At 70.5% G+C, this 57,671-nt stretch carries 49 protein-coding genes, 1 tRNA gene and 1 riboswitch (1 of these 51 running past the window's edge); of the genes, 18 read left to right on the top strand and 32 right to left on the bottom strand.

Going from position 1 to position 57,671, the window contains the following annotated elements:
• The 6 genes from Ssi02_RS01465 to Ssi02_RS01440 all read right to left on the bottom strand — a co-directional run.
• On the bottom strand, positions 1-1,677 hold the 5' portion of the coding sequence (locus tag Ssi02_RS01465) for a DUF6421 family protein (protein WP_239128500.1). 393 nt of this gene lie to the left of the window's left edge; only the first 1,677 of its 2,070 coding nucleotides appear in the window; its start codon is at positions 1,675-1,677; its stop codon lies beyond the left edge, outside the window.
• A 561-nt stretch (positions 1,678-2,238) separates the two neighbouring features.
• Complete coding sequence (locus Ssi02_RS01460; RefSeq protein WP_204020217.1) at positions 2,239-2,823, bottom strand: Uma2 family endonuclease; 585 nt, start codon at positions 2,821-2,823, stop codon at positions 2,239-2,241.
• A gap of 169 nt (positions 2,824-2,992) precedes the next feature.
• Positions 2,993-3,691, bottom strand: a complete 699-nt coding sequence (locus Ssi02_RS01455; protein WP_507763432.1) for an adenosylcobinamide amidohydrolase — start codon at positions 3,689-3,691, stop codon at positions 2,993-2,995.
• A gap of 7 nt (positions 3,692-3,698) precedes the next feature.
• Positions 3,699-4,484 (bottom strand): ABC transporter ATP-binding protein, encoded by a 786-nt coding sequence (locus Ssi02_RS01450; protein WP_204020215.1) that lies wholly within the window; start codon positions 4,482-4,484, stop codon positions 3,699-3,701.
• Positions 4,481-5,446: a FecCD family ABC transporter permease gene (locus tag Ssi02_RS01445; RefSeq protein ID WP_204020357.1), complete on the bottom strand. Its 966-nt coding sequence runs from the start codon at positions 5,444-5,446 to the stop codon at positions 4,481-4,483. Before Ssi02_RS01445 ends, Ssi02_RS01450 begins: the two co-directional genes overlap by 4 nt.
• A 104-nt stretch (positions 5,447-5,550) precedes the next feature.
• Complete coding sequence (locus tag Ssi02_RS01440) at positions 5,551-6,513, bottom strand: ABC transporter substrate-binding protein (RefSeq protein ID WP_204020213.1); 963 nt, start codon at positions 6,511-6,513, stop codon at positions 5,551-5,553.
• A 41-nt stretch (positions 6,514-6,554) separates the two neighbouring features.
• A riboswitch (adenosylcobalamin (AdoCbl) riboswitch) is annotated at positions 6,555-6,698 on the bottom strand.
• A gap of 170 nt (positions 6,699-6,868) precedes the next feature.
• On the opposite strand from Ssi02_RS01440, the gene Ssi02_RS01435 reads away from it, so the two are divergent.
• Positions 6,869-7,450: a histidine phosphatase family protein gene (locus Ssi02_RS01435; RefSeq protein WP_204020211.1), complete on the top strand. Its 582-nt coding sequence runs from the start codon at positions 6,869-6,871 to the stop codon at positions 7,448-7,450.
• A 54-nt stretch (positions 7,451-7,504) separates the two neighbouring features.
• Here Ssi02_RS01435 and Ssi02_RS01430 read toward each other — a convergent pair whose 3' ends face one another.
• From Ssi02_RS01430 to Ssi02_RS01415, 4 genes are all read right to left on the bottom strand, one after another.
• Positions 7,505-8,188 (bottom strand): SDR family oxidoreductase, encoded by a 684-nt coding sequence (locus Ssi02_RS01430; protein ID WP_204020209.1) that lies wholly within the window; start codon positions 8,186-8,188, stop codon positions 7,505-7,507.
• Positions 8,189-8,313: 125 nt separating this feature from the next.
• On the bottom strand, positions 8,314-8,610 hold the full coding sequence (locus tag Ssi02_RS01425) for a hypothetical protein (protein WP_239128499.1): 297 nt from the start codon (positions 8,608-8,610) through the stop codon (positions 8,314-8,316).
• A 199-nt stretch (positions 8,611-8,809) separates the two neighbouring features.
• Positions 8,810-9,046 carry a DUF397 domain-containing protein gene (locus tag Ssi02_RS01420; protein ID WP_204020206.1) on the bottom strand — a complete coding sequence of 79 codons (237 nt, stop codon included), beginning with the start codon at positions 9,044-9,046 and terminating at the stop codon, positions 8,810-8,812.
• The gene (locus tag Ssi02_RS01415; RefSeq protein WP_373870065.1) at positions 9,030-9,914 is read right to left on the bottom strand and encodes a Sco1979 family transcriptional regulator; all 885 of its coding nucleotides are present in this window, start codon (positions 9,912-9,914) and stop codon (positions 9,030-9,032) included. The genes Ssi02_RS01420 and Ssi02_RS01415 overlap by 17 nt, the downstream gene beginning before the upstream one ends.
• 254 nt (positions 9,915-10,168) lie before the next feature.
• On the opposite strand from Ssi02_RS01415, the gene Ssi02_RS01410 reads away from it, so the two are divergent.
• Positions 10,169-10,708, top strand: a complete 540-nt coding sequence (locus tag Ssi02_RS01410) for an ATP-binding protein (protein ID WP_204020205.1) — start codon at positions 10,169-10,171, stop codon at positions 10,706-10,708.
• 394 nt (positions 10,709-11,102) lie between these two features.
• Positions 11,103-13,502: a helicase-associated domain-containing protein gene (locus Ssi02_RS01405; RefSeq protein ID WP_204020203.1), complete on the top strand. Its 2,400-nt coding sequence runs from the start codon at positions 11,103-11,105 to the stop codon at positions 13,500-13,502.
• Positions 13,503-13,743: 241 nt separating this feature from the next.
• On the opposite strand, the gene Ssi02_RS01400 is transcribed toward Ssi02_RS01405, so the two are convergent.
• The 14 genes from Ssi02_RS01400 to Ssi02_RS01335 all read right to left on the bottom strand — a co-directional run bounded on the left by Ssi02_RS01400 (position 13,744) and on the right by Ssi02_RS01335 (position 35,313).
• Entirely contained in the window at positions 13,744-14,622 is an 879-nt protein-coding gene (locus Ssi02_RS01400) for an NAD-dependent epimerase/dehydratase family protein (protein ID WP_204020201.1), read from the bottom strand.
• Between the two features lie 350 nt (positions 14,623-14,972).
• On the bottom strand, positions 14,973-15,293 hold the full coding sequence (locus tag Ssi02_RS01395) for a GroES family chaperonin (protein ID WP_204020199.1): 321 nt from the start codon (positions 15,291-15,293) through the stop codon (positions 14,973-14,975).
• Positions 15,294-15,638: 345 nt separating this feature from the next.
• Positions 15,639-16,586 carry a TolB-like translocation protein gene (locus Ssi02_RS01390; RefSeq protein WP_204020198.1) on the bottom strand — a complete coding sequence of 316 codons (948 nt, stop codon included), beginning with the start codon at positions 16,584-16,586 and terminating at the stop codon, positions 15,639-15,641.
• Positions 16,587-16,826: 240 nt separating this feature from the next.
• Entirely contained in the window at positions 16,827-18,635 is a 1,809-nt protein-coding gene (locus Ssi02_RS01385; RefSeq protein ID WP_204020196.1) for an SEC-C domain-containing protein, read from the bottom strand.
• A gap of 217 nt (positions 18,636-18,852) precedes the next feature.
• Entirely contained in the window at positions 18,853-19,656 is an 804-nt protein-coding gene (locus Ssi02_RS01380; RefSeq protein WP_204020194.1) for a response regulator transcription factor, read from the bottom strand.
• Entirely contained in the window at positions 19,653-20,741 is a 1,089-nt protein-coding gene (locus tag Ssi02_RS01375) for an ATP-binding protein (protein ID WP_204020192.1), read from the bottom strand. The genes Ssi02_RS01380 and Ssi02_RS01375 overlap by 4 nt, the downstream gene beginning before the upstream one ends.
• Before the next feature lie 304 nt (positions 20,742-21,045).
• The gene (locus Ssi02_RS01370) at positions 21,046-22,788 is read right to left on the bottom strand and encodes a DUF2339 domain-containing protein (protein ID WP_204020191.1); all 1,743 of its coding nucleotides are present in this window, start codon (positions 22,786-22,788) and stop codon (positions 21,046-21,048) included.
• Complete coding sequence (locus Ssi02_RS01365; protein ID WP_204020190.1) at positions 22,785-24,362, bottom strand: hypothetical protein; 1,578 nt, start codon at positions 24,360-24,362, stop codon at positions 22,785-22,787. Before Ssi02_RS01365 ends, Ssi02_RS01370 begins: the two co-directional genes overlap by 4 nt.
• Positions 24,359-25,426 (bottom strand): hypothetical protein, encoded by a 1,068-nt coding sequence (locus Ssi02_RS01360; RefSeq protein ID WP_204020188.1) that lies wholly within the window; start codon positions 25,424-25,426, stop codon positions 24,359-24,361. The genes Ssi02_RS01365 and Ssi02_RS01360 overlap by 4 nt, the downstream gene beginning before the upstream one ends.
• A 9-nt stretch (positions 25,427-25,435) precedes the next feature.
• Complete coding sequence (locus Ssi02_RS01355; RefSeq protein WP_204020186.1) at positions 25,436-26,446, bottom strand: protein kinase family protein; 1,011 nt, start codon at positions 26,444-26,446, stop codon at positions 25,436-25,438.
• Positions 26,439-28,724: a hypothetical protein gene (locus Ssi02_RS01350; protein ID WP_204020184.1), complete on the bottom strand. Its 2,286-nt coding sequence runs from the start codon at positions 28,722-28,724 to the stop codon at positions 26,439-26,441. The genes Ssi02_RS01355 and Ssi02_RS01350 overlap by 8 nt, the downstream gene beginning before the upstream one ends.
• Positions 28,711-31,869 (bottom strand): tubulin-like doman-containing protein, encoded by a 3,159-nt coding sequence (locus Ssi02_RS01345; protein ID WP_204020183.1) that lies wholly within the window; start codon positions 31,867-31,869, stop codon positions 28,711-28,713. Before Ssi02_RS01345 ends, Ssi02_RS01350 begins: the two co-directional genes overlap by 14 nt.
• Before the next feature lie 76 nt (positions 31,870-31,945).
• Positions 31,946-34,258, bottom strand: coding sequence for a vWA domain-containing protein (locus Ssi02_RS01340; protein ID WP_204020182.1), 2,313 nt, complete (start codon positions 34,256-34,258; stop codon positions 31,946-31,948).
• Positions 34,259-34,506: 248 nt separating this feature from the next.
• Positions 34,507-35,313 carry an SAM-dependent methyltransferase gene (locus Ssi02_RS01335; RefSeq protein ID WP_204020181.1) on the bottom strand — a complete coding sequence of 269 codons (807 nt, stop codon included), beginning with the start codon at positions 35,311-35,313 and terminating at the stop codon, positions 34,507-34,509.
• A 219-nt stretch (positions 35,314-35,532) separates the two neighbouring features.
• Between Ssi02_RS01335 and Ssi02_RS01330 the strand changes: the two genes are divergently transcribed.
• Positions 35,533-35,904 (top strand): DUF4186 domain-containing protein, encoded by a 372-nt coding sequence (locus tag Ssi02_RS01330; protein ID WP_204020180.1) that lies wholly within the window; start codon positions 35,533-35,535, stop codon positions 35,902-35,904.
• Between the two features lie 33 nt (positions 35,905-35,937).
• Here Ssi02_RS01330 and Ssi02_RS01325 read toward each other — a convergent pair whose 3' ends face one another.
• Positions 35,938-36,912 (bottom strand): helix-turn-helix transcriptional regulator, encoded by a 975-nt coding sequence (locus Ssi02_RS01325; RefSeq protein WP_204020179.1) that lies wholly within the window; start codon positions 36,910-36,912, stop codon positions 35,938-35,940.
• Positions 36,913-37,049: 137 nt separating this feature from the next.
• On the opposite strand from Ssi02_RS01325, the gene Ssi02_RS01320 reads away from it, so the two are divergent.
• A complete protein-coding gene (locus tag Ssi02_RS01320) occupies positions 37,050-37,445 on the top strand; it encodes a RidA family protein (RefSeq protein WP_204020351.1) in 396 nt (131 codons plus the stop codon).
• A 77-nt stretch (positions 37,446-37,522) separates the two neighbouring features.
• A complete protein-coding gene (locus Ssi02_RS01315) occupies positions 37,523-37,999 on the top strand; it encodes a DUF488 domain-containing protein (protein WP_239128519.1) in 477 nt (158 codons plus the stop codon).
• An 11-nt stretch (positions 38,000-38,010) separates the two neighbouring features.
• On the opposite strand, the gene Ssi02_RS01310 is transcribed toward Ssi02_RS01315, so the two are convergent.
• Both Ssi02_RS01310 and Ssi02_RS01305 read right to left on the bottom strand, forming a co-directional pair.
• On the bottom strand, positions 38,011-38,214 hold the full coding sequence (locus Ssi02_RS01310; protein ID WP_204020176.1) for a hypothetical protein: 204 nt from the start codon (positions 38,212-38,214) through the stop codon (positions 38,011-38,013).
• A gap of 181 nt (positions 38,215-38,395) precedes the next feature.
• Complete coding sequence (locus tag Ssi02_RS01305; RefSeq protein ID WP_239128518.1) at positions 38,396-39,379, bottom strand: methyltransferase; 984 nt, start codon at positions 39,377-39,379, stop codon at positions 38,396-38,398.
• Between the two features lie 457 nt (positions 39,380-39,836).
• On the opposite strand from Ssi02_RS01305, the gene Ssi02_RS01300 reads away from it, so the two are divergent.
• The 10 genes from Ssi02_RS01300 (at position 39,837) to Ssi02_RS01255 (ending at position 50,092) form a co-directional block, all read left to right on the top strand.
• A complete protein-coding gene (locus tag Ssi02_RS01300) occupies positions 39,837-40,112 on the top strand; it encodes a hypothetical protein (RefSeq protein WP_204020172.1) in 276 nt (91 codons plus the stop codon).
• A complete protein-coding gene (locus Ssi02_RS01295) occupies positions 40,109-41,458 on the top strand; it encodes a replication-associated recombination protein A (RefSeq protein ID WP_373870064.1) in 1,350 nt (449 codons plus the stop codon). The genes Ssi02_RS01300 and Ssi02_RS01295 overlap by 4 nt, the downstream gene beginning before the upstream one ends.
• A gap of 794 nt (positions 41,459-42,252) precedes the next feature.
• The gene (locus tag Ssi02_RS01290; RefSeq protein ID WP_204020170.1) at positions 42,253-42,867 is read left to right on the top strand and encodes a YybH family protein; all 615 of its coding nucleotides are present in this window, start codon (positions 42,253-42,255) and stop codon (positions 42,865-42,867) included.
• Between the two features lie 268 nt (positions 42,868-43,135).
• Complete coding sequence (locus tag Ssi02_RS01285) at positions 43,136-43,483, top strand: hypothetical protein (RefSeq protein ID WP_204020168.1); 348 nt, start codon at positions 43,136-43,138, stop codon at positions 43,481-43,483.
• Positions 43,480-44,028, top strand: a complete 549-nt coding sequence (locus Ssi02_RS01280) for a pyridoxamine 5'-phosphate oxidase family protein (protein WP_239128498.1) — start codon at positions 43,480-43,482, stop codon at positions 44,026-44,028. The genes Ssi02_RS01285 and Ssi02_RS01280 overlap by 4 nt, the downstream gene beginning before the upstream one ends.
• A gap of 44 nt (positions 44,029-44,072) precedes the next feature.
• The gene (gene asnB, locus Ssi02_RS01275; RefSeq protein ID WP_204020166.1) at positions 44,073-45,914 is read left to right on the top strand and encodes an asparagine synthase (glutamine-hydrolyzing); all 1,842 of its coding nucleotides are present in this window, start codon (positions 44,073-44,075) and stop codon (positions 45,912-45,914) included.
• Positions 45,915-46,013: 99 nt separating this feature from the next.
• Positions 46,014-46,481 carry a PhzA/PhzB family protein gene (locus tag Ssi02_RS01270; RefSeq protein ID WP_204020164.1) on the top strand — a complete coding sequence of 156 codons (468 nt, stop codon included), beginning with the start codon at positions 46,014-46,016 and terminating at the stop codon, positions 46,479-46,481.
• 280 nt (positions 46,482-46,761) lie between these two features.
• Positions 46,762-47,385, top strand: coding sequence for an isochorismatase family protein (locus tag Ssi02_RS01265; protein ID WP_204020162.1), 624 nt, complete (start codon positions 46,762-46,764; stop codon positions 47,383-47,385).
• Positions 47,382-49,223, top strand: coding sequence for an anthranilate synthase family protein (locus Ssi02_RS01260; RefSeq protein ID WP_239128497.1), 1,842 nt, complete (start codon positions 47,382-47,384; stop codon positions 49,221-49,223). Before Ssi02_RS01265 ends, Ssi02_RS01260 begins: the two co-directional genes overlap by 4 nt.
• 41 nt (positions 49,224-49,264) lie before the next feature.
• A complete protein-coding gene (locus Ssi02_RS01255; RefSeq protein WP_204020160.1) occupies positions 49,265-50,092 on the top strand; it encodes a PhzF family phenazine biosynthesis protein in 828 nt (275 codons plus the stop codon).
• Positions 50,093-50,384: 292 nt separating this feature from the next.
• On the opposite strand, the gene Ssi02_RS01250 is transcribed toward Ssi02_RS01255, so the two are convergent.
• Together Ssi02_RS01250 and Ssi02_RS01245 are read right to left on the bottom strand one after the other, a co-directional pair.
• Positions 50,385-51,833, bottom strand: a complete 1,449-nt coding sequence (locus Ssi02_RS01250) for an amidase (protein ID WP_204020153.1) — start codon at positions 51,831-51,833, stop codon at positions 50,385-50,387.
• Between the two features lie 477 nt (positions 51,834-52,310).
• Positions 52,311-53,294: a peptidoglycan recognition protein family protein gene (locus tag Ssi02_RS01245; RefSeq protein WP_204020151.1), complete on the bottom strand. Its 984-nt coding sequence runs from the start codon at positions 53,292-53,294 to the stop codon at positions 52,311-52,313.
• A 250-nt stretch (positions 53,295-53,544) separates the two neighbouring features.
• On the opposite strand from Ssi02_RS01245, the gene Ssi02_RS39210 reads away from it, so the two are divergent.
• Positions 53,545-53,670 (top strand): hypothetical protein, encoded by a 126-nt coding sequence (locus Ssi02_RS39210; RefSeq protein WP_275410565.1) that lies wholly within the window; start codon positions 53,545-53,547, stop codon positions 53,668-53,670.
• 116 nt (positions 53,671-53,786) lie between these two features.
• On the opposite strand, the gene Ssi02_RS01240 is transcribed toward Ssi02_RS39210, so the two are convergent.
• The 3 genes from Ssi02_RS01240 to Ssi02_RS01230 all read right to left on the bottom strand — a co-directional run bounded on the left by Ssi02_RS01240 (position 53,787) and on the right by Ssi02_RS01230 (position 56,749).
• Positions 53,787-53,863 (bottom strand) — tRNA-Ile (locus Ssi02_RS01240).
• Positions 53,864-54,228: 365 nt separating this feature from the next.
• Positions 54,229-55,704, bottom strand: coding sequence for a S1 family peptidase (locus Ssi02_RS01235; RefSeq protein WP_204020148.1), 1,476 nt, complete (start codon positions 55,702-55,704; stop codon positions 54,229-54,231).
• Between the two features lie 85 nt (positions 55,705-55,789).
• On the bottom strand, positions 55,790-56,749 hold the full coding sequence (locus Ssi02_RS01230) for a LysR family transcriptional regulator (RefSeq protein ID WP_204020146.1): 960 nt from the start codon (positions 56,747-56,749) through the stop codon (positions 55,790-55,792).
• 157 nt (positions 56,750-56,906) lie between these two features.
• Between Ssi02_RS01230 and soxR the strand changes: the two genes are divergently transcribed.
• Entirely contained in the window at positions 56,907-57,383 is a 477-nt protein-coding gene (gene soxR / locus Ssi02_RS01225; RefSeq protein ID WP_204020144.1) for a redox-sensitive transcriptional activator SoxR, read from the top strand.
• Positions 57,384-57,671: the final 288 nt, after the last annotated feature.

The raw sequence follows: 57,671 nt of genomic DNA, 5'->3' as shown, positions 1-57,671 counted from the left end.
GCGCACCCGGGCACCGGTGATCGGGAAGCGGAACATCCGATCGAAGAGCACGGCGATCTGCACATAACGCGCGTGCGGCACGCCCTCGGCCTCAAGTTTGACCGCCTCGCCGAACGCCGTCAGGTCGCAGCGCAGCTCCTCCAGGGAGTACAGCCAATACGGCATGCGCTGCTTGATCATGAACGGGTCGAAGGGCAGGTCGCCGTGGCTGTGGGTGCGGTCGTGGATGAGGTCCCACAACACGAAGGTGTCCTGGGCGAGTTCCTGGCTCGCGAGCAGGCGGGCCGCGTCCGGCGGCAGCTCCAGCTTGAGGGTGTCGGCCGCGGCGCGGCTGACCGCGCGGAACCTGGCCGCCTCCCGGTCGGCGAAGATCCCGCCCCAGGTGAAGCGGGCCGGCGTCTCACGGACCGCGACGGTCTCGGGGAACAACACAGCGGAGTTCGTGTCGTAACCCGCGGTGAAGTCCTCGAACGCGATCGGCACGAACAGCGGGTTGTCGTAGCGGGAACGTTCCAACTCGGCCAGCCAGTCAGGCCAGATCACCCGGATCCACACCGCTTCGATGTTGCGGTTGAGGTTGCCGTTCTGGGTGTACATCGGGAACACCACCAGGTGCTCCAAGCCGTCCTCACGCTGCTCGTCCGGGTGGAAGGCGTTGAGCGAGTCCAGGAAGTCGGGCACCCCAAGGCCCTGCTCCACCCACTTGCGCAGGTCGGCGAGGACGGCGGCGTGGTAGTCCGCGTCCTGCGGGAAGTACGGCGAGAGCCGCACGAGGTGGTCGACGATGCCGGAGACGAACCCCACGGCGAGGTCCCGGTCGCCGGCCACGGAACCGTCCTTGGCCTGCAGCGGGCGCAGCCCCTCCACCGCCGCCTTCAGGCCCTCGAACAGCTCGCGCACCGCGGGCTCACGCCCGCTGTCCCGCGACTCGCCCCGCGGCAGGCGGGCCGCCCAGGTGACGACATTGCCCCAGAGCCGCTCGTGGTCGAGGTCGCCGATGGAGTCGTCCCCGAACAGGTCCGAGTCGGCGAAGACGACGACACGCCCGAGGCCGTGCCGTACGGCGAGAGCCAGCGGACGGCCCGCCGGATCGGCGGCCGGGGACGTGGCGAACAAGACCGACGCCCCCTCGGGGCCGGTGAGCACGCCGCTGCGGTAGAAGCAGGCCCGCCGGGCGCCCACAAGCAGCTCGTCACCGGCGACCGGCTCCCCCAGCACCCAGGTGGCGACGCCGCGGTAGGCGTAGCGCGGGTCCTGCACCGTCGTGTGCTCGACCCCGACGCCGAAGCGGGCGAGCAGGTCGGCGAGGTTGTTACCGTATTTTTCCTGCTCGCACTCGGCCAGCACGATGAGACCGCCGCCCTCAGCGACATATGCCTCGATCGCGTCGAGCTCCTCGACGGGGAAGACCGGGCTGCCGAGGCCGGTGGTGCGCTCCCACCGCTCGGCGGAGGGGTGGGCGACCACGAAGACGTCGTGGCCGTGCAGGAGGGCCGGGGTGACCGGCCCCTCCACGTGCGCGGTGACCGTGTGGCCGAGCCCGCGCAGCAGCCCGGCGGCGCGGGCGTAGCTGTTGTCGTCGGGGTGAGCGGGGTTCATCGACTCGGCGACCTCCCGCCGAATGCTCCACGACTCACTGTGGGCCTCATCGAACAGGACCCGAGGGAATGCCCGCACGAAAGATCTCCTGTCTCAAGCACTGAATCCAGGAAAATATTCACATATGACCTGCGTGCACGGCAACACCAAGCCAGGTGGTGAGACAGACGGCAGTGGCGCCCCCGGTTCGGGGGGACCGGCCCCGGGGCGAGCGCGGACTGCGTCGACGACTTACTCGCCCTGCTGGAGAAGGGTTCCGGAGGTGCTCGCCCGCCGCCGGCGGCGCCGTGGCGGGGTGGCGGGGTGCACACGCCCCCATATCGGCGCACACCGGCGGCCAGGTCAATGCCTGCCAGAGCCGGACGTTATGGCGCGACCGGATGTCACGGCACGGCCGGGCGTTATAGCACGGCCGGGCGTTATAGCACGGCCGGGCGTTATAGCACGGCCGGGCGTTATAGCACGGCCGGGCGTTATGGCACGACCGGGCGTTATAGCACGGCCGGGCGTATGGCACGACCGGGCGTTATGGCGCGGCTGGGCGGCTCACAGGCGGCGCCCGGTGATGCCCGCGGCGGCGGCAGCCGGCCCTGCCGTGCCGCCGAGGGGTCTCGGTTGGCCGGGAAGGGGGCCGCGGAATCAGTCGCCGACCGTCGCCAGGACGGCCGGGTCGAAGGCGATCGAGAACGGCGTCTCAAGCTTGGCCACCTTGCCCGCGGCGTGTTGGGCGACCACCTGGTAGCCGTTCTCCCCCGGATGGTCGTGAGTGTGGATCACCGGCGCGGGCCCGGGCTCGATGCGCCAGTAAGACGGAATGCCCGCCGCCGCGTATGCCGCGGGCTTGAGGACACGGTCGCGCATGCGCGTATGGGGGCTCACGACCTCGACGGCGAGCAGGATGTCCGCCGGCTCGTACATAAGCTCGACCGTCTCCGCCACGGCGCTCCTGACCACCGCCAGGTCGGGGACGAAGAAGTCGGTGCCACCGGCCATGATGTTGACCGGGGGCAGCACCTCGTAACCGCTCGTCAACGCGTCCGACACCTCACGCATCAGGCTCGCCAGGGTGATCTGGTGGTTCGACGAGGGCGCGGGGCTGATGAAGAGGCTGCCGTCGAACAGCTCGTAGCGGCACCCGTCATCGGGGAAGCGGAACAGGTCGGCCACGGTGAAGGAGGGCCGGCCGGGGAGCATGATGGGTCCGGAGATGGATGTCACGGTCATTAGTATCCGAAGAGGGACCGCGCCTCACACGTGGATTCCCATGATTCCATTATTTTCACCGTGGCCCCAGCGGTCATCAGCCCCCACTACCCCCACTTAGCCCACAAACCAGACTTAGCGGTCATTCGGCAGAAAAAGGCGCCCGTCTTGAACGTGGGCACCACGGAGATCACCTTCGGTCGCGCCCCGCCCACCCCTGCGCCCCCTCGTGCACTGCGGCGTGAACGGCCCGCGCCAGCCGGGCGCCCCAGGTGGAACGCGGGCCGCCGAAGAGCTCCTCCGCCCCCTCGGCGCGGGCCGCGACGCACACGGCGTCGGAAGCCGTGCCGGTGCAGGGGAACCCGGCTTCGAGCAGAGCCTGCGTCTTGGCCTCGGTGACCGTCATGACGGCGTTGACGAGGGCCGCGTCGGACAGCGCGACGGGAACGGCGGCGACGATGTTGACGGTCCCGGGAACGATCCGGCCCACAGGCTCCGCCCGCCCCTCAGGGACGGCGGACTGCCGCATCGGCGCCAGCTCCGGGTCGGGCCGCCCCTCAGGCGCGGCGGCCCATGTGGGGACGCGTAAACCGACCGTGGCGACCGCCCTGGCCCCGCCGTCCTCTGCGGCCGTGTAATAGGCGACGGACGCCGCCGTGAGCATGCCGACCCCTGGCCCCGCCGCACCGAGCCCCGCGGCGAGCTCCTCAAGGTGGTCGACGGGATCCATGCGTGAGTAACCCGCGGCCACCTGCGCGTTGAGCACCCACTCCCGCGGCCCGATGCCGCCGCCCACCATGGCCGAGGAGATCATCCGCCACCCGGGACCGAACCTCCACAGCAGGGACGCCATGTCGGCACCGTCCTCGAAACGGTGACTCAGCCGCACATCCACCTCATCCACCTCCAGTGGGCCGCACCAAGGTCACGACCGGCCTGCCGTCGTCTCCGACCGCGACGGCGACACGAGCGTGGAAGTGGGTGTCCACCAGCTCCTCTGTGAGCACCTCGGCGGGCGTCCCGGCGGCGACGGCGCGGCCCTGGGCCAGCACCAGCAGGTTGTCGGCGTAGCTCGCCGCGACGCCGAGGTCGTGCAGCGTGGAGACGACGGTGAGACCGTCGGCCAGGCGCAGCCGGTCGACGAGTTCGAGCACCTGCTGCTGGTGGCCGAGGTCGAGGGCGGTGGTGGGCTCGTCGAGCAGCAGCACCCTGGCCCGCTGCGCGAGTGCCCGCGCGAGCACGACCCGCTGCCGTTCGCCGCCGGAGAGTCGCCCGAGCGGGCGGGAGGCGAGCTGTTCCAGGTCGAGCCGCTCCAGCACCGAGGCGGTGATCTCCCGGTCCTCCCGGCCTTCGCGCCCGAGATAGGAGATGTACGGCGTGCGCCCGAGCAACGCGTAGTCGAACACGCTCATCTCGGCCGGCAGGGCGGGGCTCTGCGGGGCGTAGGCCACGAGCCGGGCGCGGCGCCGGGGAGGCGTCCGCCGTACCTCCGCCCCGTGCACCGTGACCTCGCCGCTGGAGCGGAGCAGGCCGGCGAGCGCCTTGAGCAGGGTGGACTTGCCCGCTCCGTTGGGCCCGACGACCGCGAGCCACTCGCCGCTCGCGGCGGTGAGGTCGACCCCGGTGAGTACGGCGCGGCCGTCGAGGGCGACGGCGAGCCCGGCGGCACTGACGGCGGTCATGTCTCGGCCCGGCGGGTGAGCCGCAGCACCATGATGAAGAACGGTGCCCCGACGAAAGCGGTGACCACGCCGATGGGCAGCTCGGCGGGGGACATGACGGTGCGGGCGACGAGGTCGCCGAGGACGAGGAAGACGCCGCCGCAGATCAGCGACAGGGGCAGGACGGAGCGGTACGACCCGCCCGCCAGGCGGCGCACGATGTGCGGAACCACGATGCCGACGAACCCGATGAGCCCGCTGACCGCGACGGCGGCGGCCGTGGCGAGGGAGGCGGCGAGCAGCACGGTGAAGCGCACCCGGCGCGCCGACACCCCGAGGCTCGTGGCCTCGTCGTCGCCGACGGCGAGCACGTCGAGCAGCCTGCCGTGGAGGAGCAGGAGAACGGTGGACACGGCGGCGTAAGGAGCGATGAGCAGGAGTTTGTCCCAGCCGCCGCCGACGTCGCCGAGGATCCAGCCGTAGATCCGGCGCAGTTCCTCGACGTTGAGCTGCTGGACGAAGGTCTGGACCGCCGACAGGAACGACGAGACCGCGACCCCGGCGAGCACGAGCGGCGCGATGCCGCCGGCCCGGCCCGCCATGGTGCCGAGGGTGTAGGCGAGCCCCACCCCGGCGACGGCACCCGCGAAGGCCGCGAGCGGGACGGTGACGGCGTCGCTCTCGCCGCCGAAGAGGGCGATGACGACGGTCGCGCCGAGCCCGGCGCCGGCCGCCGCCCCCAGCAGGAAGGGGTCGGCAAGCGGATTGCGGAACACTCCCTGGTAGCCCGCGCCGGCCACGGCCAGCAGCCCGCCGACGACCGCCGCGAGCAGGACGCGCGGCAGCCGGAGCTCCAGCAGGAGTCCCTGTTCGACGGGGGCGAGCCCGGAGTCCACGGTCACGAACGGGAGCTGGTCGGCCAGCTCCCGCACGACCGCGGACACGGGCATGCCCACCGCACCGGCGAGCAGAGCGACGATCATGCTTGCGGCGAGCAGGATCAGCGCGAGGAGCAGGGGCACGGGACGGAGCCCGGCCCGGTGACCGCGCCGCCCGCCCGGCACGGCTCCGGCTTTTGCGACGGTGTTCAGCCCGTGGCCTTCGCCGTGGCGCCGCGGGCGGCGGTGGAGATGGCCTTGGCGAGCTCGGCGATGCGCGGGCCCCAGCGGGAGGCGACGTCGTCGTCGAGGGGGATCACCTTGTCGCCGGTGACGGCGGACAGCTTGCTCCAGCCGGGCCGCTTGGCCAGCGTGTCCCGGGACTGGCCGCAGCACTTGGTGTCGGCCAGGAAGATCAGGTCGGGGTCGGCCTTGGCGATGAACTCGGTCGACAGTTTGGGATAGCTGCCCGCGGCGGCCGGGGCCTTGTCGGCGATGTTGATGAGGCCGAACAGGTCGTAGATCTGGCCGACGAAGGTGCCGGAGTTCGCGGAAAAGCCGGTGTTGTCGAGCTCATGGTAGAAGCTGAGCTGCTTGTCCTTGGGGGCGGCGGCGGCGAGCCGCTCGATCTCGGCCTTGATGTCGCCGGCGAGTTTCTCGGCGGCGGCCTGGTTGCCGGTGGCGGCGCCGAGGTCCTCGATCTGGTCGTAGGCCTCGTCGAGCTTGACCGCCGCGGGCTCCAGCAGAACCGGCACCTTGACCTTCGTCAGTTCGGCGACGATGTTTTCGGTGTCGTTGGAGAGCACCACCAGGTCGGGACGCTGGGCGATGATCGCCTCGGCGTTGGGCTTGAAGCCCGACAGGCTGGACTTGGGGGCCTGCGGGGGGTGGTTCGACAGGTCGTCGACCGCGACGACCTGCGATCCGGCGCCGATGGCGAAAAGGGTCTCGGTGGCGGTCGGCGACAACGAGACGATGCGCTGGGGCCGCTTCGAGATCGTCACGTCGCCGTTGCCGGCGTTCACGGTGGCGGGGAAGCCGGCTTCCGCCGTACTCGGCGCCGCAGTCGGCGTCGGGGAGGCGACGGCGGCGGTGTCGCCGCCGGTGCCGCACCCGGCGAGGGTCAGCGCGCTGAACAGCACACCTGCGAAGGCCGTGGGTAGGGGTCTCACTTATGTCCTTTCGGGGGGCGTGCCGGGAACCGAGAGACCCGTTGACAGATCACCCTTTTCCACGAGGGTTGAAGCGTCGCACGACGGCAGTCGACCTGGCTTCGGCCCGATTGGACCGTCACAGTTGCGGGACAGCGCCGGATTCACACCGGACTTCGCTTGCGCGCCGCGCTCCTGGAAGAAGGTATCAATCATCACCAAGTGCCCACAGCCAGGGTCTCCACGCCCTGCCGTGCACTGTGCCGCATGATGTCGGGCACTGTGCCGCATGATGTCGGGCACTGTGCCGCATGACGTTGTGCACTGTGCCGCATGACATCGAGTGGGCGGCACAGGCGCGGGCATGATGCGGGGCATGGACGAGTTGATTCTGCTTCGCCACGGCGAGACCGAGTGGAGCCGCGCGGGGCGTCACACCGGACGCACCGACCTGGCCCTCACCGAACGCGGAGAGGAGGAGGCCCTCGCTCTCGCGCCTCTGCTCAAAAAGCGCGACCTGTCCCTTGTCCTGGTGAGCCCGGCCGTCCGGGCCCGCCGTACGGCGGAGCTCGCGGGCCTCGCCGGCTTCGAGACCACGCCGGACCTGTGGGAGTGGGATTACGGCGCCTATGAGGGCATCACCACCGCCAAGATCCGTGAGATGCGGCCCGGCTGGTATCTCTGGAGCGACGGTGTGCCGCCCGGGGACGCCGACCACCCGGGCGAGACGGTGGAGGAGGTGGGCATGCGCGTCGACCGCGTCATCGAACGTGCACGCGCCGAGAGCGGTGAGGTCGCGCTGGTGGCCCACGGCCACGTGCTGCGTGTGCTCGCCGCCCGATGGCTCGGCCTGCCTCCGGCGGACGGACGCCTGTTCCGCCTCAACACCGGGACCTACAGCACCCTCGGCTACGAACACGGCAAACCAGTGATCCTCCGCTGGAACGCCCCGGTCTGATGTTCATCCGCGAGCATCGGCGGGCCGGGTGTGCCCGCCTCCCCCGGCCCGGCGTCAGCGGCGGGCCGGGCGGAGGGTGATGTCGGTGTAGTGCGCGTCAGGACCGGCGGTGACCGCCGTGCGGACCGCCTCGGCCACGGAGGCCGCGTTGAGGTAGCGCTCCGGCTCGTAGCCGGCGCCTTCCTGGGTGCGGACGGTGCGCTGCATGGGTGTGTCGATGCGGCCGGGGAAGACGGTCGTCACCCGGAGGCCGCGGGGGGCCTCCTCCTCGCGGAGGGCGTCGGCGAAGGCGCGCAGGGCGAACTTGCTCGCGGCATAGGGCGCCCACGTGGGGTTGGCGCGTAGTCCCGCGCCGGAGTTGATCAGGACGACGTGGCCGCCGGCGGCGCGCAGCGCGGGCAGGAGCAGGCGGGTCAGCTCGGCCACGGCCACGACGTTGACCTCGTAGACCTCGCGCCACACCGAGGCGGGGACGGAGTCGACGGTGCCGATCCTGGCGATGCCGGCGCTGTGCACGAGCACGTCCAGCCGGTCGACGCCCTCGACGTGCTCGGCCCTCACCTCGGTGAGCTCGACCGGCCAGGGGCGTGACCCGGGCAGCTTGGCGCGGAGCGCCTCCAGGGCGCCGAGGTCGCGTCCGCCGAGGATCAGGTCGTGGGTCGGCGCGAGGGCGTGGGCCACGGCCTCGCCCACACCTTTGGAGGCTCCGGTGATCAACGCGGTGGGGCGCACGTGCATGGAGCAACCCTAGCGACCATGACCGGCCCGGCATGCCTAATCGGTCCACCGGCGGGGTTGTGGCCCGTTCCACGGCCTTCAGCGGGTCGGCCGGGGCCCAGGCTTTCCCGGGGGTGGTCGGGAGGTCAGCCGGGCTGCGGGCCGCGGCCGGTGAGCCACTCCAGGACCTGGTCGTGGCCACGGCGGGCGTCCTCGTATTTCGCCCACCGCCAGTAACGCGGATGGTCGCGCACACCGGTCACCCAGGTGCGATAGGAGACGCCGGTTTCCAGGGCCACGCCGTATGTGCGGATCACCACCCGGCCGCCGGGGGCGAGCAGCACGTCGTCGGCCACGGGATAGAGGGTCATCTGGTCCATCACGGTCATCACGGGAGCCCCCTCGCGTCTGTCGTCGTCGACATGACTGTGCATCAGCCGCATGACGCGCTCGATTACGTAGCGAGCCCCTCCTGGTTAAAGAGGGCTGCTGTCCGTAAAAACAGTGTTACACGCGGGCAGGGCTCATCTTTGAGTCCGCAAGAGGTCTCCGCGTTTTCGCGGTAGCCGTAAAAAATCTTGCGGATGTCCCGCGAGGGTGTCCGGCGCACCCTTGCCAGGCGGTGCGCCGGATGTGAGAGGGCTAGTTGAGCAGCCCGTCGAAGTCGCCGTCCTTGACGCCGAGGACCAGCGCCCGCATCTCGGCGCGGGTGTAGATCAGAGCGGGACCGTCCGGGAACCGGGAATTCCGCACGGCGACGCTTCCGTCGGCAAGCTCGGCAACCTCGACACAGTTGCCCTGCGAGTTGCTGCGCCTGCTCTTGCGCCACGCCACATTGGTGAGGTCGCTGGCGGGCATGCCGTTATAGGTGTGCTCCATCTAAGTTCTTTCTGAGAAGGGCGCCGATCAGCTCCGCTGTGCCCCCTGGCGTGGTGCTCTCCACACATAGCTGTTCCATGGCCGTGAGGTACGGGTCTATGTCCTCACGTTTGTCCAGGTAGAGGGCTCCCCAGAGCTGTTCGACGTAAACGACGTCCGACAAATCGGACTCAGGAAACCGCATGATGCTGAACGCGCCTCCCTCGGCGGCATGCATGCCGTACCTGAATGGCATCACCTGGATGGTGATGTTGGGGAGGGTCGCAACTTCCAGCAGATGCTCAAGCTGCTCGCGCACGATCTCTCGCCCTCCGATGGGACGGCGCAGCGCCGCCTCATCGATGACCGCCCACAATCGGGGTCCGTCCTTGCGGGTGAAACGCTCCTGACGCTGCATGCGCATATGCACGCGGCGCTCGACCTCTTTACTGGGGGCGTCGGGATAGCCAAGCCGGAAGACCGTCCGCGCGTAAGCCGCGGTCTGCAGCAGCCCAGGTATGAACTGCACCTCGTAGGTGCGAATCATCCTGGCCGCCTCCTCAAGGCCCACATACGTGGTGAACCACGTAGGCAGGAAGTCTCCGTACTTATGCCACCAACCTGGGGTGTTGGCCTCCCTGACCATCTCCAGCAGGCCACGACGTTCGACGTCGTCGTGCACTCCATAGAGAGTGAGCAGATCCTCGACATCACGCGTCTTGAACCCGACCCGGCCCAGTTCCATGCGACTGATCTTGGACTCGGAGGCGCGAATGTGAAATCCCGCGACCTCTCGGGTGAGCCCCTTCTCCTCACGCAATCGGCGCAGACTGGCACCGAGCATGATGCGCCGAACTGTGGAACCTGTCCCCGGTGGATCCATGGACACGTGCTGCTCCTTGGTCGTTGACTGATCGACAGTCTGTCATTCCGCGACGCGAAATGCCTCGCCGCGGACAAGATCCCCTTTCGTCTAAGTTTGCCCCGATGAGGGGTAACGGTAGCGGTTGCATCCCGCGTATGCACGTGCATTCGCCCTTGCACCTGCACGCGAGTTTGCATCATCATGATCTAGTGCAGCCTGCCCCCAGCACCACCTCAGCTCGTGCCCATGGCGCAGGGCCCGCGACGCGCGCCCACAACATGCCCGCGACCAGGCACGTCCGGAAAAACACGCTCGACTGGTGGCCCCCCGCCGGCTGGTGGCCCGACCCGGCACGCGACCTGCTTGAGACCGCCTCGCACGCGTCCAGCGCCACCTTCGTCCTGCCACCCAAGGCCGATTCTGTGCACTCGTCCCGCAATGTGACGATCAGCACTCTCACCGGGTGGGGCATGTCGGCGGTCGCGGAGAACATGGAGCTCGTCGTCTCCGAGCTGTCGACCAACGCCCTGCGCCACGGGCTCAATCACGACCCCGGCGACGGCAGGGCCCCCCGCCCCCACGCCGGGCCGCAGCACCGGGTCCCTTCCTCCATCAGCCTCTCGCTGGTACGGCGAGGCGGCTTCGTGACGTGTGCCCTCGTCGACCCCGGGCCGGGCACCCCGGTGCTGCGTTTCCCCGACGACGACCTCGAGCCCGGTGGCCTCGGGCTCCACATCGTCGACTCGCTCAGCGTGCGCTGGGGTTGGTCCCCGCTCACGCCGTACGGCAAGATCGTCTGGGCTGTGCTCGCCGCCTGAGGCGTCAGACCCGCATCGGCTTTCCTGTTAAGGGGCGCCGCCTTACCCCTCCCTGGGGCGCCCGGGCGGGCTCCCGCGGATGTCCACCCTCGGACACCGGTGGGAGCCCGCCCTAGCCGCCTCCGGTGGCACTGCCGCTTGGGCCGTTGTCCAGCCACCGTCCCCTGAGCCGCCGCCCTCTTCAGCCGCCCCGGCCTGGCCACCGGCCCTTCGAGCCGTCGCCGCGTGCCGCCGCGTAGCTTCGCTCACGTCCCACGAGTATCGGGCTTCACCCCTGTACCACCTGCGGCTCGTCCTGTCCGGTCTTTTGTCACAGCTCCCGGACCAGGCGGAGTGATCTGCATTACCGTGGATGCTCACGCGAGTCCCGCGCGACCCCTTGAAGAGAGCTGAGATGGACGATCATCTGCTCGGCTGGCTGCGAACACTCGACGAGGAGAGGCTCGCCCGCGTCCTCACCCACCGGCCCGACGCCCTCACTCCTCCCTGGCCCAGACGACTCGACACCCTCGCCCAGCGGCTGGGCAGCGGCCCCGCGGCCCTCGCGGCCCTGCGAGAGCTCCCGCTGCCGTGCCTGGAGATCGCCGAGGCCCGATCCGCCCTCGGCGACCGCACCACACTCGCCGACCTCGCGGCCTTCCTCGGCGCCGCCGAAGCCGAGGTCCAGCCTTGGCTCACCGTCCTTTACGACCACGCGCTCGCCTGGCCCGACGGCGAGGGCCGTGTGCGCCTGGCCGACGCGGTGGCCAAGGAGTGGCCCGCCCCGTGCGGCCTCGGCACGCCGCTCGCCGATTACCTCAAGTCGTGGGCGATGAGCGGCGACGCGCTGCGGCTGCTCGCCCGGCGGCTCGGCCTGCCGCCGCAGGGCGCCAAACGGCAGCTGGTGGTGCGCATCGTCGAGGTGTTGTCCGATCCGGTGCGCATGGCCGAGCTCGTGCGTGAGGGCCCGCGGGGCGCCGAGTCCCTCATGCGGCGCTTCGCCTGGGAGGGGCCCGCGCTCGACGTGGACGGCGGGCTGTTCGTCACGAGCGGCACGCCGGAGCAGTGGGCGGCCGACCACGGCCTGCTGTTCCGGCCGCACTGGCACCTGGCCGAGATGCCGCGCGAGGTGACGCTCGCGCTGCGCGGCGACGGCTACCGCGCGCCCTTCACCCAGGTGGCCCCCGAGCCGGCGACGGTTCCGGTCGACCCCGAGTCGGTCGACCATTCGATGACCCTCGCCGCCCCCCAGGTCGTCGAGCGCGCCTCGGCGCTGCTCGACAACACCGCGAAGACGCCGCTGCCGCTGCTGAAGACGGGCGGCGTCGGCGTGCGCGAGGTGCGCCGGGTCGCCAAGGAGACCGGCTGCGACGAGGACGAGACGCGGCTGTCGCTGGAGATCTGCGCCGTGGCGAGGCTGCTTGCCTTCGACGAGGAGTCAGGCGGGCTCGTGCCCACCGAGCGGTTCGACCGCTGGCGGCTCTCCGATGCGCCGACGAGGTTGCGCGTGCTGCTCGCCGCGTGGTGGCGCATGCACCGGTCCTCGCTGCGGCGCGTCGACGGGCGGTTCGCCACCGTGCTCGGGGACGACCCGGAGGGCGCCGAGCTCGCACGGGCGCGGCGCGCCCTGCTCGGGATGCTCGCCGGACTGCCGTCCGGCGTCGGCGCCGCCGACCGCACCTCGCTCGTGCGCGCCGCCCGCTGGCACGCGCCCCTGCTCGACCACGCGCTGCTCGCGGACTGCGCCCCCGCGGCGCTGGAGGAGGCCCGGCTGCTCGGCCTGCTCGCCCAGGACAGCCTGACCGACCTCGGGCGCGCGCTCGCCTCCCTGGCCGAGCAGGCGGGCGACGAGCAGGACGAGTCGGTGCCGGAGGTCGAGCACAACCCGGCGCTCGTCGAGAGCTCCACGCAGGCGCTGGCAGGGGCGCGGCGCAGCGCGTTGTTCGGCGCCGACCTGACCGCCGTCGTCACCGGGCCACCGGCTCCCGAGCTCGCCGAGCTGCTCGACCGGGCGGCCGATCGGGAGTCGCGGGGGTCGGCGTCGGTGTGGCGGTTCTCGCGCGTGAGCGTGCGGCGTGCGCTCGACCGCGGCCACACCGCCGACGAGCTGCTCGACGAGCTGGCCGAGGTGGGCACACTGCCGCAGCCGCTCGAATATCTCGTGCGCGACGTCGCCCGGCGGCACGGCGAGGTGACGGTGACCAGCGTCGCCTGCATCGTGCAGGCCGCCGACTCCACCCTGCTCGCCGAGATCGCCGCGCATCGCCGACTGGCCGCGCTCGGCCTGCGGCTGCTCGCCCCCACAGTGCTGGCGAGCGCCGCCCCCGCCGCACGCACCCTCGCCGTCCTGCGCGACAACGGCTACGCGCCGGTCCCGGTGGAGGACACCGGGGAGATCAGGATCCACCGGGCACAGGTGGAGGACCGAGGCGGCGGCAAACTGATCCTTCTGCCCGGCGGGCGCGTGGCCGAGCTTGAGGCTCTGCCGTACTCGATGGCCGAGCCCGCACCGGACCCCCGCGAACACGCGCGCCGGCTCGCCGCGAGCGAAGGCGAGGGGGGACGCACCACCGGCCGCACCTGGGCGGTCATCGGCCGCATGGCCACACGACTGCCGACGGCCCAGCAGTCACTCCTCGGTTTCGTGGTGGACCGCGGCGTGCGCGCGGCCATCACCCTGGCCGACGGCGTCACCGCGACCGTGAGCCACGGCGAGCTGGCCGGCGCGGTGCTCGACGCATGGTGCGAGGAGGCGGGTGATTACCTTGAGTTCCCGCTGGCCGAAATCGTGGAGGTCCGCGGCTCCCCCGCATGAGACGGCCGCCCTCCGCGGACGCTCTGTTGCATGCGGCTCTCGCCGGCGAGAGCGCCGCCCCTGGGATCCCCCTCCCCGCGCGAGAAGCCTCGCATGGCATCTGGTCGTCCGCTGCCGGCTTCCCGCGTGAATGCACCTGCCCGGCCACGGACGACCGGTTCGCGCGAGAAGGGCGGGCGATCACCCTGCCCTAGGTGGCCTCGTCTTGTGCGAGGGATGGGCGGGCGGCCGGGGTGTCTCGTCAGCAGGACGTCCACAGGTCGGTCAGGGATGTGGCGAGGTCGAAGGACGGTTTCCAGCCGAGGGTGGCGGAGACCGCGGTGACGTCGGCGCATTGCCAGGCGACGGCGCCGGACTTCTCGTCGAGGGGGCCGTCCGTCACCACCGGAGTGCCGGGGGCGGCGAGGTCGATCAGGGTCGAGACGACGTCGGTGACGGCGGTCGCCCGGCCGCTGCCCACGTTGAGGACGGGCGGCAGCGGGCCTCTGACGGTGGCGGCGGCCACGATCGCGTCGGCGACGTCTCGTACGTCGACGAAGTCGCGTACATGGTGTGCGCCGGCCACCTGGACCTCGCGGCCCTCGCGGAGGCACTCGACGACACGGCCGGCGAGCGAGTCGGCGGAGGCGCCGGGGCCGACCGCGTTGAAGACGCGGAGCGACACCGCGTCGACGCCGTCCTCGGCGGCGGCGCGGATGAGTTCGGTGCCGCCGAGTTTGGTCATGCCGTAGGTGCCGACGGGGCGGCAGGGGGTGTCCTCGGTGACGGGTCGGCCTTCGAGGACCGCGCCATATTCCGCGGCCGAGCCGACGTGCACGACGCGGGCCTTGGGGGCCGCGCGGGCCACGGCGGCCAGGAGTCGTGCGGTGGCCACGACGTTGGCCTGGGTCATCTCGATCGGGGTGCCCCGCATCACGCCCACGCAGTTGATCACGGCGGTGGGCGCGGTCTCGTAGAGCAGGTCGGTCAGTTCGCGTTGTCCGGCCGTGGTGAGGTCGAGGCGGCTTTCGGCCCGTTCGCGGGAGACGGTGAACACTTCGGAGCCGCGAATGGCGGACAGGCCCGCCCGCACGTGTTCACCGATGAACCCCGTGCCACCGATGAGAAGAAACCGGCTCATCCCCATCCCCCTTGGCAACCGGATAATCCGTTTCCGGGACTCGGCGTCCCAAACAGGACAGAATTCCGAGAAACCTGCGCGAAAATATACAGCGGCCTTGTCGGTACTGGGTCGTGTGTGACGGAATTGGCGAGGTGCATTTTTCCTAACAGAATCCATCCGACCATTACTGATCAGTAAGGTCTTCCCGATGACCGGCGAGGGCCCCAAAACATGGGCTAACGCCCATAAAAACAGTTAAATCATGAATCATCCGCATCAGGGAAGAGGCTGTTGTTGCTCTTCCCCGGGAATCTTCCAACGGGCGAGGGGCCGCCCCGCGGTCGGGACGACGGCCGGGGAGGGATCTATCAGAGGTAAAGGCCTGTGCCGTGATCGGTCTGGGTCGTGGCGATCGCGTGCAGGTCGCGCTCGCGCATGACGACGTAGACCTGACCCTGCACTTCGACCTCGTATTGGTCCTCGGGATTGAACAGCACCTTGTCGCCGACCTTGACCGATCGTGCGCTCGCGCCGACGCCGCAGACCTCGCCCCACACCAACCGGTTGGCCATCTTGACCGTCGCGGGAATGACGATGCCCGCGGTGCTCCGGCGCTCCTCGGAGTCCTGCTCGGCCCGGACCATCACGCGGTCGTGCAGCATTTGGATCTCGAACTTCACGTCTGCCACATGGGCAGTCTAGGTCGTATCAAAGAGATGTTCCGCCCACCGGGCACACCGGGGCCACTCTCCGCGGACCGCGGCAGCGGGCACCACGACCGCCGGTGACCGGCCGCAGGCGGCAAAGCGGGCCCCCGGCCGAAGGCCAGGCGCCCGCGATCCACACCGGCGGACCGGCCACGCCGGAAAAGCGACACGAGACCGGGCCCAGGCCGGGCCCGCGATCCAAACCGGGTCGCGGGCGACGTCGGTGGCTGCGCCGTACGGCGCGACCGGTCCCCGAAGGCTCTATCGGGCGGCGCAGGAGGTGGTCACCAACGCCACCCGGCAGGCGCGGGCCCGCCCGGAGGGCGGCTACTTGCGCGTGTAGCTGAGATAGACCTTGTCCGTGCGGTAGGCGGAGGCGGAGATCTCGGCGAGCACGCCGTTCACCTGCCCCTTGAAGTTGATGAGCGCGGCCTGGTAGCCGCCGTCCTTGGGCACCACCGCGATCATGTGGGACTCGTCCCACCAGCCCCAGACGCCCTCGGCCTTGGTGTTCACATAGCTTCTGATCTTTCCGGTGGCCCGGTCGACCACGCAGACCTTCTCCCGCACGCTGACAGGGCACCAGGTGCTCATCAATCGCCCGGAGGGGGACACCGCCTCCTCGCCGCCGGCGGGCCGGCCCACCTTGGACAGGGTGCGGACGACGGCGCCGTCTGCGGCGCGGTGGAATCGCACACCCTCGCCGTGATCGACGATCAGGTGGGAGTTGTCGCCGGCCCAGCGGAAGGTGCCCTCCTTGTGCACGCCCGTCACCGGGATGTAGCGGCTGGTGCGGGTTGCCACGTCCACCAGCACGTAGCCCACCGTGCGCCACTTTCCTTCGACCTTGCGCTCGGCGGTGAGCACGACCTTGGAGCCGTCCCGCGACCAGTAGGCGTAGGACGCGGTGAGCGGCCGCCGCACCGTGTTGACCGTCACCGACCTGCCCGTGCGCCGGTCCATGATGACCAGGGAGTCGTATCCCGCCTCCGTGTAGGTGGTGGCGATGCCCGCTGCGCGGCCGCCGCCTGGCGAGGCGGTGTATTCGGTGAATCCGGAGCGCCGGGCGAAGGTGTTCTGCCCGCGTGCCCGGAGATACGCCCTGTTTTTGCTCAGGGTGTAGGAGGTGACATGAAGCCGGTCTGAGGGGTTCTCGCGAAGGGTGACCCCGGTGCCGGGCAGGCTGATCTCCACCGGGTCGGCGGTGACCGCCGACGTCGCCGAGACGGCGGGAGCCGCCGCGAGCACCGCGGCGAGGGAGACGGCACCAGCCACGAAACGCACACAAAGTGCCGCCCATCCCTCAGCCGTCCGGCTGGCTGTGCGGGTGGTCGCCCGACGTGATGGGATCCGTCCTCGCTGCACGGGCCGCTCCGCAAGATGAATATGGCTCGGTGAAAAAATCACCATGGAAGCCTAAAGCGAATACAGCCGCACACCGGACGGTATATCGGATCGGCATATCACACTTTCGTTTATGGCGGCGGCGACCCACGCAAGGGCGCTAAGCCCTTCTCAAGGCAACAGAAAAGTGCCCGGCTCGAACGGCTCAGGCCGCGCGGCCTTGGCGACGAAGTCGGCGACCTCCATCGGATCGACGGGGTCGGCCAGCGGCGGCAGGCCCGGCAGGCGCCGCATGACCGGTGGATCGACGAACAGGCGGGGCCCGGTGCCGTCGTCCAGCAGCCGGGCGAGCACCACGTCGCCGACCGTGGCCGCCTGGGCCAGAGCCCGCCGCCGCACCGAGGACTCGGCGGATCCCCCGGCGAGATCCCGCAATCCTACGGTGCCCCGCGCACGATCGGCCTCGGCCACCTCCCACACCCGCAGCGGCTCAGACACCCAGGACTCAAGGAGCGCGATCTCGTCGGCCCTGAGCCACTCGCGGTGCTCGGCGAGGAAGTCCGCGGCCATGGCGTATTCGAAGGCGGCGGTCTCGGCGAGGAACCCCGCCGTGTCGTCGGGGCCGCCCGCCACCACGGCGGCGACCGCGTCGCGGTTGGCCGGTCCGTAGGCGTAGGCGAGGACGAGCCGGTGCAGGAGCGGGGCACGCTCGGTCAGCGGGTGGATCTCGGCGGCCTGATGGCAGGCCTTGTATTTGAGGCCGGACCCGCACGGGCACGGCTGGTTCCGCGCGACCGCGCCCGAGGGGGCCGCGGACAGGGGCCGCAGGGCCTCGCGCAGCCCCTCGTCGGACTGCACGCCGCCGCGCCGCAGCAGGTCGTCGGCCTTGGCGTAGTCACCCTGGCAGGCCGCGTGGAAACCGGCGTCGAGCAGGGCCGGGACGAGGTCGGGCACCAGGGCGAGCGCCTCCTCGACGAGCGCGGCGGCCTCCGCCGCGCTCGAGGCCCGGCGTGAGGCGAGGAGAGCGACGGCGGCCTGCTGCCTCGGGCCCGCGGCGGCGGCGGCCATTGCCGTCAGCATGTCGTCGCTCAGGGGCTCGCGCGCCATGTCGTCGGCGAGGTGGCCGATCACGGCGTCGGAGACGGCGAGGTGGCGCAGTGTCCCGGTCAGGTCGCTGTCGGCGTCGAGGATGGACAGCGCGTGGCGGATCTTGACCAGCCTGATGACGTCGTCCTCGATCATGCCCCGCACCTCGCCGGGGTGCTCGGGCGCACCGCGCATGTGCACCTGGCCACCGGAGACGACCAGACCGCCCTCCGGGAGCAGCTCGGTGAGCGGCGGGTGAGGGTGGTCGAAGGTGCCGGGGTAGTTGTGCAGTATCTCGGCGGCCACCACGTCGAGCGGCGCGGACCGGCTCACCGCCGGGTCCTCCTCGCGGAAGTGCGCATAGACGGCCACGGCCAGCATCGCCTGGCCGACGGCCTCCTCGACGACCCTGGCCATGGCGGCGGGTTTGGCGACGCTGCCCCCGGGGCGCAGTGGCGTGACCTCGAAGACGCCGCCGGTGAGGCGCACGGCCAGCACGTCGTTCTCCGCGCAGGCGGGCAGCCAGCCGGGCGGCCCTGACAGCTGCCCGGAGGCGTCGGCGGTCATCATGCCTCCCCCGGCGAGCGGCCAGCCGGCACCGGCGGCGAACCGCGTCCACAGGGCAAGGTCGCCGGCCGCGTCGAGCGTGCCCGAGGCGGCCTCCTCGGCCGTGACCTGGTGGGTGAACACCGCACCCTCGGCCAGGTGGGGCAGGTGGACCCAGCCGTCCTCGGTGTCGTGGAAAAGCGGCGAGGCGGCGAGCTCGCTCTCCACCCGCTCGGTGTCGAGGCCGAGCTCCTTGGCGAGGTCTTCGACCATCAGCGCGCCGGGCTCCGCGAAGGCGTCGAGAAGGTGTCTCCACCAGGGAGGCGGCACGGGTTGCTCTACGTTCACCATCCCATTCTGACGACACGTCCGCGCGGGGCGCGGCGGCGCGCCGGGACATTGTTCACTAGTGGCTTTCGCCGGTCTATCCCGAAGAATGGGGGGAGCGCGGTGAATGTGGCAGTGCGACCATGAGGGTGCACCCACCGGGAGGCCGGCTCATGGTTGGGCGAGCCGGGTCATAATGCGGCAAAGGGATGCGGCTTCGGGGAGGTCGGCTCCTGGTTTAGTGCAACATTCCGAGTTCCCTGGCCCATTGGAGCACGATGGCGCGTGGGGCAAGGTGATTGTCGGGATGCATGGCCTGATACTTGCGCTTGATGGAGTTCAGGTGATCGGCGACCGTGTCGGGGCGGATGTCGAGCCGGCGGGCGATCTGACGTGCGGTCATCCCCTCCAGGACGATCATCTGCACGATCTGCATCTCCCTCGGGGTGAGCCGGTGCTTCTTCCTCCGCCGCCCCGCCGCGGTGAAGATCAGCCGCAACCGCGCGAGATAGACGTCGCGGGTGAGCTCCAGCGCGGCGACCGCGTCCTGCGACGTCTTCCCGTCGGCCACGGTGCGCAGCAGCAGGCGCTCGGGGCGCCCGATGTCGTCGGAGTCGAGAGGTCTGCGGTTGGCGTCCTCCAGCAGATAACCCGCCAGCAGCGGCGATAGATAACACCCGTCGGCGAGGGAATGGGCAAGCGCGCGAGGGTAGTCCAATATCTCCGCGTCCTTATGGATGAACCCGCAGGCGCCGGCCGCGATGACGTCGAGCACCGCCTCGGCGGTGGCGACGGCGGAGACGGACAGGACAAGGAGCCCTCGGCGTACGAGGAACTCGACCGCCTCGACCCGCGATCTGCCGCCCCTGATCCAGTAGTCGCAGACGACGACGTCCACCTCAAGCTCGGGATCGAGCTCCTCCACCGACCGGACCTCCGCCACGACGGCGTAGCCCGCGGCCTCGATGCCGAGCCGGAGCCCGGCCGCCGCCACCGGCTGGTCGTCCACGACGGCGACGCGGCCGTTCTCCCGGGCGTTCACGCGTCCGCTCCCGCCTCGCCGTCCTCTGCGGCCTCCCAGTGCACGGTGACCTTGGTGCCCTCGCCGGGGTAGGCCGCGATGGTGCACTCGCCGCCGAGCGCGCGCACCGCCGCGTAGGCGCCGGTGAAGCCGAGGCCGGGGGCGACCTTCTTGGGGTCGAAACCCCTGCCGTCATCCCAGACGGTGGCGAGCACCCAGTCGGGGCCGGATTCCACATAGAGGCGGGCGATCACCCCCTCCCCCGCGTGCCTGCGCACATTGTTGAGCGCCTCGGCGACGGCGGCGGCGCACGCCTCGGCGATCCGCGGCGGAGGGTCGGCCGCCACGCGCAACTCGTGCTCGACGAGACTTCCGAGGTTCACGGCGTTGTCCACGATGTCACTGATCCTGCCTTCGAAGGCGGGGACACCGCCCTTTCTGCGGTCGCCCAGATAGGCCCGCCCGAGGAAGGCGGCCCGGCGTGCCGCCTTGGACAGGGGTTCGCCGAGGTCGCCCCCTTGGGCGACGCGTTCGATCACGGGGAGGAGATCGTCGTGGATCGCGCGCTGCGCCAGCAGCCGCTGGCTCTCCTCCGCGCGGGCGGAGGCGTCGTCGGCGCGGTGCGCGAGGTTGAGCATCTCGCGCCCGATCAGCGCCCCGATGACATACCACATGACAAAGCCGAGCAGATCGGAGCCGAGTTTCTGCCCGATGTCCGGCAGCAGGGAGACGACCCAGGTGACCATGAGGCCGAGGACGGCGAACGCCGGCGCCCTGCCCCACCGCAGGCCGAACCCGAGCACCGCCGAGGTCACGAGGCTGTACGGCACAAGCGGCGTCATGAGCAGGTTCCGCGCGAACTCGGGGGCGGCGCGCGAGCCGACGAGCATGAACACGATGGCGACGGCGACGTCGGTCCAGACGAGCACGGGGTCGTCCGGGGTCTTGACGCGCAGGGCCCACCACACGAACCAGGCCGAGTGCACGGTCGCGGCGATCGCCAGGGCGAGGGCCAGCCAGGGGCGGTCGAGCCGGTTCCAGCTGATCAGGGGGACGTAGACGAACCCGGCGGTGCCCGCGCGGACGAACGCGATCATGCGCACCATGCGTAACTGCGTGGCCGCCACGACTCCGCCCGGCCCTACCTCAGGGTCATTTCCCAGCCGGGACGACGAGAACGACCACCGTGCCAAAGCGCCTCCTCATCGGGGCAGCCATTTGTGCAGCTCCCCAGATGGAAGTACCACAGCGTCACGGATCACTCAAGAGAATACCTAGGAATCGGGATAAGTCGGTTATCGAAGTCTGTCCAACCCCATTCCACCCGTCATGGGCCCCCCGGGTGGGCAAGCTGAAAGTTAGCTTTAGGCCCACCGAGACCACCAAAGCTACACGACAGCCCGAAAAGACTCACTCACCATCACTCGACGTGCAAAACGCGACATCGAATGCACGGCTGTCGCACAACTCCTTTTTCCAGGGGCCCAAGTCCGGCTTCTCCAGGAAACCGATCAGCATTCGGTCGCCGAACTTGTTGAACCACAACACCTCACACCGGCAGTCCCCACCGCTCAGCGCGGCCTCGAACAACCCGGACCGCACGGCCGGAGCCGCCGACACCGCACAGACCCGCCCCTTCCGGTCCCCGGTCACCAGCCACCGGCAAAGGTCGGGCACCAGCGCGCCGACCGGGAATTCCGGATGCGCCGCGACCCCGAGCGGCCTGCCGCGCCCGAGCGGGGTGAAGCTCTCCCCGTCGGCGATCACCACGGCTCCCTTGAAGAGCCCGAGTGCCTTCTCCGCCGCCTCCTGCAGCGTGATGTCCAGCGACAACGTCACCTCACCTGGACGGCACTCCGCGTCGCCTCCCCCGCAGTCGAGGTATGGGCGGACGGTCTCGCTCAGCGCCTTGTGCCACGCTTCGCCGCCGCCGGCCACCTGGCCTCCGGCGTACCGCAGCGTGCCCTTCCCGGTCGCGAATCCGCTGGGCAGCACCACCGACACGACGAGCAACGTGGCCGTCACCATCGCCGGGAACGGTGTGGACAACACGCGCCCGCGACCGGTGGGACGGTCCGCACCGCCGATCACGAGCCCCACCAGCGCCATCCCGGCGACGGCCACCGCCGGGTCACGCGCCGGGAGCAGCGGGGCCAGCGCCGAGGGCAGCCCGGGGAGGGCCGCGGAGTAGAGCGTCCCTGCCACCAGACCGGCGAGGCCGCCGGCCGCGAACACGGTGACCGGCGGCGACAGCGCCGGCCGCAGACGCACGAAGGCCCACGCGAACAGCACCAGCAGCATCGTCAGCACAGCGGCCAGACCCACCGCGCCGAGCTCGCCCCCGATCTGCGCGAGAGAGGTGCCGAGGCCGGCCGCGCGGCCGGGTCCGCGGGCGAACATCCCGGGGGCCCATGCCGTACCTGCTGCCGGGAGCGGCCACAACCACCACGCGGTCGCGGCGATCAGCACGAGCGCGGCGCACGTCTCCCCCAGGGCGCGCAGGCGTCCCCGGGCGCATGCCCGCGCCGTCAGCACCGCGCACGCGCCCGCCGTGAACATCACCCCCACGCCCGGGTCCCGGGTGTAGAGAAGCAGGCAGCAGGCGGGTACGGCGGGCCAGCAGACGCGGGTCACGGCGTCCAGGGCGGGCACCGGCACGTGCGGCCGCGCGGCGACCAGGCCGAGCAGGGCCGTGAACAGCACGGCGACCGCGCCCGCCCCCTCGTAGGGCCCGAGGTCCACGGCCAGGGCGACGGCGGCGAGCCCGAGGCACACCCGCCGCAGGAGACGGGCACTCGGGCGCCTGACCGCGAACTCGATCCCCGCGAACAACGCGAGAACACCCACGACAGGGACGAGGGCGAGCGTGGCATAACCGGTGTCGAGCGTCGCGAGCCCCAGCAGCGGCCCCACCAGGACGAACGAACCCGCCACCGTGACCGGGCCGCTCAGCGCGGGCGCACGCCCCCGGACGCGCCGGTCACGGTTCCACACCAGGCACAACGCCAAGAGGATGAACCCCACCAGGCTCGCTAGAAGCGCCGCCGAGGGGAGAGTCAGCCACGGCCGATGCGCGGCGAGCCGGTCGACGTACACGAGGGCGAAGAGCGCCAGCAGCAGCATGGGCGGGACGGGCCACCAGAGACGGCTCACCGGACCTGTCCCCCCAGCAGCGCGAAGGCGACCAGCACCACGGAGCCGACGACCAGCAGGATCACGTAGTGCCCCTGGGAGAGGCCGAGCGGCAGCCTGTCCCGCACGAGCGTGTCCTGCTCGTGCTCGTCCCACCAGCGTTTGCCGAGCGCCGCGTATACCTCGGCGTTCCAGCCGTCTCCGGCGAGCCTGCGGGCCAGCTCGTAGGTCTCCTCCTCCGGGGTGCGCTTGTCGGCGATGCGCTGGAGATCGTCCTCCCGGTCGTGCGTACGGCGGGAGCCTTCTTTGCGCCGAGGGCGACCCTGTAGCCGGGGGCCGGGCGGGGGTGTCAGGTGCGGTTTAAGGACCTCGCCGCCGGGGGGCGCAGCCTTCTCCGCCGGCTGTGTCTCCAGCGGCTCTGTCGCTGTCGGCTCTGTCTCCGCCGGCTCTTGCGACTCCCCGCCAGGTTCCGGCTCAAGCGGCCCAGGCGCCTCAGTCACCTCGGAATGTTCGTGCCCCTCGTCCTCCGGAGCGTCCTCGAACCGCACCGGCTCCGGCTGCACGGGTGGCGCATAAGGCGGCACCTCCGGCCACACGGGCCACCGGTACGCCGCGATCCCCTCGGGGGCCAGGAGGTCCCCTGAGACCGCGGCGGCCGGCCACTCGGCGAGTTCGGCCTGCGGGGGCCGGGAGGCCCGGGGGATGGTGCCCGCCGCCAGTGCCGCGACCCGGTCACGCACCGAGTGGGGCGTCCTCGCCCCGCACTCATCCAGCAGTTCGCGTACCCGCCGCCCGCCGCCCTGGCCGTAGGCGTCGAGGAGGCTGTCCACGGCGTTCAGCAGCGGGTCGCCGGGGACGACCCCGTCGGCCAGGTCGACGATGCGCCGCCGTACCCCGCCGCCGGGCCGTACCGGCATGAACAGCAGGTTCGGCATCCAGAGCCGCCCCGGATCGTGCCTGGTCTCATAGGTGGAGAACGTCCACCGCCAGGTGGTGTCCAGGTCGCTGCCGGAGTAGAGCGGGTCCAGGATCTCGATCATGCCCCAGGTGAGCGGCTCGGGGTCGTCGCCCTGGGTGATGACCGACAGCGGCTCCCCCGGCTGGGCGAGGGCCGCGGCGAGCATCGGCCGCAACTGGTCGCCCGCCCGCCGGGCGCGCGTCTCCACCCGGTCGATCGCCCGGTCGCAGGCGTCGGCCAGATCCGCCAGCCCGACGGGGGGCATGCTCAGCGGGACGCCTTCGGCGAGGTCCGCCGTCATCACCCACGGCCAGCGGGACAACCCGAGCGAGAGCCGGGCGGTCAGCTCCGCCACGGGGCCGACGAGGGCGTGGGCGACCTCCGATCTGGACAGCGGATCGGCGCCGCGGGTGCGGTGCAGCAGGGCGGCCTCGGTGCCGATCACCACGTAGCAGAGACTGTGCGCGGGCCGCGTGACGAACCCGGCGTTCACCATGCCGGCGAAGCCGCGCAGGTGCTCGTTCCAGTAGTCGAGGTCGCTCTTGGCCAGGGAGGTGGCCTGGGCGCCGAGGCCTCTGCCGTACGGGCCGTATTCACTCCACGAGAAGACGATCTGGTCGATGACCTCGTCGTTCACCACCCCACCTCCGCGGCGGCCGGCCCGGGTAACACCCCGGTCATGGCCAGGAGCGAGAGCAGCGGCATAAGCACCCGCTTGGGTCTCGCGCCCCGGGGCAACGACTCGCCCCGCGGGTTGGCGCCCATGGCGGAGACGAAGTGCAGAGTGGACCGTTTGACGTCGTGGAACGGCCGCAACCACGCGGTGGCCCCGTGGGCGTCGAGGAACGCGTAGGCGTCGCGGCTCTCGGCCTCGATCGCGGCGGGGTCGAGCGTTCCGTGCGGCACGGGTTCACGCAGCCATCGGTCGGCCGGCGGAGTGAAGCGCAGCAGGTCGGACTTGGCGACGGCGATGGTGGTGGCCACGTCGCTGAGCGCGCCGGAAAGGCGCAGGCGGTCCATCACCGCGCCGAACGCCTCGTCGCGGCGGTGCGCGGGCTGCGTCGTGCCCGGCACCATGCCGGGCACGGCGAGTGTGGGATCGGCGACGAAGATCAGCCCGTGCGCCGCGGCGAGGAACCTGGCGTGCCTGCCCGACTGGGTGAAGTCCTCACCCGACACGTCGAAGAACGACATGACCCGGGTGCGGCCCCCCGCGGTGAGGATCAGCGCGTCCGCCGCCTCGATGAGGTTGTGCGCGGTCCACGACAGCAGGTTGCCCCGCCCGATGAACTGCTGGACATAGATGTTCATGAACGCCTTGTGCCGCTCGATGTCCAGTGCCGCCGCGCTCACCCCGAAGGGCTGGAGGGCCTGGCTCTCGACCTCGGCGAGCATGGCGGCGAGCAGGTGCGACTTGCCCGCGCGGGTGGTGCCGACGAGGCCGATGAGCAGCGGGTCGTCATATTGCGCGTAGGCGGCGGGAATGTAGTGCTCGGTGGTGTCGTCCGACGGGTTGGGGCACAGCTTGTAGGAGGTTCTGAGCTTGTCCCGCAGTTTCTCCGCGCCCTTGATCGTGCCGGGGGCGAACGGCTTGTACTCGCCGCCGACGAGCTCGAACAACGTGCCGTCCCGCCACGGGATCGCGTCCAGGCAGGTGGGGCAGGAGACGAGCCTCTCCGGAGGCTCGGTGTTTCTCGGCATGGTCCCTCCCTAGTTCACGAGGACGGCGACGGCCGCCACCCCGGCCACGACCGCGATCAGGGTGACGAGCAGGGCGATCCACAGGCCGGTCCGGCGCGGTGGCGACGCCGTCGTCACCGGCCGGTGCCGGCTGCGTTTGGCGGCGAGCGCGTCGTCGAAGCGTGCCCCTCCCTCGCGCAGCCGCGCCTCGAAGTTCTCGCCCTTCGGCAGCAGGGCCCGTCCCTCTTTCAACCGCTCAAGCACCGTCCTCGCGGTGACGCGGTCCCCCGCCGGCACGAACGTGCCGGCCAGCCAGTGCTGGAGTGCCTCCCCCATCGTGTGGAGGGCGGGCTCCTGCCTGTCGTCGACCTTGCGTGCGGTGACGACGTAATACGTCAGCATCGCGGCGCTCCACACATCGGCCGAGGGGTGCGGCGGCGCCGGTGCCTCGCCCCGCAGCTCGGGCGCCGCCCAGGGCGCGCCGCGGGGGACGCTCCAGCGGTCCTGGTCTACGACGGCGGCGCCCTCGAAGGAGACCACCCGCACCCCGCCGGAGTCGCTCCAGTAGACGGTCGCGGGCTCGATGCCGCCGTGGACGACGCCTGCCGCCCTCATCGCGTCGGCGGCGCGGAACAGGCCGATCACGGCCTTCCGCTCCTCCCGCGAGTGGAGTTTGCCGGCCCTGCTCAGGATGGGCTCGCCGGGGAAGTCCTCATAGAGGATGAACGGCTCCTCGGCGTCGGCGTCGTAGCCCACGACGCGGACGAGCTCCCGGGGATAGGCGGAGTCGCCCAGCCGGTGCAGCAGCCGCAGCGCGATGCGGATCTCGTTCTCCAGCTGCTCGTACGCCTCGGGCCGCATGGCCCCGACCCCGATCGGCACGTATTTCCGCACCAGCGTCATCCCGTCGCCGGCGCGCTTGACCCGCCGTATCGCCGTGAGCGAGCCCTCGGGCACCGGCACGGCGCCCACGTCGGCCTCGGCGATCTCCCAGGTGTGCGGCACGCCCTCGGGCGACAGAAACCAGAGTTGTTCAGCCACGGTCCTCTCCTCCCGGCGCGGAGGCCTTCACGGTGCCGATCCGGGGCGGCACGAGCCGCAGCACACCGGCGTGCCGCCCGGATCTGGTCCAGACGGCGTCCTTCGTCTCGTCTGTGCTGTCTCCGTGCAGGCCGTCCTGCTCGCCGCGCAGTCCGGCGGGGGCGAACCTGACGAGCCGCGCGCTTCCGGCGGAGGACCGGAGCAGTGCCAGGTCCTCCGCGCGGCACAGTTGCAGCATCAGGTCGCCGGTCTCCATGCGCAGCGCGTTCTCCGCCTCGGCCGAGCGCGGCCAGGTGGCTCTGAGCGCGATGTGACGGTCGGTTCCCCCTTGAGGGGAGAAGGCGGGACGGCGCTGCACGCCCCACCGGGCCAAGTGCTCCTGGTAGTCCGCCAGGAGGCCCTCCAGGGTCGCGGCGGACCGCCCGGCGAGCCCGTGGAAGGCCGGTTCCGAGAGTCTCGGCCACACTCCGGCGAGCACCGTGCCAAGAGCGGCGGCGAGGTCCTCGGCGACCGCGTCAAGCACGCCGCCCGACTGGCTGTGTCCGGCCTGGTGGTAGCCGGCCTGGTGGTACCCGGCATGGTTGTCGCGGAGTGGCCGCGGCTCATGCGCGGCCAGCTCGCCGGCGCACCGCTCCAGCACCTCCGCCACGGTCCTCGCCGCGTCCGAGGCGATCCTGCGCGCGTCGCTGATCACCCACTCGGCCGCCGCCACCTCGGCGGCGACCTGGGTGAGCCGCGACCGGGCGATGTCGGCCTCGGCGACCACGACGAGGTCGCACCACCTGGCGACGGCCTCACGCCACCAGTACGGCAGGGCCAGGAGCGCGGCCAGCGCGGCTGCGCCGTACCCCGCCCAGACGGCGAACTCGGGCAGACGCACCGCCTCGGCGAGTGCCCGGCCGCCCGCGGCGCCCAGTGCCCCGAGGAGGGGGTGCACCGCCACGACGAGCCGGCCGCGCCCGCCGAAACCCCGCTCGCCGCCCGGCTCCGGTGCCCGGCTCCACAACCACCACACGAGGACCGTCCAGAGGGCGACCGCCGCGCCGGCGGCGGCCGTCCCGCCGAGTCCGGTGAGGAAGCCCACCGCCAGGGCGACGGCGAGCAGCACCGGGTTGTGGAGGCGCAGCGGGAAGGGCGGGGGTTCGCCGAGCCGGTTCAGCAGTTGCGCGGGACACGCGGGGGCGAGGCGGCCCACCTGGGCCGCGCTGCCGACGGGCGTGGCGCGGTGGGCGAACTCCCGCAGCCGCTCGACCAGCACCGGAAGCGGTGTGCGCTCGGCCAGGGCCGCGGTCACCACCCCTTTCAGCCGGTCGACCACACCCGAGGTGGCCGCCTCCGGCAGGTCGGCGGCGACGCCGAGCCGGTTGAGCTCCTCCCGGGCCGCCCGGTCGAGCCCCGAGCCGCCGTCGATCCGGTCGAAGGTGTCCTCCAGCACCGCGCGGTATCCCGCGAGCCCGTCACGCACCTCCGCCAGACGTCCCGTCACCCGCCGGGACGCCCTGCCCCTGAACAACACGCCCCGGGGACCCCCCAGCCGGGCCAGGGTGTCCCGGGCCTCGGCGAAGCGGCGGGCGCAGAGCGCGTCCTGCTCGGCCAGGCGCCCGCCGGGCCGCAGCAGCCTCTCGGCACTCCACCCGCCGTCCCGCCCCCCGGTGTAGACGGTGAGCCCGCCGTGGTCCTGCGGCCCCCCTCCGGCCTGCGTGTCGTCGACGGCGTCGGTGAGCCGCGCGACGGCCGCCGCCCGCGCCCCGGCGAGCAGCCGGTCGCCGGCGTCGTCGGCGACCACGCGCAGCCCCGGGCTGGCCACGCCGTCGGGCACCTCGCAGACCGCCGTGAACACCCGCAGGAAGACCTCCGGCGCCCGCAGCACCTCGACGAGGCTCGCGAGTCCCTGTTCAGCGGTGTGGTACGGCAGAGCCGGGCCGGGCGGCTCCATCCGCCACCCCACGCCCTCGGGGTCGGAGATCCAGAGCACCGCCCCCCGCGGCGGGCTCATCGACGACGGCAGTCGCAGCACCAGCCCGGCGTCGCGTTCCAGGGCGGGGCCGACGATCAGGCACAACATATTCTCGATAAAGCGGTTGCGGACCACCTGCTCGTAGACCGCGTGCCGTTCGTCCAGACCGTCGACGGCGTCCACGACGAGAGCCGACGCGGCCCCCTCGCCGTGCCTGCGATGCCAGGCCACCGCCTCCTCCAGCCGGGTCACGGCCCCGGCCGGGTCCGTGCCGCGCAGGTCGAGCAGGAGCACCGCCTGCACGTCGCTAGATGACGCCACGTCCGCGCACCTCCCGCTCCAGCTCGTAGAGGTTGTGCCGTACGGGGCGGGCGACCCGGACGAAGTCGTGGCGCAGCGCCCGGGGAAGGGTGGTGCGCCAGAACTCGAGGAGCATCTCGGCCCAGGCGCGGGCCGAAGGCGGCAGGTCCTCCACCATCTCCTCCAGGAGTTCCTGCTGCTTCGGGGCCATCCCGACGACGAGGTTGTAAAGCTCGTGCGGCGGGCTCGGGCGGGTCTCCAGCCCTTCCGGGGTGATCTCCATCAGCTCCTCGCAGAACTCCCGCCGGGTGAGCTGGTCGTCCTTGATCACCCATTCCTCGTAGGCCCGGATGACGCTGCCCCAGGAGGAGGCTCGTTCGAACGGGGTGAGCGGCAGCGTCATCGTGGTGGTGTCCGACGCCCGCAGCCGGACGGTGACGCGGCTCGGGGACGAGGGGTCGTCCCCCGGCCTGACGGCGACCTGGCCGTTCCAGAGGGCGCTGAGGAAGCGGTGCAGGATCGCCTCGCGGTGTTCGGGGGTGGTGGCGAGATAGCCGTAGTCGAAGCCGAGGCGCTGACGCCACTGCAGGTAGTCCTCGGCCCGCTCGTGCTTGAGCGCGAGCGCCCACTGGTGCAGCACGTCCCGCAGCTCGGGCACCTCGGTCACGCCCATCGCGGTCCTGAACAGCACGACGGTGATGGACTCGCTGCCGACCGGGCGGTATTCGGGGGTGAGGCCCCGGGTGCGCGGCAGGTTGAGCCGGCCCTCGATGTAGCGTTCGAGGTCGGCGTCCACGGCGCCCGCGGGATAGGTGATGAGCACGCGCAGGGCGCCGGTGCCCTGCGGGGAGAAGCCGCCGGGAAGCAGCGCCGCGAGGTCCTGCCTGAACTGCCCGAGGTCCTCCGCCGACACCTTGCCGTGGGTCTTGCCCGCCGCCTGGGCGAGCAGGTCGGCCATCTCGGGCAGCAGCGGGCGCTGGTCCCCCGACCGGCGCCGGAAGATCTTGGTCACCTCGGGCTTGATCTGGTCGAGGGCCGCCTCCAGCGCCACGGCGGGGCCGCGGTCCCTGCCGCCGGCGAACACCTTCCACCAGTCGTCCCGCAGCAGCCGCGCGACGACGACACCCTCGGAGGCGTTTGGCGACATGCCGTCCCCCGCGAACCGCTCGGCGAACCTCCCCACGGTGTTCTGGTAGAAGAGCCGCAGATCCTTGCCCTGCGGGGGCAGCAGGTAGCAGACGCCCGCCCGGGGGCGGTACAGCTCCTCCACGCGCCTGCGGAACCTCACCGGATCCTGGTCGGCGTGGTTGCGGAAGGCGCCCACACACTCACCGAGCCGGCGCAGCAACTGCTCGATCTTCGGCTGCCACGAGGGCGTCTGCGCCGTCCACGCCTCGTTCCACAGGCAGCGGGTGCGCCACAGATACCACGCGTCCTGGGCCCACACCTGGCGCTGCACCTCGGCGTCGTTCCAGCGCCACCGGCGCAGGCCGCGCAGCGGCGTAGCCCCCGGCGCCGTCATCCCGAGGCCCTGTGGGGCGGGCGGCGTCTCGCGGCGCCGGCGCAGCAGGCCGTCCACCCCGAGGCGGTCGGTCTCGTCCGCCGCCGCGGGGTCACCGGCGACGACGCGGTGCAGCCGGAACAGGTCGATGTCGCTCAGCAGTTCCTCCACCGCCCGCTGCGGGTCGAACCGCCCGGCCAGTTCGCGCACCCGCTGCGGGAGCTGGCGGCTCATCGCCTCCACGTTGCCCTGCATGAGGCGCAGGCGTTCGCCGAGCGCCCGCTGGATGGCGTCGGCGCCCTTGGGCGAGTCCGCGGCGGGGTCGCTGAAGGGGATCCCCTCTCTGTTCGTGAGCGGCTGGAGGTTCGCGGCCGCCAGGAAACGCTCGATCAGAGCGCGGTTGGACTCGCTTCCCGCCGCCGGTGAGGCCGAAAGCTCGTGCACCGCCGCCGCCAGCATCCGCGACGCGACGATGTCGGCCAGGTCCTCGGCCGGCACCGTCAGCGAGGCGACCAGCCCGGTCGACACGCCCCGGCGTCCGATCCCGGTCGGGGCCATCGGCTCCCGCTCGACGCTGCCGTTGATGAAACTGTCGGCGAACGAGGCGTACATCCGGTCGCCCGCCGGGGCGGCCAGGTCCTCCTCGGTCATCTCGGTGCCGACCAGCGACAGGATCAGCGAGACGACCGAGCGGTGCAGGTCCTCCCGCTCGATGCCCGGCGAGCTGCTGAAGAGGAAGGCCGTCTGGATCGTCGAGGCCCGCAGCCGGATGTCGCGGTCGTCGCTGTAGCGCACCGACAGCGACCCGAGCACCTCGTCGTCCATGCCGTCGAGGTCGGTCAGCGCGGCTTGGCCGTTCTGATCGTCGACCAGCCGGAACAGGTCGAGCAGCCCGCGCCCGGCGTTCAGCACCGCCTTGCGCCCGCCGCCCCTGCCCTCGGGGAACGCCGAAGGCATGATGACCAGCGGATAGATCTGCGCCTTGAAATCGGGGGGGAACTCCTGCTGGACGACGTCGCCGATCAGGTGGAGGAAGTCGTAGAAGATGCCCGCGCCCGTTCCCCCTGCGACGGAGAACGCGACGTAGATGTCCATCGCGTCGAGCCGCGCCTTGTTGCTGCCCAGCGCGGCCAGCTCGCCTCTGGCCTTCGCCAGTTCGCTGATCGCGCGGCGCAGCGGGTCCCTGGCCGCGGCGAGGCCGTTCCTGAACGTCTCGAACAGCGCTGCCCTGGCCACGGTCGGCAGCTGCCCCGCGCCCCTGCGCAGGGGCGCGACCCGGGGTTCGTGCCGGGGTGCCGGGAGCCAGCCGCCCACCAGGGCCGGCATCCTCACCCGCAGGCTGCGCGCCACCTCCGGATAGGTGTCGTGGTGGGGCACCAGCTCGGTCACCAGGTGCGTCGTGCGCCGCCCCGCCGCACGATGCTCGGCGGACGGCACCACGGCCTCCTCCATGCGGGCCAGTTCGGCGTCGTTGAGGTCGGCGTAGACGAACTGGGTGCAGGCGGGGAGCTGGAACGGGAGATAGTCCCGGCCGGGCAACATGCCCATCAGGTCGGTGCCGTCCGGGCCGCACAGCTCCTCCCGCAGGCGCCGTTCGAGGGCGGCGCCGATGTTGCATCCGGTGCCGCCAAGACCGACGAACAGCATCGGCTGGTAGATGTTCATCGCGGTGGAAACCCCCTCGGGTCGTGCATGTGGTCTCGTGGTCTCGGGCCCCCGGCCGGTCGCGGCCGGGGGCCGGTCAGTCGAGCAGGGGGTCGCCGCCCCAAGGTCGCGAGGCGCCGGAGGGGGGCGGGCCCGGGGGCGGCGGGTGGGGCGCGTCGCCGTGAATGCCGCCCGGGCCGCCCGGGCTCGTGCCGTACCCCGGCCCGCCGCTCATCCGGCGGTCCTCGACGGCGAGCGAGTAGCCGTCGCCGATGTCCTCGCCGCGCCCAGGGACGAGCTCCACCGGAGAGCCGTACGGCTTGCGCAGCATGATCGTGCCGCCGTCCGTGCGCCACGCGACATAGCCGTCGGCTCCGCCGTGCGACCGGTCGAGTCGCGGCGGGCCGTCACCCGTGCGCACCGAGAAGCGGAAGGTGGCGGCCCACCCGCCGCCGCAGTCGAGCCTGTGCAGAGTCGCGCCGTTCCGGCTCAGCACCGCGGTCAGGCCGCGGGCGTCGCGCTCGCGCCGCCTGCCGCGCACGAGCACGACCAGCGTGGAGACCGCGGCCGCCAGCAGGGCGAGGAGTGCGCCGAAGAGCCACCAGAAACGTTCGAGCAGTGACGGCGGCTCGACGAGGGTGCCGGAGAACAGCCCCTCGGCGACCGGCTTGTCCTGCTTCCCGGCGACCGCCTGGATGCGGCCCGACACGGGGCCGAGCACCGCCCGCTCGTCGAACCGGAGCGTCACGTCGACCGTCACATCGCTCGAGGCGGGCACCTTCACCCGCCCCGGCTCGACCGACGCCCCGGCGTCCTCGCGGACCTCGGCGAGCCTCAGCGTGTAGGTCCGCGCCGTGCCCGACACGTTGCGGAGTGTGAGCCGCCCGGCGAGCGCCGCACCCGGTGTGACCTCTCCCGAGTCGACGCCGAACCGCCCGGTGACCGGCGGCGGGGTCGGCGAGATCTGCCCGTGGTAGGGGCTGCTGTCGCCGACCAGGCCCCGGCCGCCGACCGAGCCGACCACCGTGAAGGCGCCTTTGGCGGTGGCGGGTACGGCGAAGCCGCCGGTGAACCTCCCGTCGCCCGCCGTGCGGTCCGGGCTCTTGCCTTCGTCGTTCAGCGCGATCGGCGTCGCCGGCAGGTCCCGGCCGCTCACCTCGGCCGCGAACACCATGCCCTCGAACTCCGCCGGATCGACGACGTCGACCCGGGTGCGCAACTGCACTTGCACGGTGACCCGGCTGCCCGGCACCGGCGCCGGCGGGTCGGCCGAGATCATCGAGTCGAGTCTGCCCTGCCAGACGATCCTGGCGGTCACCTCGCGCTCGGCCACCCCCTCGGGCGCGACCAGGTTGACGCGCCACCTGCCGGGCTTCGGGTCAGTGATGCGCAGCGCCTCGACCGGGCCGTCGCCGCCGCTGCGCAGGAACGTCGACTCGTCCTGCGATCCTGCGTCGGGCACCTTGCGGCCGTCGGGGTCGAAGTAGGAGACCCTGATCTTGGGCTCCTTCTTGACGACCTCGATCGACCCGGTCGTCGCCACCTGCGGGATGTCCACGTAAAGGTCGGTCTGGCCGCCCGGAGGCGGAGTCCCCTTGGTGATCGGCCCCGCCCGCTGGCAGAGCACCGACTCGTAGGCCTCGTCCACCGCCGCATGCACCTCGCCCGGCCCGCCCACGACGATCGCCCGCGGCTCGGGCGCGTTCGCGTTGCAGGTGTCCTGGGCGCCCGCCGCCGCGTATTCCTTCAGCTTCACGCGGTCGGCCTCGCCGAATCCGAGCGGCCAGACCTGGACCCCGTCCTGCTTCAGGGCGGGCAGCACCTCCTCGAACAGCGCCTTCTCCGCCCGCGCGTCGCGCTGCGCCCGGGTGCCGTCGCCGTAGACGGCGTTATCCCCGACGTCCAGCCTGCCGTCGGTGAGGAGGAAAACCGCGCGGTGCGCCTCCCTGTCCGGAGACGAGGCGAACACGTCGCGGGCGGTGCGGAAGGCCTCCACGAAGTCGGTGTCGTCGCCCTCCCGCTCGGTGCGTCCCCGGATATCGCGCACGCACTCGCTGAGCCGCTGCTTGCCGATCTCGTCGTCGGTCTTCAGCAGCGGGCAGATGCGGTCGACACTCGTCTGCCCCTCGGCCGGCGCGCTGGCGAACCCCAGCACCGCGACCGACGTGCCCGGCCGGATCGCGCTCTGCGCGATGCGGGAGGCGGCCTCACGCTCGGCCTCCACCGCCGCCGGGGTCAGGCTGCCCGACTGGTCCACCAGCACCACGATCTGCACCGGCAGGTCGTCCCTGGGGCCCGGCACCCCGCCGCCGGACTCCGTTGCCGCCTCCGCCCAGGCGGGGGGTGCTCCCTGGGCCAGGAGGACCACCAGGATCAGCGCCCGGCCGACCGCCCCCCTGATCGATTCCAATGTCCGCGACATTCCATTCCGCCCATCCCATCGACACCTGGGCGCCGTGCCGTCAAGCCCCCACCGGACACCCATGACTCGATTCTGAGAAGGGGGGGTTGGCGTGGAACATCCCCAATAGTTGGGGGGAGGACAGGAGGGGGGAATCTACTGTTGATCATTTCTTGTCCCCCAGGGGACTTCCCGGCCTGGGGCTCGCAAACGAAAGGCTCCGGACGTGTCCGGAGCCTTCGCGTGCTTTACGGGGGTCAGGAGGTGGGGCCCAGGCGGCCGACACCACCGAAGAGAGAGGTGGTGCGGGGCCAGTCCTCCTCGTCGGGATGCCAGTCGCAGGGGCGCACCAAACCAGGCTCGACGAGGTCGTAGCCCTCGAAGACCCGCCGGATCTCCGGCTCGCTTCTGAGCACCAGCGGCACGGTCGCACCGGTGAACCCGGCATACCACCCCTGCTGCTCCTGCTCGGACATGCCGTCGGTCGTCAGGTGGGAGATCGCCACATAGGACCCCGGCACCTGCCGCTCGCGGAAGGCCGCCACGATGCGCCCCGGGTCGTCCTCCGGCGTGACGAAGTGGAACACCGCGACGAACAGCACCGCCAGCGGCCTGCCGAAATCGAGAAACCCGTTGACCTCGTCGTTGTCCAGAATGCTCTCCGGACGGCGCATGTCCGCGGTCACGATCCTGGTGTTGTCGTCGGCGAGCAACGCCCTGCCGTGCACGGCCACGATCGGGTCGATGTCGACGTAGACCACCCGCGAGCCGGGATCGACCTCCTTGGCGATCTGGTGGGTGTTACGCGCGGTCGGCAGACCGGACCCCACATCCAGGAACTGGCGAATGCCGCACTCCTGGGACAGGTAACGCACCGCACGCCCGAGGAACCGCCTGTTCTCCATGGCGGTGGACCGGACCCGGTCCTCCCCGATCGCGGTGTACAACCTGGCGTTGGCCTGCCTGTCGACCTCAAAGTGATCCTTGCCGCCCAGCGCCTCGTCGTACATGCGCGCGGCAGTGGGCACACCGAGCGGGATTTGAGGGTGGTCTTCCAGCGTCATCCGATCTCCTCGGCGCGTCCGTACAGATCCAAGATCACGTTAGCAAACAGGCCCCGGGACAGCCCAAACCTCCGCCGCTTCGTTACGGTGGCTCCTGCCGTACAACATGAGCTGTGCGCAAGGTTCTCTCAGCCCGATCCCTGGTTCGCCGACGGCGAGTTCGCCGTCCTATCCCTGGATGACCCCCTGGAGAACGGGCGCGGACGTAGACTCCGAGTGATGGACGACTTGGACGTCAGGTTGCAGCGGATCGGGCAGCATCCTTTTCGCGCGAGGTTTCGGCTGCGCGGCCGGGATCGCGCAGTGGTCGACCTGCGTGGCATCGCGACCGTCCGTAAACACGCCGAGGAGCTGATCAGTCGCAGGCTGGCCCCGGCCGAGCCGCGCAACGACGGCCGTCAGACGCCCTACCGCGGGCATCCCGTCTTCGTCGCCCAGCACGCCACCGCGACATGCTGCCGCACGTGCCTGGCGCGCTGGCACGACATCCCGGCCGGGCAGGCGCTCGACGACGCCCAGCGCGCTTACGTCGTGGAGGCGATCTGCCGGTGGATCGCGAATCAATACGCCCCTGATGCCCCGCCGTCTTGACAAGATCGGGGCGCCGCCGAAGGCGACTGCCTCTCAGGACGACAGTCCGTAGCGGGTGGCGACCGCGGTGGCGCGGTCGCGCAGGGATTCGCGCAACCATTGCGGAGACAGGGCCTCCGCGCTCGTGGCGAGCTGCCACAGCGCCCATACGGCGTGCCTCGAATCCTGGAACGTCACCTCCAGCCGCAGCCTGCCGTCCGGGTCGGTTTCCTCGGCGAGGACGGCCAGCGCGGTGCCGACCAGGTCCTCCCGCCGCGCCGGGTTCATCCGTACCACCACGGTGACCTGGTCGCCGCCGGTCCGGAACTGCGTGCTGCGCTCCTGCCAGGCCCGGTCCAGGTCGACCCGGTCCGGTCGCTGCGCGGGTTCGGAGAGTTCCTTGGCGGCCAGGATCCGGGACAGCCGGTAGGTGCGGTCCGCGCCGGACCTGGTGGCCAGCAGGTAGCCGCGGTCGCGTACGGTGACCAGCCCGATCGGGTCCACCGTGCGCCACTTCGGGGGCTGGTCGGCGGCCGCGTACCGGATCTGCAGCCTGTGTCCGGCGAACACCGCGCGCAGGACCTCGGCCGCCACGGCGTCGGGCACCTCCTCGGCGACCAGCCGGCGTGAGAGGAGATCGATCTCCGGGTCGATGAGCAGTCGCCCGGCCGCGCCCGCCGCGGTGTCCCGATAGCTTTCGGGGAGCGCGTCGACCACCTTGAGCATCGCCGAGGCGAGCGCCGAGCCGAGGCCGAACGCCTGCGCGCCGCGCCGTGATCCTGCGACCAGCAGGGCGAGGGCCTCGTCCGGGGTCAGTCCGGTGAGCTCGGTCCGGAAACCGGGCAGCAACGCGAAACCACCGTGCCTGCCGCGTTCGGCATAGACCGGGACACCGGCCGCCGACAGCGCCTCGATGTCGCGCAGCACGGTGCGGGTGGACACCTCAAGCTCGGCGGCCAGCGCGGCTGCGGACATGCGGCCGTGCCGCCGGAGCAGCAGCACCAGCGAGACCAGCCGGTCAGCGCGCATACGTGAACTTTAACCGGAATACACGACAGAGGATGTCGTGATTTGTTGGGAGGCTCGTTGAGACGACCAGGAAAAACGGCGGCTGCCGAGCTGGTCGGATGCATGAAATCGATGAATCGAATGGAGCTAATGTGGCGCTGGAGCGAACCGCGGTCAACCCGTGGCCGTGGTCGGTGGAGCTGGGCTACAACCAGGGTGAGATCGTCACCGGGCACACCCGCACCCTTTATTGCGCCGGGCAGACCGCGATGGACGGCGACGGCAAGCCCCAGCACGACGGCGACATGGCCGCGCAGCTGGCGCTGACCCTCGACAACCTGGAGGCCGTGCTCGCCAAGGCCGGCATGTCGCTGGCGAACCTGGTCCGGCTCAACGTCTACACCACCGACGTCGACCTGCTTTTCCAGCACTACGGCGTGCTGGCGGCGCGGCTGGGCGCCGCCGGGGCGGCACCGTCCACCACGATGCTCGGGGTGACACGGCTGGCGATCCCCAACCTGTTGGTCGAACTTGAGGCGACCGCCGTCGCGTGACGCGCCCCCGCCGCCTCCGGCAGAACCGCCGGAGGCGGCACAAGTAGTGGACAGGCGAGTGATTTCCAGTGTTGAAGATGGTGACGATCGGCGTCTACGGTTTCGACGGCGAGTCCTTCCTGCAGCGACTGCGGCACGCGGACGTCCGCCTGCTGCTGGACGTACGGCAGCGCCGCGGTGTCCGCGGCCCCGAATACGCCTGGGCCAACTCACTCCGGCTGCAGGCGGCCCTCGCCCACGCCCGGATCGCCTACGATCATCGCCGTGAGCTCGCCCCCACCACCGAGCTGCGCCACGTCCAATACGCCGAGGACGACCGCCAAGGCGTCGGCAAGCGCTCACGCCGCGAACTCGCGGCCGAGTACACCCGCCGCTACACCACCGAGATCCTCGATCTCGCGGACCTCGCGCCGATCGTGTCGGCGCTGCCGGGCAGCGGGACCGCGGCGCTGCTCTGCGTCGAGCGCGACGCCGAGGCCTGCCACCGCTCGCTGATCGCCCAGCGGCTGACCGAGCGGCACGGCATCGTGATCGAGCACCTGTGCCCCTCGTGACGCGCGGGTTCTCAGGAGGCGACGATCCACCCGGGCGCCCCAGGCGGCGCAGCCGTACGGCACCGCCAGGCACGACGGGCCTCCCCCACCGCGGCCGGGTCCTCCGCCGCCGGCGTCCGCGCAGCGGTGATCGCCACCGCTGCCGGCGCCATCACCGGCAGCCGCTTCGCGGTGCGGGCCTGGCGGCACCCGGCGGGGTTCTCAGGGGCGGACACACGTCGGCAGCGGCCCGGAAGCACGCGGGCGCGCGCGCCCTGCGGCCGAATCAGGCGCGTCCGCCTGCCCCGCAAGCCAGCTGAGGCGATCATCTGCCTGCCGGCCCGCTGAACTCGGGTCAAGGGCCTGTCGGCACTGCTTCTCGATCGTCCGCCGCGGGCCCGGCGTAGAACTACGGCCTCAGGGGTGCGCCGAGGCACGTGGCGCCGCGATCAGGGCCATCGTCTCCATGGGCAGCTCGGCGACTCGTTCGACATCCAGTCCGGCCCGGTCCAGCATCGCTGTGAAACCGTCAAGAGTGCGGTGCCGGCCGCCGGTTGTCATCAGGAGGTGCAGATCCCACAGAGCGGGCAGCACGGTGGAGTCCTCGTCCACGACAACACGGTCGAGGATCAGCAGTCGCGACGAAGAGTCCGCCATGGCACGCCGGCAGTTCTTGAAGACCTCGACGACCGCGTCGTCGTCCCAGCCCGCCAGCACCCGGCAGAGGATGTAGACGTCCCCACCCACCGGAACGCCTTTGAACATGTCGCCCCCGACCAATTGCACGCGGTCCAGTCCGACCGTGGCGGCCAAGTGCTCACGCGCCGCGGGCATCATGTGTTCGCGGTCGAAGAGCGTGCCCCTGGCATCCGGTGTGGCGCCAAGGATCGCGGTGAGCAGGTGCCCGCCCCCCGCGCCTACGTCCACAATCCTCTTGCCGCCGGAGAAGTCGAAGATCTCCGGCACCTGGTCGAAGAACATGTTTCCGGCGTTCATGGTGCGCTGGAAACGCTTTGCGGTGTCCTTGTCCTGACTGAGATAGTTATAAAGCGGCTGGCCGTAGGCCACTTCGAAACCCGAGCTGGCCGTGCTGATGGCGTGGTGGGCGTGACCCCAGGCGGTATAGAACTCCTCGCCGTAGAGCAGGCACATATCGCGCAGGGACTGAGGACCGTCGAGCAGTGCCGCGCCCACAGCGGTATTCCGGTAACCGGTCCGCTCGTTGCCCTCGAATACCCCCATAGCCACCAGAAGTCGCATAAGGCGGTGAATACCATCTTCTTTCGCCCCAGTCGATTCGGCGAGTTCACCGCAGCTGGTGCGACCGGCTTCAATGTGGTCCGGCAGTCCGAGTTTGACCGCGGCGTAAAGGGCCTGTGCCCTCCACCCCCCGGTGATCATGTCAACCACGTCCCGAGTGGCCTGTATGTCGACCGTCATCCCGACCTCCCGACAGAGGTTCCTCACTGTACCGATCAAATGCAGGCGCCAAAAGATGACGTCCTTATGGAAAAAGATTCCGGCCACCCATCACGCCGCTGCCGAAGGCCGCGCCTGCGGGCCGGCCGGTGCGCCAGGAAGAGATGAACGGCCTGTTCAGCAGCCATTCGATCCGTGGTTCGATGCCGGCCGTGGGCGACAAAAGGGCCGGTGACCAGCTGAGCCGTTTTTTCAGTGTGCAGTTGGTCAATCAGTCCTGGAGCACCGTCTTCAAGTCCATCCGAAACACCTCCACCCGAAACACAAAAACCCTTGAACTGGAAGGTTCTCGGCCGGTCGCGTCCCGGCCACACTGTAAACGACGACAGACTAGGGTCCCGTCATGAGCCATGAACCCAGAGAAGGAGGTCACACGCGCGTGTCCTGCGGAATATCTCCCATCGACCATATCCGTGCCGACATCGACGGCACGTTCACCGGCGACCGTGATCTGGCCGGGGTGCTCCAGGACGTCGCCCGCCCCTGGGCACGACCGACCATTCAGGCAGCGTTAAAGTCCGGCGAGTTCCCCGGGCAACGCCTCCCGGCCGGCGAGGGTGAGCGCGTGGTCCGGCCAGGGCTGCACCGCCACATCGCCGGCGGCCACCCCCGGCGCCGAGGTGCGCTTCGCGTCGATCGCAGGGTGGAGCGGTGACCGCCGAGGCGGAGGGGCTGTTCGACTTGCCGGCGTCCGGCGCCCCGCCCGCGGAGCGGGTGCGGGCCACCGCGCCGTTGGCGGCGCGGATGCGGCCGCGCACACTCGGCGAGGTCGTCGGCCAGGCGCACCTGCTGCGTCCCGGCGCGCCGCTGCGGCGGCTGGTGGAGGGTGGGGCGGCGGCGTCGGTGCTGCTCTACGGCCCGCCCGGCACCGGGAAGACCACGATCGCGCGCCTGCTCGGCACCGTCGACACCCGGCACTTCGTCGCCCTCTCGGCGCTGTCCAGCGGCGTCAAGGAACTGCGCGATGTGATCAACGACTCGCGGCGGCGCCGCGACCGTCACGATCAGCAGACCGTGCTGTTCATCGATGAGATGCACCGCTTCTCCAAGACCCAGCAGGACGCGCTGCTCGGGGCCGTCGAGGAGCGGCTTGTGCTGCTCGTGGCGGCCACCACGGAGAACCCGTCGTTCTCGGTCGTGTCGCCGCTGCTGTCGCGGTCTTTGGTGTTGCAGCTCCGGTCTCTGACCGAGGACGAGGTCCGCGAGTTGCTGCGCCGGGCGGTGTCGGATCCGCGCGGCCTCGACGGTTCGGTCTCGCTGTCGGCCGAGGCAGAAGACGCCCTGGTGCGCCTCGCCGCCGGCGATGCCCGCCGCGCGCTGACCGCGCTGGAGGCGAGCGCCGACGGAGTGACGGCCACGGGCGGCTCGGTGATCGACGTGCCGGCCGTGGAGCGGGCCGTCACCGAGGCCACCGTGCGCTACGACCGGCAGGGCGACCAGCACTACGACGTCATCAGCGCGTTCATCAAGTCGATCCGCGGCTCAGACCCCGACGCCGCGCTGCATTACCTGGCCCGCATGCTCGTGGCCGGGGAGGACCCGAGGTTCATCGCGCGGCGGCTGGTGGTGCACGCCAGTGAGGACGTCGGGCTGGCCGACCCCACCGCCCTGCAGGCCGCCGTCGCCGCGGCCCAGACCGTCGAGCTGATCGGGATGCCCGAGGCCCGCCTCGCCCTGGCGCAGGCCACCGTGCACCTGGCCACGGCGCCGAAGTCGAACTCGATGATCGTCGCGATCGACGAGGCCATGGCCGACGTCCGCGCGGGCGCCGTCGGTGCGGTGCCCGCCCACCTGCGATACGGCCGCTACTCAGGCGCCAAGGAACTCGGCAACTCGGTCGGCTACCGCTACCCCCACGCCACCCCGGATGCGGTTCTAGAGCAGCAATACCCGCCGGACGCACTGGTGGGGAAGGACTACTACCGCCCTACGCAGCACGGCGGGGAACGCATCCTGCACGAGCGCCTCGCAATGCTCCGCCGTACCGTCCGCGGCGGTTAGAGCCACCGGCACGATCTCACCGCGTCACGGGGCGCCGGCGCCCGAACCGCGCGGCGACCAGACCGTGGCGGCATCACTCCTGGATCTTCCCGATTCCCGGCGCGGCGCGATATCGGCCTGCTTCGCCGCCTACGGCATCCGCAGTGCTCGGGACCTGGGCACCGTCGCCGCCGCGACCGGGATCACGCGGTCGTCGGTGATCCTCGGACTTCCAGCGCCCAACCGACTCGGAATTCCGCCGGCAGGCTTTACGGAGCGGCCTCCGCGGTGACATCCCGAGTCGGCGCAGCGTGTCCGGGCCGCGGGTCTTCTTCGTCTTCAGGCGGGCTTCGCCGGTCATGCCGACCACACTGCCGTGTGAAGAGTGACCTCCCGGATGCGCTGAGAATTCGAGAGGCAGGTTATCGGCGGATTCCCTTTCTCCAGGCATGGGCACGGCGCGCAGTCGTTCACCGAACGCTTCTGCGCCAGGCATTTACCGTCTCACGACAAGAAATCCGATGGGGCCGGAAACCCGAAATCGACTGGCCCGGAAACCGGAGCTACCTTGGCTCCGGCACTGTGGTCACGCTCCCATTTAATGTTTTTCGAATCACCCGGCGAGCTCGCGATCACTCACTTTTTCCCCGTTGACACGCGCCACCTCCAGAGTGTTATGTGGTCTTAACGTCGAGCCGGACGGCAAAGCGGGCGGGGGCCCGGGCATCGTCGATCCGTACGGCAAAACGGGGGCCAAGCATCGCAGCAAACGATCTTATTTCCCCATGCCGCCACCTCTGGCTTAGGAAGCTGCCATGAAGAGAAACACCTGCATATTATCGGTCGCCATCACAGCCCTTCTGCTTGCGGTCGGCAACCCCGTCAGTCCCACAGCCGCCCGCGTATCCGTGGCGATGGACAACCCCTCAGTCGTGAAGAACCACAATTCGCCGGCTCACGTCACGACGCAGGTGAGCGCCGGCAGCATGGCACGGTCCATCCCCCGTCCCGCGGCCCGCACCCCCGCCGAGTTGCTGAGGCTTTTGAGCGAGAGGATCCTGGCCAAGGACCTGGACGGAATCATCGCTCTCCATGAGCCCGAAGCAGCGGTCGTCCTTTACGACGGATCGATCGCCAGAGGTCACAGGGGAATCCGGGCGATGTACGTCGACTGGTTCACGTCGGATCCGGTGCTCACAGTCAACCCCCGCCAAACTGTGGAGGCGGGAGGGAGCCGCGGATGGGACGGCAAAATACGTGGCCGCACGGCGTCGGTAATGGGCGACTACACCCTGGAGCAGAATCGGCCCGACGGCACCCGCGACCGCTTCACCGGGAATTTCTGCGACATCGTGCGTGAGCAGCCGAACGGCACCTGGCTATACGTCCAGGACAACCCTTACCCGCCCCACGGCGTCGCGCACCACTGATCGGGACACCCAGGCAGCCCCGCCTTCTTTGTGCTCGGCCTACCGCCGGCGAGCCGGCAACACAAACGGGAGTTTGATCCGCCTTACTCGGCAACCCCTGCCACCTTATTGGATCTCGTCGCCGGCCGTTCATGGCCGGCCATCGATTAATGCGCAGATTGCGGGTTGCCGACATGTCTGAGGTTACCTCGAACCGGTGCCACCTAGGACGGGCCGTACATTCTTCCCGCCTGACGCCACCGAGGGTGACCAAGGAGGTATTGAGCGCATGAAAGCCACCATCTCCTGGTGGGACCTCTCCGGGTCGGACCAGACCATCGACTCCCTGCGCGCCCACCTGCGAGAAGAGGGCGTGGCGCCGTGGTCGCGGATTCACGGGCTGCGGTTGAAGTTCTGGATCTCCGATCGGCTGAGCAACCGCTGGGGCGCGGTGATGCTGTGGGAGTCCACGGCAGACCCCACGGTGCCGATGCCGCCGAACCGGGCCACCGAGCTCATCGGATATCCGCCGACCCACCGAATGGCGACCGATGTCGAGGCCATCGTCGAAGGTGTCCACTCCGGTCAATTGGTCGATCTCGGTCTGGCCTTCGAGCCGGACGGGCAGTCGTCGTGAGCGCACCGAAGCCGGCCCCGGAGATACCCGGGTTCTCCACCCCACCCGCCGAACCGATGGACCTGGTCCAGGCCTGGTTCGACAGCGCGGTCGCGCTCGCCGTCCGCGAGCCCGGCGCGCTGGCGCTGGCCACCGCCGATGCCCGCGGCCACGCCTCCAACCGGATGGTGCGGGTGCTCGCGGTCCGCGACACAGGGCTGGTGTTCGCCAGCCGCGCCGGCAGTCGCAAGGGCCGCGACATGGCCGAGACGGGCTGGGCATCGGGCGTGCTGTATTGGCGCGAGGACGGCCGGCAGGTGATCGTCACCGGCCCGACCCACCCGTTGCCCGACGCGGAATCCGATGTTCTGTGGACCGCCTGGCGGGCGCGGGCCCTGCGGCTGGGGCGCACCGGTTTGACGCTGTCGCGCCCGGCCGCCTGGCTGGGCTACCTGCTTGAGCCCGAGTCGGTCGAGTTCTCCCAGCCCGACCCGACCCGGTTGCGGCAAAAACTGCGTTACGAGCGCGTCGGCTCCGGCTGGCGCGCCGATCGACTCCAATCTTGACCCACGCCCTGCACAGCGCGCATGAGACGTAGGAGGGTACAACGATGTGTGGAATTGCCGGCTGGGTCTCGTTCGATCGGGATCTGACTCGGCACCAGGCGGACCTGGACGCGATGACAGCGACCATGGCCTGCCGGGGACCGGATGCCGAAGGCACCTGGTTTGATCGGCATGCGGTGCTGGGCCACCGGAGACTGTCGGTCATCGATATCGAAGGTGGCAGCCAGCCCATGTCGGTGCGGACCGGCGACGGTGAGGTGGTGATCACCTACAGCGGCGAGGCCTATAACTTCACCGAGCTCCGAAGTGAGCTGATCCGCCGTGGCCACCGGTTCCGGACCCGCAGCGATACCGAGGTGGTGCTGCTTGGCTATCTGGAGTGGGGCGAAGCAGTCGCCGAACGACTCAACGGCATGTACGCCTTCGCCGTCTGGGATGCCAGGGCCGGCAAGCTCGTCATGATCCGTGATCGGATGGGCATCAAGCCGCTCTACTACTCCAGCACCGCCGACGGAGTGCTGTTCGGTTCCGAGCCGAAGGCGATCTTCGCCAACCCGCTGGCGGACCGTGCGGTCGATCTCGACGGCCTGCGCGCGCTGTTCAGCTTCACTCAGCCGCCCGGGGGTGCGGTGTGGTGTGGAATGCGCGAGGTGTTGCCGGGTGGCGTGGTCATCGTCGACCGCGCCGGCCTGCGTGAACGCCGTTATTGGACCCTGCGGACCCGTGCGCACACCGACGACCGGCAGACCAGCGTCGACACCGTGCGCTCGTTGCTCGAGGACATCGTGCGCCGTCAACTGGTCGCCGACGTACCCCGCTGCACGCTGCTTTCCGGTGGACTGGACTCCAGTGTGACCACCGCGCTGGCCGCCGCCCAACTCGCCGAGCAGGGCGAGCAGGTGCGCAGCTTCGCGGTGGATTTCGTCGGGCAGACGGACAACTTCGTCGGCGACGCCCTGCGCGGCACGCCGGACGCCCCCTATGCGCGTGAAGTGGCCAAGCACGTCGGCTCGCAGCATCAGAACATCATGCTCAAGCACTCGGCGATGGCCGATCCGGATCTGCGACGCGCGGTGATCACCGCGCGGGACAGTCCGCTCACCCTTGGCGACATGGACGCCTCACTCTATTTGCTGTTCGCGGCCATCCGCGAGCACTCCACAGTCGCCCTGTCCGGGGAGTCCGCCGACGAGGTCTTCGGCGGGTATACCTGGTTCCACCAGCCCGAGGTACAGGCCGCGAACACCTTTCCGTGGATGGCCGTCTTTGTGACCGGCGCGCGAGCCCAGGTGTCCGACCGGTTCAACGCTGAGATCACCGCAGCCCTCGACCTGCACGGCTACATCCGTGACCATTACGCCGACGCGGTCGCCGAGGTCGAGCGGGCCGACGGTGAGACCGACCATGAGAGGCGCATGCGGGTGATCTCCTACCTGCATCTGACCCGGTTTGTCCGCATGCTCTTGGACCGCAAGGACCGGATAAGCATGGCAGTCGGCCTGGAGGTCCGGGTCCCCTTCTGCGACCACCGGCTTGTGGAATACGTCTACAACATCCCGTGGGCGATGAAGTCCTTCGACGGCAGGGAGAAGAGTCTGCTCCGCGCCGCGAGCGCCGACCTGCTACCCGAGTCGGTGCTGTATCGAGCGAAAGCCCCCTACCCCGCCACTCGTGACCCGCTCTACACCAGCGTCCTGCTGCAGCAGGCCAAGGAACTGCTCACGACCGACGATCCGGTGTTCGAGCTCGTCGATCGCAGCTGGCTGGACGGTGTCACACGGCAGGACTCGGCCACGATGCCCATCGACGTCCGCAACGGCGTCGAGCGAGTGCTCGATCTGAGCACCTGGCTGGACATCTACCGCCCCGAGCTCCGGCTGCTCTGACACATCGGACCGGCCGATCGCAGCCGCCCCAAACCTGCTCCACAAAGGCCGGGATATGGCTCCTGTACCCCCACGTCAATAGGCAGGGAAAGGAAAATCATGTGGAACGACGACCACACTGAACTGCGCAGGAAGAATCGGGCCACGGTCGAGAAATACATGAACACGACCGGCCAGGACCGGCTCAAGCGCCATCTGCTGTTCACCGACGACGGAATCGGCGGCCTCTGGACGAACGACACAGGAAAGCCCATAGCCATCCACGGGAAAGACCGGCTCGCGGCGCACGCGGTGTGGTCGCTGGAATGCTTTCCCGACTGGGTGTGGACCAACATCCGGATCTTCGAGACGGACGATCCGAACTTCTTCTGGGTGGAGTGCGACGGGGTCGGGGCCATCCGATTCCCCGGTTATCCGGAAGGCCAATATGAGAATCACTTCCTTCACTCGTTCGAGCTCGCCGACGGCCTGATCAGGCGGCAGCGCGAGTTCATGAACCCCTTCGAGCAGCTGCGCGCACTCGGCATCCCTGTGCCGCAGGTCAGGCGCGAAGGCATCCCGACCTGAGGGGAGCTCGGACGTCGGCGGACCCCGGCTCGGCGCCGCGCCACAGCAGCCGGTCCGAGACGATCCCGCGGGTCCGCCGGGTGACCGAGGTGCCGGCCGACCGCCCGGCGCCGGTCCGGGCGCGTGGCGTGCGCGGCGTGCTCGCCGAGTTCGACCAGGTGGGGCAGCACTACACCACGCTGTGCGAACCCTGCCTCACCCTCTGGCAGGCCGTACAGCTCATCTCCGCCTGGAGCGACCACGCCCCGGGCCCTCACCGGATCCTCGAAGGAGGACGATCATGCCCGGGATCCCCCCGATCACCCCCTACCCGCTGCCCGCGGCAGGAGACCTGCCCGAGAACACCGCCCGCTGGACTCCCGACTCGGCACGCGCGGTCCTGCTCATCCATGACATGCAACGCTATTTCCTCAAGCCCTTCCCACCGTCGATGCGCGAAGAACTCGTCGGCGCCGTCGCCCGGCTCCGCAAGCAGAGCGCCGCGCTGGGCGTGCCCGTCGCCTACACCGCCCAGCCGGGCTCGATGACCGACGAGGAACGCGGCCTGCTCAAGGACTTCTGGGGACCTGGCATGCGCCGTACCCCGGAGGACCGGCTCATGGCCGACGAACTCGCCCCGGCGCCGGGCGACTGGGAGTTCACCAAGTTCCGCTACAGCGCCTTCGCCCGCACCGGCCTGCTGGAGCGGTTGCGTGCCGCCGGGCGCGACCAGTTGATCGTCTGCGGGGTATACGCCCACGTCGGCGTGCTCATGACGGCGGTCGACTCCTTCACCCACGACCTGGAGACCTTCCTCGTCGCCGACGCGGTGGCGGACTTCTCGCCCGGCTACCACCGGCTGGCCCTGACCTACGCCGCCGAGCGCTGCGCCGTGGTGCTGACCGCGAAGGAGGTCTGGCCGTGACGGACCTGCTGGACCGCCTGCACGAGTCCCCCGCCTTCGCCCTGCTGCACCGGCCGGAGTCCGGCGCGCCCGGCATGCTCGACGTGCTGCTGGGCGAGGTGACCGAGGTGGCGCGCCTGGCCGACCTGCCCCTGGATGACCAGGCGCCCGCCCAAGGGCGGCCGTGGCACGAAGTGCTGGCGATCATCCCGTTCCGGCAGATCCGTGAGCGCGGTTACGCCTGTGCCGACGACGGCGTACCCCTGCTGGCGATGAAGGTGACGGACCAGGAGGTCATCCCGGCCGCCCAGGCGCTCCCCCGCCTGCCCGACCGGCTCATCTCCACCACGGGCGGCGAGTTCGACGTCTCAGACGACCAGTACGCCGAGATCGTCCACCGGGTGCTCAAGGAGGCGATAGGTGAGGGCCAGGGGGCCAACTTCGTCATCAAGCGCTCCTTCGTCACCACCATCGACGACTACACACCCGCCCACGCCCTGGCCTTCTTCAGCAGGCTGCTGGCGATGGAGTCCGGTGCCTACTGGACCTTCCTGGTCCACACCGCAGAGCGCACCTTCGTCGGCGCCACCCCCGAGCGGCATCTGACGCTGCGCGACGGCACGGCGACCATGAACCCGATCAGCGGCACCTACCGCTATCCGCCCACCGGCCCCGTGCTCGGCGACCTCATGGACTTCCTGGCCGACCGCAAGGAGTCGGAGGAGCTTTACATGGTCCTCGACGAGGAGCTGAAGATGATGACCCGCTTCTGCGCGCCCGGCGTGCGGGTGGCGGGCCCGCGGCTGAAGGAGATGTCGCGCCTGGCGCACACCGAGTACTACATCGAGGGCACAAGCGACTGGGATGTCCGCGACATCCTGCGCGAATCCATGTTCGCCCCGACCGTCACCGGCAGCCCGCTGGAGAACGCCTGCCGCGTCATCAACCGCTACGAGCCGCACAGCCGGGGCTACTACAGCGGCGCCATGGCCCTGATCGGCCGCGACGCCTCCGGCAGCCGGACGCTCGACTCGGCGATCCTCATCCGCACCGCGGAGATCGACGCCGGCGGTGAGACGAGGATCGGCGTGGGCGCGACCCTCGTGCGCCACTCCGACCCGATGTCGGAGGTCGCCGAGACCCGCGCCAAGGCGGCAGGGCTGCTCGCCGCCCTCGCCCCCGGCACCGGGATGCGGCTCGGCCACCACCCCGACGTCCGCGCGGCGCTGGCCCGCCGCAACAGCGACATCTCCGGCTTCTGGCTTGGGTACGGCAGCGCGGAGGGCCGCGACCTGGTCGGAGTGCGCGCCCTGATCGTCGACGCGGAGGACACCTTCACCTCCATGCTCGACCACCAGCTCCGCGCCCTGGGCATGGCGGTCACCGTACGCCGCTACGACGACGACCCCCGCCTGAGCGGCCACGACTTCATCGTGCTCGGCCCCGGCCCTGGCGACCCCCGCGACCTCACCCACCCCAAGATCGCCTATCTGGACCGGGCGGTCCGGGAGCTTCTGGGCGGCCAGACCCCCTTCCTCGCCGTGTGCCTCAGCCACCAGGTGCTCTGCCGGGTGCTCGGCTTCGCCCTGTGCCGCCGTGCCGTACCTAACCAGGGTGCCCCGCGCACGATCGGCCTGTTCGGAGCCACCGAATGTGTCGGCTTCTACAACACCTTCGCCGCCCGCTCCGACGCCGCGGCCAGGGGAGACGTGGAGCTCTGCCTCGATCCGGACAACGGCGAGATCCACGCCCTGCGCGGTGCGCACTTCGCCTCGATCCAGTTCCACGCCGAGTCGGTGCTCACCCGCAACGGCCCGCGTATCCTCGCCTCCCTGATCAGAAGGGCTATGACTTCATGACCGCTCCGCGAACACCGCGTCCTCGTCATGAGGCCGGTTTCATGACGCGTTCCTATATGGTCGTCGACTCCTTCACCGACACCCCGCTGTCCGGCAATCCGGTCGCCGTCTTCTTCGACGCCGCAGACCTGACCGCCGAGCGCATGCAGGCCATCGCCAAGGAGATGAACCTCTCTGAGACAACCTTCGTCCTGCCCGCCCGTGAGGACGGCGACTACCACATCCGCATCTTCACCCCGGTCAACGAGCTGCCCTTCGCGGGCCATCCGCTGCTGGGCACCGCGGTCGCCCTCGGCGAGTTCTTCGAAGGCGACCGGCTGCGGCTGGAGACCAAGATGGGCGTCATCCCCTTCGACCTGATACGCGAGGGCGGCATTGTGGTCGCGGCGACGATGGAGCAGCCGACCCCCACCTTCTCGAAGTTCGAGCGGGCGGAAGAGCTGCTCGCGGCGCTGGGGCTGGAGAGCTCCCCCCTCCCCATCGAGATCTACGTCAACGGACCGCGCCACGTCTTTGTCGCCCTGCCGACCATCGAGGCGCTGGCCGCGCTTCACCCCGACCACCGGGCACTGGCGGCCTTCGAGGACATGGCGACCAACTGTTTCGCCGGCTCGGGAACGTCCTGGCGCAGCCGTATGTTCTCCCCGGCGTACGGCGTGCAGGAGGACGCGGCCACCGGCTCCGCCGCCGGCCCGCTCGCCTTCCACCTGGGACGGCACGGCCGCGCCGGTTTCGGCAGGTGGATCGAGATCCACCAGGGGGTCGAGATGGGCCGCCCCTCCCTGATGCGAGCCCGCGCGGACGAGAGCGGCCGGACCCTGGTCTCCGGCTCCGCCGTACCTGTGGTCAGAGGGGTGATGCTTGTCTAGCCGACACCCGCAGTGGAGATCTGGGCCGGCTCCGTCCCGATCGCACCGCAGGCTCCGCTCCAACCTGACCGAGGCGGCTGACGGACCGTACGGCACCGCCGTGCCCGTGACCAGATCCCCGTCCAGCCGATACTCGGCTATCGCCTGGCCAGTGGAGACCCGGCCCGGTGGCGCGTGCGCGGCCGAGACGGCCACAGCGCCAGTCGGTGGCATCCGCCGGCTGTGGTGGTGACGGCCCGTCTGCCCGCCTGGCGGCGACCGAGTCGCCCCGAGGCGGGACGGTGGCGCGCGTTCAGAATCCCGGCGGGCGGCGGAAACCGCCGATCACTTCGGCGAGGAGCCGCACGAACCCGACCGCGGTGCGGTCGTGCAGGTAGGGCGCGATCACCTGGATGCCGACCGGAAGTCCGTCCCGGGTCGCCCCGATCGGCGCCACCGCGGCGGGCAGGTGGTTGAGGGCCGCCGGCGCCGTCCAGGTGAGCAAGTCGCGGTACGGACGGTCGGCGTCGTTGATCCGCAGAGTCCGGGAGGACCAGCCGGGGTCGGGTGTGTGGTCGTGGGGGAAGGCTGCGGTGGGGGCCGCCGGGCAGAGGAGCACGTCGACGTCCTGGAAGAACTCGGCCCAGCGGCGCCGGGAGTGCTGCCGCCGATCGTCGAGCGCGTGCCAGTCGCGGAAGCGGACCGTCGCGGCCGAAGCGAACCCGCCGTCGGCCCCTTCCGCCGCGGCGAGTTCCACCAGCACGGCGTAGGACTCGGCCGGCTCGATCAGCCCGCTCTGCGCCATCAGCAACGGCCGGAAGAGGGACAACGTCTCGGCGAGCCCGACCGGACCTTCACCCTCGACCACGACGGCCCCCTCGGCGCGCACCGCGTCCAGCGCCGCCTGCATGACCGCGACCAGCTCGCCGTCTACGGGACAGAACGGGTCGTCGAGCCATGCCGCGACCCGGAACCCCCGCAGGGTGTTCGACCGGGCGGCGGGCAGCTCCAGCCGCCATGCCGGAGCGTGGTCGCGGTCCGCTCCGGCGAGGACGTCAAGACCCAGGTCGAGGTCGTCGGCGTGCCTGCCGAACGGGCCGAGCACCGCCATGTCGAACTCCGCCAGCGTCCCGGGAGCGTGCCCGGAGACGCTGCCGTGCCTCGGCACGATCCCGTACGACGTGCGCAGTCCGTAGACGCCGCAGAAGTGGGCGGGCACCCGGATCGAGCCCGCCGTGTCGCCGCCGAGGTCCAGACCCGTCAGCCCTGCGGCGATCGCGGCGGCGGACCCGCCGGACGAACCGCCGGGCCCGCGGGCCAGGTCCCACGGGTTGTTCGTGGTCCCGTAGATCTCGTTGTAGGTCTGCCAGTCCCGGGCGTCGACCGGCAGGTTGGACTTGCCGAACACGATCGCCCCTGCGTCTCTGAGCCGCGCGACGGCCTCGGCGTCTCTCGTCGAGACGTGATGTCCCCAGCGGACCGAGCCGCCGGTGGTCCGCATGCCCGCGACCTCCAGGCTGTCCTTCACACTCACCGGGACGCCGTGCAGGCGACCGAGCGGCTCACCGCGGGAGACCGCGCGGTCCGCCGCCCGCGCCGCGTCCCGCGCCCTTTCCACGTCCCGGGCGACGATGGCGTTCACCTGTGAATCGAACTGCTCCCCGCGGGCCAGGTAGTGGTCGAGCAGTTCGAGGCTCGACACCTCCTTCGCCGCGACCGCGGCAGCGAGTTCACCAGCGGAACGAAATGCCAGATCGGTCATCAGTACCTCCGAGAGAAACCTGAACCGTGCAGCGATCACGCACCATATTGTGGGATTCCACCCCGCGGGTGACGCCGAATCTCACAATATGCTCCCTGCTCCTTAACGCGCTGCCCGATTTCGGTTACAGGTTTGACCTTGAGGCATTGATTTGCACCTCGCTGCCGGTCGGTCCGGCGCAGCACAGGATGTGTGCAGAATTACCGGGAACGCACAGTCCGACATACAGCCCGAAACTTCTCCCATCATGGGAACACAGGCAGAACACGGTCACCCTCCGCGCGTGAGGCGATCCAACCGACATTTCCGCATCTGATTCCCCCACCACTCGGGCCCCTGGTCAGCTGGGCGCGCCGCATCACCTGCGCCGGCGAAGAGCTTTGGAACCGATTCGGCCGGCCCTAAAAAATGAAACCAACCCCCGCGTAGGCGCTGGTCGTACATCCGCCGGTGTGAAATCGGGCAGCGGAGCGCGCCTTATCGCGTGCGGTGCAGGATGGCCTTGAAGGCGCTCGGCGTCTCCAGGGTCACCGGGCCCGTGCTCGTGTGGCGGATCGTCACCCGGCCGCGCTGAGTGGCGCTGAGCTTGAAGTGGCCGCCGATGTCGTGCTGCACCCGCCCGTTCAGGTCGGCCTGGACGGACATGAGCCGGCCGATAGGCCACGCGACGTCAAGCAGGGTGCCGTCGGCGGCATGGCGGGTCAGGCCGAGCTCGACGGTCTCGCCGGGGGCCAGGCCGCGGAGCGCGATATGAGCGGCGACGTCCGCCCACACGTCCACGTCGGGGGCGATGCTCTGCGCACCCGCCGGGTGCCAACCGGCGGTGTCCCGCCATTCGGTCGTCCACCATGGCTGATGGTTCACCGACGACGGCACGGTGACCTCGGCGGACAGTCCCAATGACACGATCTCGGGCATGGGTTCTCCCTTTGACGGTGGTGTAGGTGTGGAAGTGGGCGGCCGGGGGGCACCGCGCCGGATCCATGCGTCGAGCGCGTCGCCCGGACATTCGGTGGAGAAGCCGTTGCGATGCCCCTTGATCTCATTGCCCGCGCTGCCCTCGCGCCTGAGGTAGGCGATCGCGTCGAGGATGCCGTGGAGTAGCTCGTCGTTGGGCGTGACCAGCCCGGAGCTGCCGACCAGGCCGAGCACCGCGTAGTGATCCCGGTTGCGCCCTTCACCGTTGGCCGCGGTGAGCCTCTTAGGCCCTCTGCCCTCGAACACTTTCCGATGCGGGCAAGCGATCATGCTGTAGGCGATGTCCATCCAGCCGTTGCCGTCCATGTGGTGCTTCTGGATGGACTTGACCACGGCCACGCAAAGATCGTGGTCATCGACGATGGCAGGCTCTACACGCCCGCCCGTGTAATGGACCTTCACCCCCTTGGTGGAGGCGACCGGCGTGTAGGTGCCACGGGGCGCTCGCGCTCCCCAAGCTCGGCGCGAGATGAAGTTGTCCACTGGTGCTTCCTTTCGTTCCCACTACTAAGCCGCAGTGCTCCTGGAGTGGACTTGAAGCTGACTTGGAGACGCTCATCCGAGCACCTGGCCGGCGTCGAGGACGCCGCGGAGGTGTGACGCACCACGATCCGCAGCATGGCCGGGCAGACGACCTAGGGCTGTTGTACGGCGGACAGCGGCTCAGCGCCGTCTGCCCGTGGCGCGAGGGCATCGCGGGCTGGTGGCGAGGCGGGGCCTGAGGCGGGGGTAGGTGTGCGGGCTGGAGTGGCCCGGCACCGATCTGCACGGCACCAAGACGATCAGCGTCCTGGAGGACGAGGAGGCTGAGGCCGAGGCCGGGATCAAGCCGGGCAGCTCCCGGCGTGCGGTCGTGTGAGACGCGGAGAACGTGCGTCTGCGGAGGGGTCTGCCAATGGTCTGCCACGACCGTTTAATCGGGCAAATCGCCCACGTTCTACCTTGATTGTGATCAAGGGACGCCCTGATCAGAACTGGTAGGGCGGGTGGGACTTGAACCCACGACCGGCGGATTATGAGTCCGCTGCTCTGACCGGCTGAGCTACCGCCCCTGGGGCACCGTGAGGCCACATCGAAGGAACTGCTGCAAGAGGCGAGCATAGCCGCCGTGAAGCGTTTTCGCGCCTGGACGACAGGATAGATCACCGGCACCCGCCCGCCTAGTTCGACCATGAAATCGACGCTCTCATGCGTCATTCCATTCGCTTTCATCCCAAAAGTCACGGTGATCCGCGAGCTCCCGCCGTCCGTGCGGAGAATGGCCCGGACGCCGGGATGCCAAAAGGTCACGGGAGGCCGATGCCGATCCCGCGGCCCCCTGTCGCCGGCGACGACGGCGGAGCGCCGCCGCCCCGGCAGGAGGGCGGCGGCGCGATGTACCCAAACGGCCGGGGGGTTAGCCGCTGGGAGGTGAGGGCTACGGCCGGTTGATGCCGAGGGTGTAGGCGCCGGCGCCGCTGTAGGCATGGACGCGGTAACGGTAGGTCCCCGCGGTCCCGCTGTAGGTGATGGTCTCGTCGGGGTTGGCGGTGATGCCCTGGGCGACCACGACCCACCGGGTGCCGCTGCGCTTCTCGAGGTAGACGTCGAAGTCGGTGCCGTCGGGGCCGTCGAGGCAGGCGGCGTGGGTGCCCGAGGTGCCGACGGTGTAGGAGCCGTCCGCCGGGTAGGCGTTCTGGCCCGCGCCCAGCGTGCCGCTGAGCCTCTGCTGGTAGCCGGCGCAGGCGCCGCCGGGCGGGTTGCCGCCGCCGGAGGTGACGAGGGTCAGGCCGTAGGTGCTCAGGATCTCGTTGACCGGCTGGAAGTAGGTCGTGCCACCGCTGGTGCAGTTGCCGGAACCACCGGAGGTCACGCCTTGCGCCTGGTTGCCGGAGATGTAGGAGCCACCCGAGTCACCGGGCTCGGCGCAGACGCTGGTGCGCGTGACGCCGTAGATGGTGCCCTCCGGGTAGGTCACGCTGGTGTTGCGCTGCTGGATGGTGCCGCAGTGCCACCCGGTGGTGGAGCCGGAGCGGCAAACCGAGGTGCCTTCGACCTGCTCCTGCGATCCGGAGACGGCCACCTCCCCGCTGCCGCTGACGACGCCGCGCGGTGTCCACTGCGAGTTGACCGCGACCCAGGCGAGGTCGTCGCCGGGGAAGGAGGAGCCCTGGAAGGTTCCCTGCGCGACACGGTTGAAGCCGCTGGTGGTGTTGCCGACGTCGCCGCAGTGCCCGGCGGTGACGAAGCCGCCCTGCGCGCCCTTGGTGACGGAGAAGCCGACGGAGCAGCGGGAGGCGTTGCCGATGTAGTAGGCGTCACCGCCGCGCACGTCGTAGAACGGCTGGGGCTTCTCGTCGGACTTCTCGATGCGTACGGCTGTCGCGTCGACGCCGGCCGTCGTCACGAAGTCCTTGGCCGCGGCGGTGTCGGACGCGAGGACGACGACGCTGTTGCTCTGCACGTCGACATACCACACGGGCACGGAACCCGGCTTGCGGTCGACGGCCGCGTCGAGGCCGGCCTTGATCTCGTTGAGGTCCCGCAGGCTGCGCTGCACGACCTTGGCCTGTGCTCCGGCCGATGTGATCGCCTTGGTGTCGGCGGCGTCGACGGTGGCGACGACAAGCGCGCCGGTGGCGCCGGTCAGCCAGGCTCCGGCGAAGTCCTTCTTGAGCTTCTTGCGCAGGCCGGGTTCGGTGCGGCTCGCGCGCTCCTCGTTGGCCAACCTGGTGGCCGCCTGGTCGGCGGTGAGTCCCAGGTCGCGCTCCATGGCCTCGATCATGCCGGGTGGCGGCTTGAGGGCGGACCCGTTGGTGGGGGTCCGCAGGTCGGCGACGGCAGGGGTGGCCGTCATGGCCAGGGCCGTGAACGCGACTGTCATACCCGCGAATACGGCTCGTCTGCGGAGCATAGTGTCTCCTTGCTTTGGGGGGTCGCCGTCACCGTAACGGCGGCACCCCAAAGCGCGGAGCTATCATTTCGCCCCTATCGCCACGTTATGGAGCTGTCCCAAAGCCTGGATTTCGGACGAGCCAATCCGCGTACCTCGGGCTGCGCTCGACCGCGTCGTGATGGGCGGCCTTGGCGTGCTCGGCGACCAGCGCCGCCGCGCGGGCAGCGCAGCCGTCGGGATGGTAGCCGAGCAGATGCCGCCAGCGCAGCGGCGCACCCACCAGCGGCAGCATGACCAGGCCGGGGGTGAGCGCGAAGGCCGCCTGGCAGAGCACGGCGGCCCGCCCCACCTGAGCTAGATGTACGGCGGTGGCCACGTCGGTCTCGTAAATCGTCTGCGGCGTGAACCCGGCGCGGGCGCACGCGGCGGCGAAACAGTCGGCGAAGCATCCGTCGCCTGGCGCGACCGCCCACCGCTCCTCGGCGAGCGCGGACAGGTCCACTTCCTTCTTTTCCGCCAGCGGATGCTCCTCGCTCAGCAGGACGAAGACCGGGTCCACGGCGATGTTGATCCACATGATCGCCTCCCCGGCGGGCGGCCCGGTATCGCCGCACGACCCGACGAGGGCGAAGTCGAGCCTGCCGGTGACCACCATTGTGGTGAGTTCCACGGCCGACCAGGACGTCTGCGTGCGCACGGGCGTGGCCGGATGCGTCGCGGCGAGCCGGTCGACCAGGCCGCCGAGAATCGGCCCGTTGGTGGCCCCCAGCCTGTAGGTGGGGATGCCGCCTCCTGCGTTGGCGAAACGCAGCGCCTCCTCCTGGAGGTCTCGGGCGGCGGGGAGCAGAACCCGGGCGCGGGTCAGCACGAGTTCTCCGAGGGGCGTGGGCCGTGCGCCGTTGCGGTCGCGCTCGAACAGGCTCCCGCCAAGGGTGCGTTCGATGCGCTTGAGCTGCGCGGTCAGCGCGGGCTGCGCCACACCGAGGTGGGTCGCCGCCTTGCTCACGCTCCCGGCGTCCGCGACAGCGCGCACGATCTTGAGGTGGCGAAACTCCAGATCCATAAAGGGACCGTAAGTCCCCGTCGGGATGGCCCGCAATCCAGATGAGTCAGGAAATTTGACTTTATGGTGTCGGAACGTTCCCAAGCGGGGGCATACGACCCCAAAGCGCAGTCGGTCGGCCCCTCACACATAGAGAGGTGCGCACTAGAGTCGTGCTGTGCCACATACCAACGAGCTGACCGTCGGCGAACTCGCCGCCCGTAGCGGCGTCGCGGTGTCGGCCCTGCACTTCTACGAGTCCAAGGGGCTCATCAGCAGCCGCCGCACCGCCGGCAACCAGCGCCGCTACGCCAGGGACACCCTGCGCCGGGTCTCCTTCATCCGCGTCTCCCAGCGTGTGGGCATCCCCCTCAAGGCCATCGAACAGGCCCTGTCCACCCTCCCGGAGGGCCGCACCCCCACCCGCAAGGACTGGGCCGCCCTGTCAGCCTCCTGGCGCACCGAACTGGACGAACGCATCGATCAGCTCCTCAAGCTGCGCGACGACCTGTCCGAGTGCATCGGCTGCGGCTGCCTGTCCATCGACCGCTGCGCCCTCGCCAACCCCCACGACGTCCTCGCCGCCGAAGGCCCGGGCCCCCGCCGCCTCCTCACCAAGGCCGGCCGCCAGGCCTGCACCGACGACTGCGCCTGACAAGCCCCCCACGCGGCCGGGCGGGCGAAGGCCAGACAGGAATCCCCCACAAGTCGCCACTTCGCATGAACTATGGCCTGCAAGCCCGCCCAGCCCCCTCAGACCGACCCACACCTGCAGACCGGACCGGCAGGCCGGCCGACACGCCATGGCACGGCCGCACGGCACGGCACGGCCGCACGGCACGGCACGGCCGGTCGGACCGGCAATGGCCGGTTGGGCAGCGCGGCACGGCCGGACGGCACGGCACGGCTGGTCGGACCGGCAATGGCCGGTTGGCCAGCGCAG

The organism is Sinosporangium siamense (assembly GCF_016863435.1).
GTDB lineage: Bacteria > Actinomycetota > Actinomycetes > Streptosporangiales > Streptosporangiaceae > Sinosporangium > Sinosporangium siamense.
This window is presented reverse-complemented; position numbering and strand designations above follow the sequence as displayed.

What these genes read in the sequence shown, in the direction of transcription:
- Ssi02_RS01460 (WP_204020217.1), bottom strand. Translation starts at nt 2,823, where the DNA reads ATGACCGTGACATCCATCTCCGGACCCATCATGCTCCCCGGCCGGCCC.
- Ssi02_RS01450 (WP_204020215.1), bottom strand. Translation starts at nt 4,484, where the DNA reads ATGACCGCCGTCAGTGCCGCCGGGCTCGCCGTCGCCCTCGACGGCCGC.
- Ssi02_RS01445 (WP_204020357.1), bottom strand. Translation starts at nt 5,446, where the DNA reads ATGATCGTCGCTCTGCTCGCCGGTGCGGTGGGCATGCCCGTGTCCGCG.
- Ssi02_RS01435 (WP_204020211.1), top strand. Translation starts at nt 6,869, where the DNA reads ATGGACGAGTTGATTCTGCTTCGCCACGGCGAGACCGAGTGGAGCCGC.
- Ssi02_RS01430 (WP_204020209.1), bottom strand. Translation starts at nt 8,188, where the DNA reads ATGCACGTGCGCCCCACCGCGTTGATCACCGGAGCCTCCAAAGGTGTG.
- Ssi02_RS01425 (WP_239128499.1), bottom strand. Translation starts at nt 8,610, where the DNA reads ATGCGGCTGATGCACAGTCATGTCGACGACGACAGACGCGAGGGGGCT.
- Ssi02_RS01420 (WP_204020206.1), bottom strand. Translation starts at nt 9,046, where the DNA reads ATGGAGCACACCTATAACGGCATGCCCGCCAGCGACCTCACCAATGTG.
- Ssi02_RS01410 (WP_204020205.1), top strand. Translation starts at nt 10,169, where the DNA reads ATGCCCGCGACCAGGCACGTCCGGAAAAACACGCTCGACTGGTGGCCC.
- Ssi02_RS01405 (WP_204020203.1), top strand. Translation starts at nt 11,103, where the DNA reads ATGGACGATCATCTGCTCGGCTGGCTGCGAACACTCGACGAGGAGAGG.
- Ssi02_RS01400 (WP_204020201.1), bottom strand. Translation starts at nt 14,622, where the DNA reads ATGAGCCGGTTTCTTCTCATCGGTGGCACGGGGTTCATCGGTGAACAC.
- Ssi02_RS01375 (WP_204020192.1), bottom strand. Translation starts at nt 20,741, where the DNA reads ATGGTGCGCATGATCGCGTTCGTCCGCGCGGGCACCGCCGGGTTCGTC.
- Ssi02_RS01360 (WP_204020188.1), bottom strand. Translation starts at nt 25,426, where the DNA reads ATGCCGAGAAACACCGAGCCTCCGGAGAGGCTCGTCTCCTGCCCCACC.
- Ssi02_RS01345 (WP_204020183.1), bottom strand. Translation starts at nt 31,869, where the DNA reads ATGAACATCTACCAGCCGATGCTGTTCGTCGGTCTTGGCGGCACCGGA.
- Ssi02_RS01335 (WP_204020181.1), bottom strand. Translation starts at nt 35,313, where the DNA reads ATGACGCTGGAAGACCACCCTCAAATCCCGCTCGGTGTGCCCACTGCC.
- Ssi02_RS01330 (WP_204020180.1), top strand. Translation starts at nt 35,533, where the DNA reads ATGGACGACTTGGACGTCAGGTTGCAGCGGATCGGGCAGCATCCTTTT.
- Ssi02_RS01325 (WP_204020179.1), bottom strand. Translation starts at nt 36,912, where the DNA reads ATGCGCGCTGACCGGCTGGTCTCGCTGGTGCTGCTGCTCCGGCGGCAC.
- Ssi02_RS01315 (WP_239128519.1), top strand. Translation starts at nt 37,523, where the DNA reads ATGGTGACGATCGGCGTCTACGGTTTCGACGGCGAGTCCTTCCTGCAG.
- Ssi02_RS01305 (WP_239128518.1), bottom strand. Translation starts at nt 39,379, where the DNA reads ATGATCACCGGGGGGTGGAGGGCACAGGCCCTTTACGCCGCGGTCAAA.
- Ssi02_RS01290 (WP_204020170.1), top strand. Translation starts at nt 42,253, where the DNA reads ATGAAGAGAAACACCTGCATATTATCGGTCGCCATCACAGCCCTTCTG.
- Ssi02_RS01285 (WP_204020168.1), top strand. Translation starts at nt 43,136, where the DNA reads ATGAAAGCCACCATCTCCTGGTGGGACCTCTCCGGGTCGGACCAGACC.
- asnB (WP_204020166.1), top strand. Translation starts at nt 44,073, where the DNA reads ATGTGTGGAATTGCCGGCTGGGTCTCGTTCGATCGGGATCTGACTCGG.
- Ssi02_RS01270 (WP_204020164.1), top strand. Translation starts at nt 46,014, where the DNA reads ATGTGGAACGACGACCACACTGAACTGCGCAGGAAGAATCGGGCCACG.
- Ssi02_RS01265 (WP_204020162.1), top strand. Translation starts at nt 46,762, where the DNA reads ATGCCCGGGATCCCCCCGATCACCCCCTACCCGCTGCCCGCGGCAGGA.
- Ssi02_RS01255 (WP_204020160.1), top strand. Translation starts at nt 49,265, where the DNA reads ATGACGCGTTCCTATATGGTCGTCGACTCCTTCACCGACACCCCGCTG.
- Ssi02_RS01250 (WP_204020153.1), bottom strand. Translation starts at nt 51,833, where the DNA reads ATGACCGATCTGGCATTTCGTTCCGCTGGTGAACTCGCTGCCGCGGTC.
- Ssi02_RS01235 (WP_204020148.1), bottom strand. Translation starts at nt 55,704, where the DNA reads ATGCTCCGCAGACGAGCCGTATTCGCGGGTATGACAGTCGCGTTCACG.
- Ssi02_RS01230 (WP_204020146.1), bottom strand. Translation starts at nt 56,749, where the DNA reads ATGGATCTGGAGTTTCGCCACCTCAAGATCGTGCGCGCTGTCGCGGAC.